At 41.4% G+C, this 55,198-nt stretch carries 29 protein-coding genes; 7 read left to right on the top strand and 22 right to left on the bottom strand.

The window, feature by feature from the left end:
• Positions 1-456: 456 nt before the first annotated feature.
• From ACT3TH_RS08255 to ACT3TH_RS08190, 14 genes are all read right to left on the bottom strand, one after another.
• Positions 457-2,304: a phospholipase D-like domain-containing protein gene (locus ACT3TH_RS08255; RefSeq protein WP_102077217.1), complete on the bottom strand. Its 1,848-nt coding sequence runs from the start codon at positions 2,302-2,304 to the stop codon at positions 457-459.
• A complete protein-coding gene (locus ACT3TH_RS08250) occupies positions 2,304-5,924 on the bottom strand; it encodes a DEAD/DEAH box helicase (protein ID WP_102077216.1) in 3,621 nt (1,206 codons plus the stop codon). The genes ACT3TH_RS08255 and ACT3TH_RS08250 overlap by 1 nt, the downstream gene beginning before the upstream one ends.
• Before the next feature lie 29 nt (positions 5,925-5,953).
• Positions 5,954-8,932: a type I restriction endonuclease subunit R gene (locus ACT3TH_RS08245; RefSeq protein WP_444755360.1), complete on the bottom strand. Its 2,979-nt coding sequence runs from the start codon at positions 8,930-8,932 to the stop codon at positions 5,954-5,956.
• A 1-nt stretch (position 8,933) separates the two neighbouring features.
• Entirely contained in the window at positions 8,934-10,121 is a 1,188-nt protein-coding gene (locus tag ACT3TH_RS08240; protein WP_444755359.1) for a restriction endonuclease subunit S, read from the bottom strand.
• Between the two features lie 2 nt (positions 10,122-10,123).
• Positions 10,124-11,599 carry a type I restriction-modification system subunit M gene (locus ACT3TH_RS08235; protein WP_444755358.1) on the bottom strand — a complete coding sequence of 492 codons (1,476 nt, stop codon included), beginning with the start codon at positions 11,597-11,599 and terminating at the stop codon, positions 10,124-10,126.
• The gene (locus ACT3TH_RS08230; protein ID WP_102077213.1) at positions 11,599-13,359 is read right to left on the bottom strand and encodes a DUF262 domain-containing protein; all 1,761 of its coding nucleotides are present in this window, start codon (positions 13,357-13,359) and stop codon (positions 11,599-11,601) included. Before ACT3TH_RS08230 ends, ACT3TH_RS08235 begins: the two co-directional genes overlap by 1 nt.
• Positions 13,359-14,837 carry an N-6 DNA methylase gene (locus ACT3TH_RS08225; RefSeq protein ID WP_444755357.1) on the bottom strand — a complete coding sequence of 493 codons (1,479 nt, stop codon included), beginning with the start codon at positions 14,835-14,837 and terminating at the stop codon, positions 13,359-13,361. Before ACT3TH_RS08225 ends, ACT3TH_RS08230 begins: the two co-directional genes overlap by 1 nt.
• Before the next feature lie 241 nt (positions 14,838-15,078).
• A complete protein-coding gene (locus tag ACT3TH_RS08220; RefSeq protein WP_444755356.1) occupies positions 15,079-15,831 on the bottom strand; it encodes an IS5 family transposase in 753 nt (250 codons plus the stop codon).
• Between the two features lie 80 nt (positions 15,832-15,911).
• Complete coding sequence (locus ACT3TH_RS08215; RefSeq protein WP_102076417.1) at positions 15,912-16,358, bottom strand: hypothetical protein; 447 nt, start codon at positions 16,356-16,358, stop codon at positions 15,912-15,914.
• Positions 16,352-18,697 carry a hypothetical protein gene (locus ACT3TH_RS08210; RefSeq protein WP_444755355.1) on the bottom strand — a complete coding sequence of 782 codons (2,346 nt, stop codon included), beginning with the start codon at positions 18,695-18,697 and terminating at the stop codon, positions 16,352-16,354. Before ACT3TH_RS08210 ends, ACT3TH_RS08215 begins: the two co-directional genes overlap by 7 nt.
• Positions 18,684-20,270 (bottom strand): site-specific integrase, encoded by a 1,587-nt coding sequence (locus ACT3TH_RS08205; protein WP_444755354.1) that lies wholly within the window; start codon positions 20,268-20,270, stop codon positions 18,684-18,686. The genes ACT3TH_RS08210 and ACT3TH_RS08205 overlap by 14 nt, the downstream gene beginning before the upstream one ends.
• A complete protein-coding gene (locus tag ACT3TH_RS08200) occupies positions 20,260-21,543 on the bottom strand; it encodes a site-specific integrase (RefSeq protein WP_201605697.1) in 1,284 nt (427 codons plus the stop codon). Before ACT3TH_RS08200 ends, ACT3TH_RS08205 begins: the two co-directional genes overlap by 11 nt.
• 120 nt (positions 21,544-21,663) lie before the next feature.
• The gene (locus ACT3TH_RS08195) at positions 21,664-22,932 is read right to left on the bottom strand and encodes a tyrosine-type recombinase/integrase (RefSeq protein ID WP_045455641.1); all 1,269 of its coding nucleotides are present in this window, start codon (positions 22,930-22,932) and stop codon (positions 21,664-21,666) included.
• 1,289 nt (positions 22,933-24,221) lie between these two features.
• On the bottom strand, positions 24,222-24,710 hold the full coding sequence (locus tag ACT3TH_RS08190) for a hypothetical protein (RefSeq protein ID WP_444755353.1): 489 nt from the start codon (positions 24,708-24,710) through the stop codon (positions 24,222-24,224).
• A 207-nt stretch (positions 24,711-24,917) separates the two neighbouring features.
• Between ACT3TH_RS08190 and ACT3TH_RS08185 the strand changes: the two genes are divergently transcribed.
• Positions 24,918-25,583, top strand: a complete 666-nt coding sequence (locus ACT3TH_RS08185) for a hypothetical protein (RefSeq protein WP_444755352.1) — start codon at positions 24,918-24,920, stop codon at positions 25,581-25,583.
• 129 nt (positions 25,584-25,712) lie between these two features.
• Here ACT3TH_RS08185 and ACT3TH_RS08180 read toward each other — a convergent pair whose 3' ends face one another.
• The 3 genes from ACT3TH_RS08180 to rhuM form a co-directional block, all read right to left on the bottom strand.
• Positions 25,713-26,468: a zinc-dependent peptidase gene (locus ACT3TH_RS08180; protein ID WP_444755351.1), complete on the bottom strand. Its 756-nt coding sequence runs from the start codon at positions 26,466-26,468 to the stop codon at positions 25,713-25,715.
• 163 nt (positions 26,469-26,631) lie between these two features.
• On the bottom strand, positions 26,632-28,683 hold the full coding sequence (locus ACT3TH_RS08175) for an autotransporter domain-containing protein (protein WP_444755350.1): 2,052 nt from the start codon (positions 28,681-28,683) through the stop codon (positions 26,632-26,634).
• Positions 28,684-28,778: 95 nt separating this feature from the next.
• On the bottom strand, positions 28,779-29,777 hold the full coding sequence (gene rhuM / locus ACT3TH_RS08170) for a RhuM family protein (RefSeq protein WP_444755349.1): 999 nt from the start codon (positions 29,775-29,777) through the stop codon (positions 28,779-28,781).
• 752 nt (positions 29,778-30,529) lie between these two features.
• Here rhuM and ACT3TH_RS08165 point away from each other — a divergent pair.
• The 4 genes from ACT3TH_RS08165 (at position 30,530) to ACT3TH_RS08150 (ending at position 45,489) form a co-directional block, all read left to right on the top strand.
• On the top strand, positions 30,530-34,003 hold the full coding sequence (locus ACT3TH_RS08165) for a BRCT domain-containing protein (RefSeq protein ID WP_444755348.1): 3,474 nt from the start codon (positions 30,530-30,532) through the stop codon (positions 34,001-34,003).
• A 70-nt stretch (positions 34,004-34,073) separates the two neighbouring features.
• Positions 34,074-41,876, top strand: a complete 7,803-nt coding sequence (locus tag ACT3TH_RS08160; RefSeq protein ID WP_444755347.1) for a HEAT repeat domain-containing protein — start codon at positions 34,074-34,076, stop codon at positions 41,874-41,876.
• Positions 41,866-44,052: a hypothetical protein gene (locus ACT3TH_RS08155; RefSeq protein WP_444755346.1), complete on the top strand. Its 2,187-nt coding sequence runs from the start codon at positions 41,866-41,868 to the stop codon at positions 44,050-44,052. The genes ACT3TH_RS08160 and ACT3TH_RS08155 overlap by 11 nt, the downstream gene beginning before the upstream one ends.
• Positions 44,053-44,055: 3 nt before the next feature.
• Positions 44,056-45,489, top strand: coding sequence for a reverse transcriptase family protein (locus ACT3TH_RS08150; protein WP_444755345.1), 1,434 nt, complete (start codon positions 44,056-44,058; stop codon positions 45,487-45,489).
• Between the two features lie 63 nt (positions 45,490-45,552).
• Here the strand turns inward: ACT3TH_RS08150 and ACT3TH_RS08145 are convergent, their stop codons facing one another.
• Positions 45,553-46,191, bottom strand: coding sequence for a GDSL-type esterase/lipase family protein (locus ACT3TH_RS08145; RefSeq protein WP_444755344.1), 639 nt, complete (start codon positions 46,189-46,191; stop codon positions 45,553-45,555).
• Between the two features lie 324 nt (positions 46,192-46,515).
• Between ACT3TH_RS08145 and ACT3TH_RS08140 the strand changes: the two genes are divergently transcribed.
• Positions 46,516-46,893 (top strand): hypothetical protein, encoded by a 378-nt coding sequence (locus ACT3TH_RS08140; RefSeq protein WP_444755343.1) that lies wholly within the window; start codon positions 46,516-46,518, stop codon positions 46,891-46,893.
• Positions 46,799-48,910: a WG repeat-containing protein gene (locus tag ACT3TH_RS08135; RefSeq protein ID WP_444755342.1), complete on the top strand. Its 2,112-nt coding sequence runs from the start codon at positions 46,799-46,801 to the stop codon at positions 48,908-48,910. Before ACT3TH_RS08140 ends, ACT3TH_RS08135 begins: the two co-directional genes overlap by 95 nt.
• Before the next feature lie 62 nt (positions 48,911-48,972).
• Here the strand turns inward: ACT3TH_RS08135 and ACT3TH_RS08130 are convergent, their stop codons facing one another.
• The 4 genes from ACT3TH_RS08130 to yghU form a co-directional block, all read right to left on the bottom strand.
• The gene (locus ACT3TH_RS08130; RefSeq protein ID WP_444755341.1) at positions 48,973-50,217 is read right to left on the bottom strand and encodes a DUF819 family protein; all 1,245 of its coding nucleotides are present in this window, start codon (positions 50,215-50,217) and stop codon (positions 48,973-48,975) included.
• Positions 50,218-50,404: 187 nt separating this feature from the next.
• A complete protein-coding gene (locus ACT3TH_RS08125) occupies positions 50,405-52,069 on the bottom strand; it encodes a DEAD/DEAH box helicase (protein WP_444755340.1) in 1,665 nt (554 codons plus the stop codon).
• A gap of 574 nt (positions 52,070-52,643) precedes the next feature.
• Entirely contained in the window at positions 52,644-53,726 is a 1,083-nt protein-coding gene (locus ACT3TH_RS08120) for a DUF1176 domain-containing protein (RefSeq protein ID WP_444755339.1), read from the bottom strand.
• Between the two features lie 421 nt (positions 53,727-54,147).
• Positions 54,148-55,020, bottom strand: a complete 873-nt coding sequence (gene yghU, locus ACT3TH_RS08115; RefSeq protein ID WP_444755338.1) for a glutathione-dependent disulfide-bond oxidoreductase — start codon at positions 55,018-55,020, stop codon at positions 54,148-54,150.
• Between the last annotated feature and the right edge of the window lie 178 nt (positions 55,021-55,198).

The following is a 55,198-nucleotide window of genomic DNA, read 5'->3' as shown; positions in this document are numbered from 1 at the left end:
AATTGATCGCCCTGAACCTTCAGCTTCTTGTACTAAAAGTTCTTTAAACTCAGCACTGTAAGTTCTACGTTTGGGTTTGTTAGGTGGTTGTGTTGTCATGTTAGTGTCCACGATTATTAATCGTGGACACTATCTCGCATTTTTTAAGTGAGCAAAAGATGGGATGGTCGGATGCTTACGATGATCCGTCCAATTTTGCCAATAAAGCCGCCGATGAACTCTGTGATGAATACATCGGTTATCTCAGAAATCAGCGCATGGAGGAATAACTATTACACCTGCCAGCATCAAAAAACAGCCGCTATAAGTGGCTGTTTTTCGTTTAGGGCGTTACCTACAACTAAACCGAGCTAATAACGCTCCTAGAGCTGATCAACACGCTTAGCAAATCGTTTAGGCTATCAAGTTGTACTGTCTCAAAATCGTTTTTCGTTAATTCATAGCGTTAATTTGGATTTAAAGACTTCTAAATACTTTAATAAAATCTTTAGCTACATCCCAACCTTGAACATAAACACCTATTTCATGGTAAATCTCTACAAGGTTATTAGGGGCACTTGCAGACAGCCAATTTAAGCTAGTAATCAGCAAGTCATTATTATCCCAAGCTAATACCTTGGCATGACTATTGGAATGATGCGCACCCAATTGAGATAGAGAGTCGGCAGACTTCAGATCATCATGCATCTCAACAATTTCTGAATGATCGATATAACTTGATTTCTTAGAGTAATAATAATATTTTTTAGCTTCCGACTTTTTTAAAGCATCAAATATAGGCCTTATAGGTGAGGTGTTTATAAAGTCACTTATAATATATATCTTGTTTTTTGCTTGAGCGGCTAAGTCAATATAACTATGATGCTGGTGCTTTAGCACTAATCGCAGCTCCAGCTTTTCATTGTTAGGAATATCAACGTCATTTGGCGTATCAGCTATATTGCTTGAAAGCCCCCGAAACTCCTTACGCACTTTGCTGTCAAAAGTGCTTTTTCCACAGCAAATATTAGCAGCGATCTCTAAAAAATATTTAGTAAATTGATCATTGCAAACAACAACTGACGCCTCAAATCTTTCAAATTTTGCATATAAGAAGTTGCATGAACTGACCATAGTACACAACCCCTTGTCTACATGATTGGTTATAACGAACTTTGCATGCGAGTCGGTACGTCTGAAGTCATTATAATTTACAACATTTAGCATGCCTTCCTGGTGGCAGCTTTCATTAAAATCTCTTAATTTTTTTTCAACAGCCTTATCTTCACTATCTGATTTTTCAAAGTTTTCATCTGTTTCTTCTGCATTACTTTTGCCCCATAAAATATAAACTTGAACACCTCGTTTCAAAGCCTCTTTAATTTCTAGAAAAAGATGAGTATAGCCATCATCATTGACAATGCACCATTTACCTATGAAAGTAGAGTGAATGACTAGAAAGTCAGTAGAGGACTGGATTAGCTCAATGAGCTTGGCTTTGGTGTTGTGACCGCCGTAAACAAAATCTACATCGCCTCTCTTGGCAATAACCTTGATTTCATAGTTATTTCCATCTTTGCTCAAAGGTGCTTTAAGCAAAGAATTATCATCCTTGACTATAGCTGGAAGTGTATTTGTGATTTGTCTAATAAGCTTTTCATTCAGCTTCTTTACTTTGTTGTCATCGATTATCCTTCCTTCCTTACGACCTTCTATATACAACATATCTACCAGTAAATATTTCTTAGTAGTTAATGTATATACAGCCTCGTCACGTACGTTGTCTATTTTTTCATGCTCCCTGGCCATAACGCTATACATTTTTGTGTACTTGGGATAAGAATTGCTATCATCTATAGGCAAGGTAACTATATTCTTGTTTTTATTAATCTCACTCATATACCTTGCATGAGTAAGCAAAAGGGAGTCAAAACTATAAACGCTGTAATAGTTATCAAAATAATCTACAAAAACTTCTCTTTTTCTTTGATATTTATCGACCTTACAAATGAGTTCATGTTCTTTAACGCTTAAAGAATAAGCTATCTCACCCATTTCCGTTATTCTAAAAATAAAACTGTCTCTAGAAGTAACAATATCAATCCACCCGACATTGCACATGGGTAGTAAAATCTGAATGACAACTTGAGTTTCTAGATTGGAGAAGTCGCTAAGACTCTTAACAGTCATCTCTCTTTGACTTAACTCTTTTAAGAAAAGGTAATCGATAATTGACCAATTGGTTTTTCTACTAATACTAAATGTATATTCATTAGTAAGGAATGGGATAGCAATCGTATATTTTATAGTGTTTTCTTTATTCATTAGAGGCCCAAAAATGATTTTGATTGAACAAAGTTAATGTTATTAAATACCTTATTTTCAGTATCAATTGAATGATCATTCATTAATTCAAAATCATCAACAAACATTTCAACAAAGAGATTCAAAAAGTCCCTATCCATATCGTCCAAATAACCCCTATTGTTAGCATAAGCTTTATTTTCAAGCAGCTGCCAATATCTGAATAAACCGAAACAGCCAACAATAATCATTTTATGTTTAGCTCTACTCAGCAGTACGTTCATTCTGCGCATATCTGATAAAAAACCCAAAGCAGAAGTAATAGGCTGACAACTATTATGCCTTACTAGGCTAATGATAATAACGTCGGCCTGATCACCCTGATAAGAGTCTACTGTTTTTGCTATGTCTTGATCATTATGTTTGCTCGAAAAACAGCTATTTATCTCACTCTTTTCAACCAGGTTATTGATCATATTCACTTGATTTACATAAGGGCTCAGTATCTTAATTGAATAATTTTCATCACTATTAGTATGTATTTTGGATAATAATTCTTTAATAATACGGATTTCGTGTTTATTGACGTTCTTATTTTCAAGACTACGCATCCTAACATCACTATTTTTATCAGGTAAATCGACCCATATTACTGCATTATCTTTATTCAACCCTTCTAATTTAGAATCCTTAAAGATAAATGGGGATGCGCTATTATAGAAATCTGCGGTTTTAGGATAATCTTTTAATTTACCATCATATACAGCGTTAGAAACAATCCGAGAAATCTGAGGGTGCATTCTATGCTGTGTATCGATCATGCTACCAAAACTTTCTTTTCCTCGACTCCTAATACTTTCTGCACTTTGACACAGACTTTTGAATAAAGAGAAATATTTAGAAAGGTTGCTAAAATGCTCAGCTTTAGAGGTTTTGTTTATGTCAGCATAGTTAAAATCAAGATCAAAAATGACGCCTTTTCTAAACCCTATATTTGACAGCTGCTCTATAACCAAGCCCATATCAAACCTACCAGGGTTTTTAATAATTTTTTGGACATCCTGTTCTGAAAATGCTGGAAGTTGCTTGTAGTCTCCAATAAGAACTCTTTTGCTGGATACTATCATTGGTGACACCAACTCGATACCCGATGTCTTGCCGCACTCTTCCATAACAGACACATCAAAATTGATATTATTCTCTATCAACTCTTCCATTAATTTAGAGTTAGAGGTTGTAAATACTAGATTGGCAGCACGTAAAACTTGATTGAAAAACTTAGCGTCTGATTTACTAATAAATTTATCGAGCTTCTGCTTAATAAGCGGTTCTTTGGAATATTTACTAAACATCTCGCTTTTTTTGAATTTATCAATATAAGGGTTTGTCGCGTTTTGAATAAGGGTTTCTGCATTACTACCATCGTCATTTTTTTCAGCCTTAAAGTTTGGGATGATAATTAGGCTATCAAAAGACTCGTGCTTTTTGAGTTTCTCAGTGATTTCATCATAAAGCATATTGACAGTGGCATGACTCTGAGCAGACAAAAGCACCTTTGAGCTGTTTTCTTCGTGGAAAAGATAATCAACATAGGTGGTTATAAGGTGTGTTTTACCCACACCTGGAGGGCCTTCAATGAAGTAATTTGGTTGGGTTTTCACCAAAGAAGAAAACACTTCTTTTTTGGATTCATCTAATGAAATAAGAGAAGCCTCAAGATCAAATTTGCGAGAGGTAACAAAGAATTTTTTGGACGGGTCTGCGATACTTGATATTAAAGAGCTTTGATTGAGTAAAAAATAAAATATTCTCTCCCGCCTTTCAATTTGAGCGATTGTTCCATCATGGTCCTTAGGGTAAATTCTAACCAATTCTTCTGATAAATTACTTATGCTCCGCTCTAACGGTTGTTTTGTGGAGAATATATAGTCTAGATTGGGTGATTGCCCCACATATTCCGCATCTAACTTGTCTTTTTTGTCTGTGCTTCTACGAGACTTGGTGGTAGTCTCAATAACCCATTTGTCAGTAAGTTTAGATGGATCGCTAAAGTGTTGTTTAAATCTATCAAAAGGCTGTCTTAGGCTTAGTGAGTCTGATAGCTTGTTGTTAATATCATTATTTTCTTTTTTGTACTCTAACGTATAATAAAAGAGCCCATCATCTAGGATTAACCCTTTTCCCTCTTTTAGTTGATCATCTTCAATGCGATCTAGGCTAATTAGGTACTTTTCCGTTTCCGAGCGCGCTACGTCAATCGCAAAAGATAACAACAAACCCTGAAGGCATTGTAGCTCAGAGTCTGTATACTTTTGCTCTTTTTTGAACTGTATTAACTTTAGCTTCCATGAGTTTTCATCCGAAAACTCGTTCTTTTGCATAAGCTTAAATGCATTAGGTATAAAAACCAAACTCCCCTTAATTTCGATGGTTTCTGCATAATTCAGCCAGTCAGGGACACTATCATATATGGCCGTTATGTAAGAAACATACCAATCATCAAAGTTAACGTGCTTGAACTTTTTAAATCTATATAGAAAATTCTTCCCTTTTAAAATAAATCCATTGCGATACCTATCATTAAATATACGAAAGGGGTCTAACGTAATATCTTCTTTGATAATGTCGATGACATCAGAACTTGTTAGGTTCTGAGCATCATAATTTTGAACTGCATTGTCGATTAAGTAATTTTTAATAACGTTTCTAATGTCACCAAATATCTCAGAATCAAAGCCTGCTGTTGTTATATAGAATACCGGCGAGAATGAATTATCAACTTCTGACAAGTCTGTAATGGCTTGTTCTACTAATAACTTTAGCTGAGTCTTATCCACTAATTTAGTATGGCCAGTTGAATGACCCTCTAGTAGAAGTCTTACCGCCAATGCTTCGTTGCGCAGTAGTTTTTCTTGAAAACTGTCGGACTCAATTCCCAATAATTCTAATATTAAAACACCTAAGTCGCTCCAGTCTTGGTGAGTCGTGCAAATAACATCCTTGTGCTCACCCATAAATATAGGTTTATTAATCTTGTTAAAATCTAATGATTTTTCAAAACCACTCAGCACCAATCTTTCAGTGTCGTCAATTTCTTCACTTTCTTTATAAATCACGCTATTAGTATTGATGTTTCTGTGAATGATGTCTTGGCCATGCAATATCTCAATGCCTTCTATCAGCCTTAGTATATTCTTCCATAAAAGCATTCTACTGGTAGTAGACATTATCTTGTCTTTGCTTAACCAATGACTTTTGCTCTTAGAAAACAAACCTATCCTTGCAGGCTTGGCTTCTATTGCTATTAGCTTGGTATCCAGTGTTTTAGACTCTTCATCAGTGGGGTAGATTAGGCAGTAATTACCACTGTTATCGATGAAGCTATCATGGATTACTTCAAGATATTTTTCTGCATTAGTAACAGATTTTAGCTTATTTAATTGCCGAGTTTCGTTTAACCAAATCTCTTTGGCCAACTCTTCATTAAGTGAGTTTTTTGCATGCCAAAATTTCAGCTTAAACACTGTGTCATTATCTAAATACTTCCACACTTCTAGTAAATCAGTCTGTGACTCTTCTTCAATTTTAATCTTGAATTCATCATCTATTGAGTCTATAAATGCCATTGTTGTAATTTCCATATGAATGCTGTAGCTGTATACTTAATAAATTAGTAATACTCTTTAATATAAGCATAAGCCCGATCGAACAGTTCTTGGTCTTTGTGTAGCTTATACTTCAAAAGTGCCTTGCGTAAGGATTTTTGCACTTCACGCTCGCCAGCGCTGGTTGTTTGCCAGCCAGGAAAGCGAACAATTCTCACAATGGCATCGATATCAGTAACAATGCGTTCGACCACTGCTGGTGTTTGATCTGTTTTCAGCTCTAGAAACAACTCAGACAAAGCAGCTGTCGGTGATTTCTCTTGAACATCGATTTCTAGCTCTTTTTCTGCTTGTACCGTTTCTTTAGCAATCTTACAAAGCTCTTTTACAAAATCAATTGAAGCCACTAAACCTTTCTCAGCTTTATCACGTAAAGCTTCAAGTCGTTCACTGAGAGACTTAAAGGTAGGCAGATCTCCGGCTCCTTTGAAACGCTCAATTAATGCCTTCTCTAACTGCTTTACTTTTTTCGGACTAGGATTATTGAAGATTTCCTCGATGATATTTGCATCCATGACAAACTCATCTAATACATGCACGCTACCCACATGCACGTTGTCATGGATTAATTTGGTAGTCTGCGCACCGAGCGTCAACCAAAGCAATTTACCAGTGCTGTCAGAAGCGGGTTTAACCGATTCATAAACCTGAGCCAGCCATTTATAGTCTTGGTTATATTCATCTAATACTGAGTCCGGTGACAACGATTCCCAAAGCTTAAATAAAAACTTAAAGTCCAATGCGAAAGCATCTTTCTTTTCATTATTGGCTATAGCGTTCTGTGCTGCTTCTAGGCCCTCAAAGCCTTCTAATGTTCTATCTACACCTTCAAAGTGGGATAGGGCATTATTAATGGCCCCCGGTAGCTGTTCGCGTAGCTCTGACAGGTCAGTAATGATTTGCTGAGCACCTAGCTCATCAAACTCTAGCGCTTTTGCGGCATCATCAAATACGCCAAAGTAATCAACAATACAGCCAAAGGTCTTGCCAGGATATAGACGGTTGGTTCGGCAAATCGCTTGTAGCAAGGTATGGTCTTTCATGGACTTATCTAAGTACATGGTCTGACAAATAGGCGCATCAAAACCTGTCAAAAGCTTTGCAGTAACGATAATAAACTTCAGCTCTGAGCTTGCATCATTAAACTCATCGACAATTTTTTCTTGTTGGCTCTTGTCTATGCCCCATTTTTTCTTAAACTCATAATCATCATTAGCGGTAGTGGAAATAACCACTTTACTGGCCGCCTCAGGGAAGTGCTCATCAAGGGCTTCTTTATATAAAACACAAGCATGACGATCGGGCGTTACTATCATTGCCTTAAAGCCGTGAGGCTCTACTTTTTCCATAAAGTGGATAGCAATGTCTTCAGCTATTCTAGTAATGCGCTCAGGTGACTTTAGAAAGGCGGCCATCTTGGCTGACTTTTTATTTAAGGCGTCGGCGTCTTCATCACTTAGGGCTTGGCTTTCTTTAAAGTCAGCAAAGGCTTTATCGAGCGACTCTTTATCAATATGCACATCAACTAATCGTGGCTCAAAATGTAAGGGTAGGGTGGCTTCATCACGAATGGAGTCATGAAAGGTATAGCGACTCATATAGCCGCCTTCGTCTTCCTCGGCACCAAATGCCCAGAATGTGTTCTTATCCGCTTTATTAACGGGCGTACCGGTTAAGCCAAAGAGAAATGAGTTAGGTAAGGCCGCACGCATCTGACGTCCTAGATCGCCTTCCTGTGTACGGTGGGCCTCATCTACCAGTACGATAATATTATCTCGGGTATTCATATTTGGCTTGGCGTCACGGAATTTATGAATAGTAGAAACGATTATCTTACGGGTATCACGCTCAAGCATCTGCTGTAATTCTTTGATACTTTCAGTGCTTTCTACGTTAGCGATGTCGGCCGCATTAAAGATGCCGCTTATCTGGGTATCTAAGTCAGTTCTATCTACTAATACAATAACAGTTGGGCTTTTTAATTTGGCTTCACGGCGTAGTTTTTGAGCGGCAAATACCATTAGTAAAGATTTACCTGAGCCCTGAAAATGCCAGATTAGACCCTTCTTGATTTTACCTTCAACCACACGTTCAACGATTTTATTCGCGCCTTCATACTGCTGAAAACGCGGTATTATTTTCATGCGCTGCTTTTTCTTATTACTGCTGAACAGGGAGAAGTTACGCATGATATCGAGCAAGCGTGCAGGGCTCAGCAGGTCCGACAATTCTTTACCAACTCCACCTAAACCAAAGCTTCTAGCGATAGCATCGTCATCATTACTTAGACGCCAAGGTGCCCAAAATTCTAATGGACAGCGTACAGAGCCATAAAAGAACTCTTTGCCCTCGGTAGCAAAGGAGAGGATATTAGGCACAAATAACTGTGGTACCGCATTTTCATAAATATTGTGTATTTCATGCGCGCCGTCTAGCCAGCTAACAGAGGGCCGAATAGGGGTTTTAGCTTCGCCGATGACGACAGGAATACCGTTAATCATCATAACGATGTCGGGGATTTTGGTTTCTCTATAATGAATACGAAACTGGTTAGTAATAACGTACTGGTTATTATCTAAGTTTTCAAAGTCAATTAGGCGAATAGACACATGATGATTATTCTCACCAAAAGGCATGGTCTTTTCGCCCGTTAACCACTGGAAAAATTCTTCGTTAGCTTTGACCAAACCAACTTGGTTCACCGAAATTAGAATAGCACGCAGGGCATGGATGACTTCATCAGCCAATGCAGGGTTAGCTTGAATCTCAGGATTCAAGCGTAACAGAGCCGCTTTTACTTGCGACTCAACCATCACCTCATTCACACTGCGGCCAAGCTGCTCTGCGGATTGAAACTGCCATTGGGCACCATACTGACTGCGAGGCTCATTCACTTGGCTGCTCTCATGAGAAGCGTTTAAGTTAACGCCACTCATTTGATTGATGATGTAATGCTCTACGCTGTTTAATTCGGTGAAGGACATTTTAGAAGACCTGATTAATTAAATTACTTCTCAATACGCTAGAGTTTGAAATCTTTTTTGAAATTTCTCGGTTGATTTTATCGAAATGTAGTAGTTTTGATTCAATTACCTCTAAGTTCATCTTGTCTGGCACAACGACTTTGAAGGAACGCATAGATGATTTTGAAATTTCTAAAAATGTACTACCTCCAGCTAAACGAGTTAACTCAGGAGTGACGTGTTGCAACATAAAGTAAAGGAAATAATTACTGACTTCACCATTGCAGATAAAGTTTGAGAAACCTTGGTTCGTTGCCATTTCAATATCATTAATAACTGCAAAACCAATTGTTGCTCTGGAACAGAATAAAATGGAACCGGGCGGATAGACCCGATTTGAAATGTCTTTAAGCCCTTCTTTAGTTATGTATTCTTTTGTTTTAGATAAATGAATACCTTCATGCTTTGTTACATCTGTAGGAGTTAACCAAGGTATATCACCATCCCAAAAGCTATCATTACTTCTTGAAGGGGTTGATCCGCCACTAATATCAGCTAATTCATCTAAACGCTTAATTTCATATCCTGCTGGTAGGTCAGGCTCTATACCTGACCTATACTTTAATAAAGACGACTTTATGTATGACTCGCGAGTATAGTCCAAAGCTTCTTCAAGTTTTTTTTCAGTATTTATATGGTGATCAATTGACCATAATAATTCGGCAAAATCTTTTTGCTTTTCAATAGGTGGGATTTTAAATTCTTGATGCTTCAATGTCCCCCAATTGATAGTTGGCGATAATGACCCGACGGAAATGTCTACAGCGCGATTCATAAACAAATCTGAGTGTATAAAGAAAGGAAAGAGTGCAGGATCAATGACATCGGGGTTCGCCCTTACAACAAGAGCATGTGCTGAGCAGAACCCATCACAAGTCGCTATACCTGCTTTGCGCTGATAGGCACGGCGACGACCAAAAATGATATCGTCTTTATAGAACTTCAGTTTAATACCATTTACATCATCAGGCGTACCATGGCGCTTAATATGCAGGGATTCTGAGTCAATATGCTCCAGGCCAATATACACTTCTAAATCGGTATTGTTAGGATCGACACGCTCTGAAATGTTTTGTGCAATCTCATCAAAGCGATAGGTTTTCCAGTCTGACTTATCTAAATTGTTTAGGTCAATTTTTTCGGTTGTCATGATTAACCTAGCTCCTTAAATAGTTGTTCCATACTGGCTTTTAACTGCTTGGAGGATTGAGTCCAGTTGGTTAAAGCCTCATCGAGGCTTATTCGTTCTTCACTACTATCAACATTACTAACATATAAAGCCATATTTAGGCTGGCATTATGCTTTAGGACGTCCTCAATGCTAACCACTTTACAGAAGCCTGCTTCATCTTTGTACGTGGTATAAGCGTTATAAATGCGTTCAATATGATTGTCTTCTAAAAAGGCAATATTCTTATCCTGCCGCACTTCTTTGACGGCGTTGATTATAAGTATTTTGCCTTGCTTACTTTTCTCTTTTTTAGTCTTAGTAATCAGCAGGCAAGCTTCCATCGGTGAGTTATAGAACAGGTTAGGCCCTAGACCAATGACACACTCTACCAAGTCTTCTTCAATCATTTTGCGGCGCATCTGCATTTCAGCATCACGAAACAAAATACCGTGCGGCCACAATGAAATAGAACGGCCATTACCTAAATCTAGACTTTTTTGAATGTGCTGTTGGAATGCATAATCGGCACAGCCTTGCGGCGGTGTACCCCATAAATTTCTGCCGTAAGGATCGTTTTCAAAAGCTTTTCTATCCCAAGATTTAATCGAGTAGGGTGGGTTAGCCAGTATCACATTAAACTTTTTCAGTTCACCATTTTCTATTAAGCCTGGATTGGCTAAGGTATCGCCACGCACAATCTCAAACTCTTCAATACCGTGCATAAACATATTCATGCGAGCAATGGCTGAGGTCAGCAGGTTAATCTCTTGACCGTAAAGTTTTAGCGTGCGGTACTCTTTGCCTTCATCTTTTAAATGCAGCGCACAATTCAGCAATAGGCCGCCAGAGCCACAAGTAGGGTCATACACTGATTCACCTGGCTGTGGGTCCATAATCATGGTCATCAGCTTTACTACGGTACGGTTGGTATAGAACTCAGCCGCCGTATGGCCGCTATCATCAGCGAACTCTTTAATCAGGTATTCGTAGGCGTTACCCAGCTTATCATCAGGTACATTGGCTAAATTAAGCGTGTGCTGCGAGTAATGCTCAATAAGGTTCGTGAGCATGGCATCAGATAGGCGCTCTTTATTGGTCCAGCTAGCATCACCGAAAATACCTTGTAAAGTATCAGGATTGGCTTGTTCAATGGCACGCATAGCGCCTTGCAGTGCTTGGCCGATATTAACTGTAACTTCACGAACGTCTTGCCAGCGCGCACCTTCTGGAATCTGGAAATGGTGGTTTTCTGCAAAGGCTGCGTACTCCATATCGCCGTCTGATTCAGCCAATGCTTTCTCGAACTCTTCATCGTACACATCAGAGATACGCTTAAAGAATAGTAAAGGAAAAATATACTGCTTGTAGTCGCCAGCATCAATGGTGCCACGTAACGTAGTGGCTGCACCCCAGAGGTATTTTTCTAAGGACTTTTGGTCAAGTTCTTGGTTGGCCACTATACTGCCTCCTCAATTGACTCTTCAATATAAGTAACATCAAATAACTCATACAGTTTTTTTCTTAAAAGTTGTTTTCGATTTGAAAAGAATTCTTCGAAATCTGCTAGCTCTAATGACTGCTCATCTAAGATGTAATTTCGCTTTCGGTAATAAGTTGCATCATCAGTTTTATCGTTAACCCATTTAGAGAGATCAGTAGCCTGTTTGACAGTATTTTCCCGGCCTTCGAGTAACTGCAAGTTAGGCACTTGGTCTCTCATATCTTGCCATTGTTTGATAGTTTCACCGTCTATTCCAACTGCTTTCAATAGTGAGGGCTTAAATTTGCTGTGAGGATGCATGTGATCCTGGTGAAATGATATTTGATCTAACCTTAAGTCTGGATAAAGCGTCGAGAGTAATAAGAATGAAAACGCACCCTTTTTGTACTCTAAGAAGTTTTCGATGTCCGTGGTATCAATTGTTAGCTTTTTGCCACCTGACATTTTCGTATGTTTATATACAGAAAAATCAAACTTAGCGTCTTTAAGTATGAATGTATCACCATTGTCGGCCTTTATTCTTAAGCCATCACGTAAACCGCTTAGTGCGGTATCTGCCTGACCACTATAAACCTGCTTCAAGAGACTATGTACAATCAATTTTCTTAGTTCTTGTTTAGCTGTAGGATCTACCTTTCCACCTTTGTATAAGTAATAGGCCAATGGAGTTGCAGCATAGTTGGAGGATAATCGCTTCTTATTAAAGCCAAACTCTCTTAGCATTGCTGCTGCATCTATTAGGGCCTTGCGAATATAGTCCCAATTATCTTTTATCTTATTGATGTTCGTAGAGTTAAAGGTCTGCACCTTAAAGTTCATTGGGGCATCTACAAGAAATAAGCATGTCCGCATCAAAAAATCTGTATTGAAATTGAACAGACCGTCTTCGCCATTCATATCAGATATAAGTTTCTCAATTTGGTCACGACCATCTTCCCAGTGTGCCACTAAGGTAGAGAATAGAAGATCAGATTTTGATAGTATCGTCCCGCCGCTATTAACGCGTACAAAAATATCTAAGATATCATCTAGGTCTTTATTAATGATCTTGAAGTAACTCACTAACTGATCATCATTAAACTTATTGAGTAACCGATTAATTATCTTTTTTGCTTGTCTTCTATTTTCGATTAACAGATCTGATCTACTAGGATCAATCTCTATTAGCTCATCAACAATATTGTCAGAGTCAGCATCCGAATCTTCGAGCTCACTTAAAATATTTCTAACAAGATAAAAGTAACCGCTTTTACTATTTTGAGCATCTTTGTCGGTTAAGAATTTAAACTCATAATCATCATTCAATAAGTTTATATACATTTTACGTTCGGGGTATGCGCTATTGTTCGTGCTCTTTGCATATTTCCTCTTAGTGCAATACACACCTTGAAGAGCAATATACATTGAACTAATACGCTGCTGTCCATCCAATACGCCACGAATTTCAAAAGGAAAGTCGTAGTTAACTAGTTGATTTTTAGAGTCACGCTCATGATAATTCTTAAGAAATTCATAAAACGTATATTCATTGGCTTTCTGAGCTGTTAATTCCCAAAATAAGAAAGTTCCAATCGGGTAGTCCTGCATAATAGAATTAAACAATCTGCATATTTTTTCTTCGCCCCAAACAAACTTTCTTTGTATGGCAGGCAAGTAGTATTTGTTAGAGTTAATATCTTTAATCAGCTGCCTGATAGATAGGCTTGAATATGCCATTATAAGAATCCTTTTAGTATAGTTTTAAACTTATCTTCTGCTTCTAGGCTGGCTTGCCAAGCTTCTTTTAGGTCAGTCATAGCTTCTTCCACACTAGGCAAGTTGTCTTCAATGATTTTTTCTACGTAGAGTGGAATATTGAGATTAAAATCGTTTTCCTTTAAGTCTGCAAAACTGGCGACCTTAGCGTAGTTCTCAACATCTTGGAAATCGCTATACCATTGGTATATTTGCTGAACATGCTCTGGCTCTAGGTGATTTTGAGCGCGTCCCACACGTATTTGTTCAGAAGCGTCGATAAAGAGCACCTTGCCTTTTTTATCGGCATCTTTGTTTTGTTTGAAGACCATGACACAAGCGGCTAACTGGGTTCCATAGAATACATTAGGACCTAAGCCGATGACGGCTTCTAAAATATCTTGATCTAATAGTGCTTTACGGATTTTACCTTCAGCACCTTTACGAAATAGGGCACCATGAGGCAATACCACGGTCATACGGCCTGTACTATTCATGGATTTAACCATGTGTTGTACCCAAGCCATGTCGCCATTACCTTTAGGTGGCACGCCAGCAATATTGCGCCCATAGGGATCATCAGCCCAATTATCCGCGCCCCAATCTTTTAAGGAGAATGGCGGGTTGGCTATGACACAATCAAAGGTTTTTAAACCATCGGCCTGAAAAAAGGCGGGCTCGCGTAAGGTGTCACCACGTAGAATTTCAAAATCTTCTATACCGTGTAAAAACATATTCATACGTGCAATAGCACTGGATGTCAGATTTCTTTCTTGGCCATAGAGTTTAAGCGTACGAAAGTCTTCGCCGTTATGTTTCAGGTTATCGACACACTCTAATAGCATACCTCCGGTCCCACAGGCAGGATCATAGACAGATTCACCTTCGTGCGGATCAAGAATAAGTCCTAGCAAATGCACTACTGATCGCGGCGTGTAAAACTCACCTGCTTTTTTATTGGTTAGGTCAGCAAAGTGCTTGATTAGATATTCATAGGCATTACCTAGCATATCTGGATTGGCATTTTCATGACCTAAACGATACTGTGAAAAATGCTCAATTAGATCAATCAGTAGCTTATCTGGCAGCTTATTTTTATTACTCCACTGAGCATCACCAAAGATACCGTACAAAAAGTCTTGGTTGGCTTGCTCAATACCGCGCAGCGCCTGTTCGATGGCTTGACCTACATTAGTAGTGGTTTCGCGTACATCGTTCCAGTGGCAGCCTTCTGGGATTTCAAATCGGTGCATTTCTGGCATTGATGCATATTCAATATCACCGTCAGACTCTGCTAAAGCCTGTTGGTATTCTTCGTCATAAACGTCAGAGATACGTTTGAAAAATAGAAGGGGGAAGAGATACACCTTGAAATCTGAGGCATCGACGGGACCTTTTAAGATCCAAGCAGCTTTTGACAGGTATTGCTCTAATTGGGACAGTGATAAAACGTCACTCATTAATAGATTCTCTAAATAAAACAAGTATGAATAAAATATAGCAGGATAAAAAATGGCAGACTAAAATCAAATTTTTACTGTAAAACACTAAACTATTCTTATAAGGGGTTACTCTACAACTATTAGCCTTAAATATCTGTATCTAGCGATGTTGCTTACCTCTAAATGATGTCCTTGAGTGTAAACTCTATTGTAACTTGAACAGGTCAAGGAGCAAAACAGACTAGGGCGTGTTGAACATTCATAATTTGAGCCAGATATAAGCGCAAGCGAGAGCGACTGTATTTTCATAACTCTGCTTGAGCTTATCAAATCTGGTGGCAACCGCCCTATACTGTTTTAGTTTGGCGAAAGCATTTTCTACTAGATGCCTCGCTTTATATAAGTCCCAGTCCATATGGTCGTTAGAAGACTGAGTATTTCGTTTTCGAGGGATGTTATCATGCGTCCCGGCTTGTTCAATATGCGCTCGTAGTGCATCAGAATCATAGCCTTTATCCGCACATAAAACCTCTGTATTGCTCAAATTAACTTTGTCTATTAAATCAGGTGCGACTTTAGCATCATGGGTCGTACCATCTGACAAGATAAAGGTGATAGGATTGCCATGAGCATCTACTGCCAAGTGAATCTTGGTCGCGCGTCCTGCCACACTTTTACTAATGGATTGTAGGTTCTCATTGCCACCACTGCTGTGCTGATGCGCCTTGATATGAGTACCATCAATGAAGACCCACTCAAGATCTGCGTCTTTGATTAATAAAGCAAACAGCGTAATCAGCTTATTACTACGAAACCAGCGCTGGTAAGCTTTATAGATGGTATTAGGCTTGCCAAAACACTCGGGTAAGTCGCACCAAGGACAGCCAACACGCATGCGATAAAGTACGCCTTCAACCGTTTGTCTAAGATTTTCTTTGTCATAGATATTAAGTTCTAGTAATATAGGTTTCAGTCTTGTCCAGTGTTCATCTTTGAGCATAGTGCGAGGCATAGCGAACGATATCTTTTTTGTGTGAGAACTTAAAGATTAACCGTTCGCTATTTTTTTTGCCAGAAATTTATATCCAATGTTCAACACGCCCTAGACTGACTTTTGAGTTCAGATATTAAGTAGGGTGAAAGTAAGTCATCTAGCTCAAGATTAGTTTTCAACTTTACTTGATTAATAATTTCTACGAGGGTAACAGTATTTTGATTCAGCTCATCTTCAAGTTCAGCTATCCTCTCTTTTAATCCTTTATTGGTGTCAAGAAGAGCTTGACGTGTCTTTTTATTGACGTATAGCTGCTCTTCTTTTTCATTCAAGTTCAATGGTAAGAGCTGCTCCATGGTGTATTTTTGAATTAATGCTTTACGTTCTTTAGTGCTAAGCGTACTCAGACCCCCTTTAATATGCCCTTTGGCAATTAGTCTCTTATGTAGAGCAGTATTTGAAATAGGGGCCTTTTTAATGCCTTCTTGTACCATTTCTTTAAGCTCGTTCTCGATAGCTTCATTAAGCTCACTACCTCTTAACATTTGCTTTCTTCCTCATCATTAGCTTTTATCTTTTCGTATTCTAGTGAAAATAGTTCAGCAAGTGTCTTTGGCTGGGAATGCTCAGTATCTATTGCACTATATATATTTACAGGAGTTTTATTACTGTAGCCGACCATAATTTTTTGTTCGAAACCCTCAAGGTTCTGAATTTGCTTTTTTATCCTTAGTGTAAATTCAGAATTATCAGCTAAGCTTTTAGCTTGATCAGTCAGTCTATCTTTAGTAAGTCTTAAATTTTCAAGTTCGCCCAAACGGCCTGTCACCGTAAAATTGACACAGGACGCACCTGACTGGCACGCTAGTCGCTTGGGACAACCGTGAGCCGCCATATTACGCATACACGAGCCAAAGGGTAGGGGATGTAAGTAGGCATGGGTATCTATGAGTTCTTTCGCTTTGTCTGGCTCTGTAGGAGCTATTTCATTAAAAGCTTTAGCAATATCTTCGAAGTAACCATCACCCATAGATTGCTCAATAAAATTCGATATTTCAATAGTACTATCAAACGTATGTAGATTATTTTTCAAGTTGTTTTCTAGGTCTTTATCGTTGCTAAAGAGCATCAAACCATATTCTAAGATGTCATCAATTGGGCTTTTTGCATTATTCTCTGCAGGTTGCACAGGTTCTGAAACTGCCATTAACTCCTTAGATGTTTGAAATTGACTATTGCTACTAGCTAAACTGGCATTTTGGCTGATTTGCTTAATACTCAAGTGTTGGTAGTGTTTGTTTTGCTCAACATCAACCCGACCCATTAACATTGCTTGCAAGTGGTCTGAGATCTCAGCAATAGCTAAAAAGGTGTTAATATTATGGCGTGGAATATGGCTCGATATTTTAGAGGCTTGATTATCGCTATCTTTAAGGCCGTACTTTTCAAATACTGATTTATTTTTACCTGTACCTAAAAAATTATTTATAACACGGTTCTCTAGTATCGTAATATTTGCTTTATTGATTACACCCCGAGATAAGGTAGTGCTACCATATTGAACTATAAATAACAGATCCTCATAGGGAATATTGACTATACGACCCTCAAACTCAAATTTTTTGTTTATAGGTTCTTCGGTAGCATAATTTTCTGTTGATTTAATGAATTTACTTAAAGTTTTTTTACTATAAAACTTTAGCTCACCTGTTCCAGTATTAATTGTCTTATTAGGTTTTACTTGAGCATGTCTGAACACACTTAATATTGCATCTCTTCGACCAGCACGACCTCTTTTTCTTTTTCTTGAGATAAATAAATGATCGATTAAGTCATCTAGCTCGATTAAATCATCAGGAATTTCATCAATACTCTTAGGAAGAAAGTCTTTTAAATCTTTCTGCCTCAAATAAATTAGGTGCTCTCGATATTTTTCGGTAATTTTTAACGTATCTTGTATAATGCTTTTAACCAGCGTAGTAGTAGAAGGCTCAACCCAGTGAATTCTCTCTCCAGCTCCTTTTGCACCATAATATTGTATCCCAAGCATATATTGCGCTTTATCATTAACACTTATAGGCTTATTGGTTTGCAGGTCTAATATAGGCTTTTCAATTAAACAGTCTTTCTTCAGCATTATTATTTCAGTCGAACGGAATCCTGTCACGATAGATAAAAATAGTGAGTTTAGAAGTATTCTTTCACCTTCACTCTGACAAAAATTTTTGAGCGAAGCAATGTTTATAAATGTCTGAATCGAGATTAATTTTTCTGTGTTTATTTCATTTTCATCAATATTTTTATATTTAAGAAGCTCTTTAGTTATTTTTGCTTTTGGTGTTCTGTTATGTTTACCAAAACACTTTAAATCAACTTCGAACTCTAGCTTCTTAGAAGTGAATCCATATTTATTCACTATGTGTTGTAGTCTTCTGAATATTCCAGCATGATTTGGAAGGTTAGCAGCATTACTATTATTCTTTAATAAAAGGTAGGCGTGGTTAAGAATTTCTGTCGATATTTTTTTGGGGTGAGTGTCAGAGGTAAGCTCTTGTAGGGAATAAAACCAACGCTTTAACACTAAAAGTTCAGCAACAAGCTTTTGTGGTGAAACGTTACCATTAGCTTGGCGATAACTGTACACTAGCATGGCTTTACAAAATTCTTGATACTCTTCAGATATATTTATATTTAATAGCCCTCTTACTTTGCTTGTAGAAACAAAGCTGAGGCTTAGCTTGTTCCTTGATAGTAGCCAGCTTGAACCCACACCAGTCTTTAACCAAAAACTATCTTCCCACAAGGCATCATTTGGTTTGTATAAGTTTTTTTTAAAAAACACTTTTTGCTCATCAATGAATTTACTGTAATTAGTCATCTGCATTTTTCAACTCACTATTTAACTTACAGCGCTTAATGACTGACTGTATTTCAAATTTAGTAGCTTCATGAATAGAAATAATTGGATTTGATGAGTTATAAACAGCATCAGAGATATGTATGATCGATTCTAGTTCATCTTGAACACATTCTAAAACCTCTTCATGATGACCATGTTCATAAGGGTGAAAATAGACACATCCATAGCAACTACGCACAGGTTCAAGGAAACAGTTGGCTTTATAGTTACATTTACCTATATTGATGTGAATCTTATTATTAATAAATCCTATTATATTCTTTCCATGATCTTGCTCATGAGTAATAATATCACCAGTCATTAGCATGGCTATTATTTGTTGGTAAACAGGATTTCTACCGAGTGCGATGGCTCGAGTTTGAGCGAGATTGGGCGACGAAAAAATATAATACCTAGCTGTGACTAATGATGAATGACCTAAGACATAGGCAATTTCTTCAGCACTTGACCCTGATAGTGCCATTGAATGAGCTACGTGATGACGGAATTGAGAGCTTGTATATTTAATTTGGATTAATTCACTACTTAAAACTCGTTTCTGATATTCCTGCGGTGAGAATCTAAAGATTTGTTCATTGATGGCAGTAGTACAGTAAGTCACTGCAGAATTACCTAAATTAAAAAGCTGATGTTTCATAGGTAGTTTGAACTGTTTGATATATTGCAAAATAACTGTAGCAATTTCTTCAGGTAGTTTTATAGAAATTTTAGCATGATTGAATCGTCCTTGTTTTGCATAAGGCACAAGTATGCTGTAACGCATATGTTCGCCTTCTTCCGTATAAGTGTCTATCTTTATATCTTCAACAGAAAGTTTTGATAATTGAACGGGTCTCATACCAGTTACATAGATAAGACCAAGGATAGAGGCATTTTTAATGACATTGTCTGCTATTGATTGTCTCTTAGTAATCTCTGAATTCAGTTTCGCAAAACCGTTTTGTATCATTGTAACCGTAGGCCTACTAATAGGATCTTCAATTTCTTGATAGTATAATTTTGAGTTGAAAGTTTTTGGTCTTTCTAATATTTCAAGATCAAGCTCATCTTCTTCACTAAATCCTTCAAAACCTTCAGCTATCAAAAATCTGACAAAGTTCTTTAGTGTATAGTATTCTCTACTTTTAGATTCATCTACAGCTAAATCTAGAAGAATTTCTCTGAAATTCACATAACTAAAAGAGCTGCCGCTTTTTATCAAATTCTGAAAGTTAGACCTGACTTGTTTAAAGTGTTTTGATAAATAGGCAGGGCTATTGAGCTGGGAGTAGTAAGCCAAAAAAAACTTTAATAACTTAACCTCATACTTATCTAAGTATTTTTCTTCAGTAAAGTCTATGTACTCTTTTCTACCGGAGTAGAAAAACTCCCAAGTACTTGAGGTAGAATTGATAAATTTCGTTTCATATCTATCAGCAAGCATAAATCGTATTACATTAGGAATAAGTAAACTCTCAATTTTATTTATCTGGGCTTCAGAAAATAATCGATGACCTGAATAATCAGGAGACTCTAGTGCTAAATTATTAGTGGTCATAGTGTGCACCCACTTTTGTAATTCTTTGAATATTAGCTAAATTGGCATTTTCCGAGATAAATCGGCTAGCATATAAGTATGGCATAGTACTGTTGAGTGACCACCCTGCCATCTTTCTTAAACTTTCAATAGCATTCTCCATTGCCTGCGCCTTGTTGTAACTGTCCAAATATGATTGATAACTATGTTTAAGCATCATATACGCCCATGTATGACGAAGAATATGAGCTGAAATTTTATCAATTGAATCTACATAATTTTTGTCAAAAAATTGAGGATGCTTGCTTTTTATCTTCTCATTTATCGTAGCTATGAGCTTTTTAAGACCTGATTTACTAAGAGGTGCGTAGGGTGCTTGTAACGATAGAAATAGCATGTGACTTTTAGAATCTCGAGATCTGATATTGTTGATATACATGTGAATAAATTGAGCATCACGTTTTTCTAATAATATGGTTCGAACGGATTGAACGTTTTTCATCTGCGGCTTCGATATACGGTTATCTGTTCTATCTTGTGTATCAGTTATAACGAGATAAGTATTACATGTTTTTAAATCAGTCTTAATTGAGTTAAGAGTTAAAAGTAACAGCTCGCCAGTCCTCAAACCGTAGTTTAAGAGCAGATGTACAATGAGAAAGTTTCTTAACTGCGCTTCCTTACTCTTAAATAAAGGTTCTAGTGCTTTTGGCGAAATAATAGAATATAGAGCTTCTTTTATTTCCTCTGTAAGGCTTTTAAAGTTTGTCCCATTTTTATGGGCTTTATGGTGATTAGAGGACAAGTTTTTGACAAGATCAGACTTTTGGGAAAGTGTAGATTTATATCTAACTATTTGAGGGCTTATAGATTTACCGTGTACTTGACTAAAGGTATCTAATAAATAGTTTAAATAGCTGAGGATAGCCCGCAAACGATGTGCAAGCGTATTGTAATTAATTGAAGGATTGCTCCCTAATCTAATTAGCTTTTGGTCAACTACCCGCATATTTTCCAAATATAATATAAAGCTGTCTATTTCTTTAATCATCAAATTAGGGTTAGATTTATGTTCACGGAAATACTTGCAGAATGACTGATTATGTTTTTCTTCCCAGAACTCGTACCACTGCTTAATGCCCTGCAAGTAAGCTCGTTGTGTTGATTCACTTTTAAACTTCAATGAGCTATTAATATAAAGCATAGGATATAAGCAGGGAAGTGTAGTAGTGCTATCAAACAATAGACTAAGCTGAGCTGAGTTGTTTAGAGTAATAGATTTTATTTTCAGCATTTGAATCAAATCCTACGAATATATGAACTTTTATATAGGTGTCTCTTATGATTTAATACTATATTAATACTCTCTACAAAGCAATGAAAATTGAATGATATAATCAGCTTAAAGTAGTTTTCATACAGAGTCTCGCAGCTTATCTATATAGTCAGCCCAATCTTGCATCATGAGTATTCGAGTATCGATTTCATCCAATCGGTTATAAGCGCCACCATGCGTATCCTTTATTCGATGTCCTAATTGCAGCTCAGTCACAATATCTGAGTAACGTAGTTCAGATTGTTCCATAAGCAATGTTTTGGCCGATGCTCGAAATCCATGAGCACACTGAACATCTTTGTATCCAAGCCTATGGAATATCTGTACTAGAGTCGCTTTACTAATATAGCTATTGCTTGAGGCACGCATCGATGCAAACACATATTCTTTATGACCTGTAATTGCTTTTATTCTTCGTAAGCGTTCAATAACCTGAGTGGCTAGAGGTACAACTAAGTGCGATACCATATCCTCACGACCTTCGCCTTTAGTAGGAGAAAACTCCCATAGCTTGTTATCCCAATCTATATCTTGCCATCGCATAGACCGCAAATCGATACTACGCACAAAAACATATGGTAATAAGTTCATTGCTTCCAATGTAATCTTACTTGCACCTTCAAAATTAGACATATCGTTTAGGAGAGTGGCAAACTGATCAGGCTTAGTGATGGCTGGTAAATGGTTGCCTGAGCTGGCAGGTGCGAGCTCGCCACGCGTATCAATAGCTATGTTTCTATCGCATAATCCTCTTGCAACAGCGAATGAGAAGACTTTTTCAGTATAAAGCCGAGTGCTTGCACCAACGAAGGTTGCTTGATTTTCATTATTCTGAATCGCCTCACACACACTTAATATCATCTCGCTCGTGATATCGTTCATTCTTAAGTCGCCAATCTCGCGACACATATATCCTAGACATAAATCCCAAAATTTAAGGGTAGATTCACTAAACGCACGCTTTCTAGAATTGCTACGATTACGACTTGATGTTTTGTGGTCTCGCCACGCTTGTGTAATTTCAGAAAATGTGGCGTTCTTTAGATGAGCATACTTATTGACTTGTTCTTTTTTATGGATAGCTTTAGGGTCAGAGCCTTGTGCGACCATCTTAAGTATACTTTCTGCTTTATGCTTAGCTTCATATAGACTGATTTCTTCGACCTTACCTAGCATCATTCTAGGACGCTTACCATCGATATGCGGATGAGCGTACCTCAAGTAATATTCTTTTTTACCATTTGGATAAATACGAATACTTAGGCCCGCAATACCTGAGACACTAACCGAGTAATCTTTATCTCGGCATTCAAGTATATTAATATCATTTAAATTGTCGACAGCCATAATGCACATCCGTAAGTTTTATAAGCAAGGTAAATTGTGAATGTTAATCTATTAACTCTATACTGAGATTTAGAATAATCTTTGCACATACTTTATAAATTCTGAAAAAGTATCTTTTGGAAAATATAGATAGTTATTGGACACTGAAATGGACACGGTTATTAATCTATTAAGACATAAAACCCTTTAAAATTAAGTATTTTAGGTACAATTATCCCCAAGTGAAGGTTGGGGATAATTATAGTATAGTGGAGAAAGAGGGAGTAAGCTATTTTTTTGTTGATATATATGGCGTTTGAAGGAATAAACTTCATATAGATTAAAAGTAAGAGTGCTGTTTGCTATTGGCAATAGAGTCCTTCGACATATTTGCACGAAAAACCGTGCTCCTGTACTCGCACAGAATACCTTAATCAGGGTGATAGTACTGTTCTGTGCAAATTTGGAAGGTATCAACTCAATGCTTTAGATTAAGATATCTCAGTAAGAACGAGAGATGTTAGAAAAGACCAATGAATGTTTCACTAATCAGGAAGGCTGTTTTGGTGACTCTAAATGGAAACGTAGTTAGCTATGATAATAGCAGCTATAAGGTGTATATAGACTTGGACTTACTGAGATGCCAAGTAGGAGCATTGTCAGAGCTTGTATACGTTCTTATCAAGAATATAGAGTAATAGGTATCCAGAAGGATTATTGCTTTTACTTTGAGCTGATTGTCACTTGGTGGCGAATACTTCTGTACCTAATGTAGTTCAAGCACATTCGCATTAATGAGGAAGTCGGCTAAGCTACCAACAATCGATTGATGAGTGATTTGGTTATTGGGTGATGATTAGGAATGACAGATGATTCAGAGGGCTTATTATGCAGTATGAAGGTAGTAAACTTAGCAATGATGAGTAGAACAAGTTTATCAAACAGGTTAACTAGCGACATGGTTTAATACGTTAAACTCGATTACAAATACAATAGGATCAGTGATAGCTCTGTACATTGACTTCTTAAGACAGCTTAGCTAGTAACTGTATTAGTGTTGATGAAGATGACTTTATGAATAGTTAGTAGGTATGAGAATTAATCAATCATCAACCAATCTTTATAGGGATTTATCATATAATTATAATCCCATGAACTTATTGTATGGTACCCTTAGTTTAACATAATATACATTATGCGAAAACAAACCAACAGGTTTAGCGATTAGGCTAACAACAATTTATACCGCGTTACTTATCAGCATTTTTATTTGCTTCTATAGCAACTCTCTTAAATTAATTAACATTTTACTAACGACAAGTTTTTAGCAAATGCTTTCGTAAAGACGTGCCATTCTCATCTAATATCACATCTGCTACTCGGCAATCAGTATCGCCATCAGAACTTTCACAAGACAACTCATAATAAACATTGCTGCCTTGCGCCAAGCTTACCTGAACCAATCCTTGCTCAGTCACTGAAAACTGTTTGTCCTGTTCATAATCAGGATCCTGAGAATCCCACAACACGTCATAGCCAACATGACAGGACATTTGCTCTTTATCAAAGTAATCGCGCTCAGCTTGTATGGCTGCTTTTAGATCTCGATTGGCATACTGCTGCAACACTACTGGATTGCTCATACCTTGATTACTCACGTCTTGCTGGTACATTTTAGCAATCGCTGCAACTTTCATCGCATCAAGGGTCTGAGATGGTTTTGGCATCTCTGCTGTAACCGGACTGGTGACAACCAATCCCATTATTAGCAGCAGTGGCAATGAAAGATATGTTGGCATGCCGTTCTCTACAAGATGTCATTATTTAGGAAGTGTTACTGCCTATTACATCACGCCAATATTGTGACTGTGCGGTATTATCGTATTATTCAGGTTTACATACTAAAACAACCATTTATATAGCACTGCTTATCTAGCATTTTGATGAGATTTTCTCATTTATAGTAATAATATTTGTTTTGTTAAAAACCACATTGAGGATACTTTATGACCACGCTATCTACTCTTAAAGCCCATTCTTCTAAACTGGCTACTGGTGGCTTTTTAGCTTCCGTATTGGCGGTAATGGGTTGTCAGTCTTCTGCTGAGCCTAACGGGACTATTTCCAATCCAGCAAAGGCAAATTCATCAACAGCCGTTGTCTCTGATATGAGCCAACAAACCCTTAGACAACAAGCGTTACGTATCCAGCGTGCGCTCGCTAATAAAGACTTTGCTAGGATCGTCGATGATATTCATCCGACACGCGGCGTTCGCTTCTCAATGTATGCTTACATACGTCCCGAAACGGACAAAGTTTTTAGTCGTGAACAGTATGCACAATATTTGCAGCAGTCAAAAACCCGCTTTACTTGGGGTGAAAAAGATGGCACTGGCGATCCTTTAGTCGAAACATTACCAACTTACTTAGACACTTGGGTAAATGGCGCAATTTTCAATAATGCCAGCATAAGTCTTAATGACTTCAAAAATAATGGCAACTCTATCAACAATTTAAAGACAATATACCCAAATTTAGATGTGGTTGAGTTTTATTATAAAGGTAGTGATGAATATTCTGGTATGGACTGGCGTGTGCTACGTCTCGTGTTTGATGACTATCAAGGTAAGCGCTATCTGGTGGCCATCATTAATGATCAGTGGACAGTCTAATAAAAATTATAAGGTATTGATTTTTAATTAGTATTTATAATAAAAGAGCAGTATATCGTATGTGAGGCACTTCCCTTTTTTTATTGTCGGTTACTACTATATATTCAATAAATGATATATTAGTAATAGCTAAGACGCTTGCTCAAGTGGCGTCTGTCGAAAAAACTTAACCATAATATCGTAAATATCAGGATAAGCGTCTATCAGCTTTTGTGGTGTCTCAAAAAATACTTCGCTTAACACCGCAAAAAACTCCGCTGGATTGGTCGCGCCATAGCGATCGAGTCCTGATTTGCGGTGGGTTTGAAAATCTTCAAAATCGCGGCTCATTATCTCCGTCCACCGAGTAGGATTCATATCTGGTTGCAATGGCGGAAAACCATTGGCACGGCCGTTTAGCATATCAAGCTTATGAACAAACTCATGAATAACCACATTGTGTCCGTCGCGTTCACCTGAATGCTTAGCATCCTTCCATGACAGAATGACAGGTCCACGCAGCCATGCTTCCCCGCTACGGTGCTGACTGCCCTCGTGGACAATACCGAACTCGTCTACAGTTGTGCTAGCGCTCTTGTAAGAACCATGATAAATAATGATTGACGACCAGCCAGCATACCATTCCAGACTTAGGTTTAGGATCGGTAGGCACGCCTGCAAAGCAATGGACTGTCTGACCACATCCGTGACTTCAAAACCTTGCGCACCCGTGATTGATTTGTCATCCAAAAACAAGGTCGCTAAATCAAACAAGCGGTTTAGCTCGTCTTTATTTAACCTCTCAAGTATCACGATACGCTCAGCAGCTCGCTTCCAGTCCGCAGTGGTAAATGGGCTGTTGTCCAATATGCGCTGCTCACGCCAATCTTTTATGATGCCAAACATATACGTTATCCTTGCTATTCTTAGTATTAGGCTGTTTGTTCTATACATAGTATAGCGACAACCGGTTGTACGCCATGATAATTAATATATTGAAATGTATAAGTAAAAACGCCGCTCATAACGAATCATTGAGCGGCGCATACTTGCATTCATACTTTACATTTTAAAATTGATACTGCAATCCTATCTGTACTGAGCTATCTTTATCATCGCGTGCAAAGGTGGTATCACCATTCAGATAAGCATAAACGTTTTTATGAACCTTGTTGCTAACACTCAGCTCAAAACGTCCATAGTCGTCATCTTTGCTTGCTTGGGTGATACTCACATCTCTTTTTTGTCCGTCAGCTAAAGACGTGGTCGATAAACGGTCTACTAAACCGTCTTTAATAACATGCACGTAAGCGAGCTTGCTTTGAAGCTTGGCAGGCGTGCCCATCAAGTCAAAACCGTATTGCAATTGGTAACCAAGCTCTGAATCCAATGCCTCGCTGGAGGTGCTGTCAATATTGAGTGCCGTGCGAGAATTGACATTGCCACTCGTATAGCTGTCTATGTCCGTATCGCTGTAATTTAAACCTAAAAATGCGCCATGCGCGATGTTTTTGTTAATAAGGAAATTGTAGCCAAGCTCATTATAGGCACTAAACACGTCGGCATAAGCATTACCGCGTTCGCTATTATCAATAATATTGATGCCATTATTACCATCTAGTCTGACGGTTCTATTCACATCTAAATCATGTTTAGATAAGCTGACAGAAGTCGTATTCCACCAAGCGGTGTCTTTGCCGCCTAATAACGAGTAAGCTTGAATACCATAGCTCGTATCTTTTTTAATGCCATTTTCTACAGTTTTATTGTTTTGATTGGCGGCCTGCAAACCTGCACCAACACGCCAGCTCGGCTGCACCATATATTCGCCATATACACCAACATTAGCGCGAGTACCTTCTTGTAAATTATCAGTATTCAAATAGCTTTGAGAGCCGTCCACCCAAACCTGCGTACGCGAAGTATCAAAAGTAGCATTGTCATCAATAGCATTTAAGGCCAAAGCATTGGCACGCTCAAGAATCGCTGAGTGTGAGTCGGTAGCACTGTCCTTTAAAGATGCGCCCATCGTATTTTGAAGATTTAGCGCGCTTTTATTTGCGGCAATGATATCAGCGTTGGTTTGCTCAACAATCAATCTGCTAATGATACGCGAATAGTCACGCATTCTTTGTGCGATGCGGTCTGCGCCAAACACATCGGTAAGCACTTCTTCATTGTCTAATTCAGGGTTATGCCAGGTATAGCCGCCTGGAATATTTGGATTTTCTGTTTGCGTGTAGCCGTCGTAGTCAGGCCCAAGGCTCCAGTTGGTTGCCTCAAATCCGACCACAGGCATAATATTGTCAAAAGACTCCTGATCGCTACAACAACCAACACCATAAGGCTCGTAAGGTTCTGTCGCACCCGGTGCGATAATGGCTGGATTGACGTCGAGTGTAATACCAAGCTCTTTTGCAATACGAAGTGCGTTTTCACGCAACCCTACATTGGCAGCCACTTCGTTACCATTATTATCGTAAGCATTGCGACCTGCATTGGCATACATCTTATCGCCTGTAATCAAGCTGTCTAAGTTAACCATACCCAGCGCCGTCGCTTTTTCTGTATCAGTGAGCCTATCCACAAACGCCTTTGAGCCTTTAAGACCGCCCTCTTCTGCCCCAAATGCCACAAACTGAATGTTATGCTCGGTATCGATACCAGTTAAGTTGTTGGTCAACTCAGTTAAGACACCAGCCCCAGAGGCATTATCATCCAGCGCTTCTAGGTTTTCGTAATTTGGATAGGCTATTGCAGAGTCATAATGAGCGCCAACAAATAGCGTTTTTCCAGTATCGGCAACACCTTTTTGGGTCACGACAATATTGTTACTCGTTAAGGTTTGACCGCTAAATGGATTGCGAGACGCGACAAAATCAAATGTCTGACGATTGACTTGATTGTTACTACCATCGATGGTCATACGTGCCTGCATATAATCAGCGGCTTTGATTTCTTTATCAGATCCTGTATAGCGACCAGCATAGTCGCGAGCGAGCGTTAACGCGGTCTCCGTACCATAATCACCGTATTTGGCTTCTGCAAATGCTTGTGAGCCTGTAAGTAGTGTCAGCGCAGCAACAACTGAAATCGTGAGCGGTGATAATCTATTATGCAAACTGTTTCTCCTTGGTTAAAGAAATGTAATCGACACTAAAAAATAACTTAATTAAATGTGGTTTACAAGAAAAAGAAACACCGCAGTTTTTAACATCAAATCTCCAGCGACAACATATTCATAATCAACTTAATCAACGTCTCTTTTTGGTTGGGATCGGACTCAGCGACTAGCAAGGTTAAGGCAGCAAGACCTGTGTTATTAATCACCATCTCGCCTTGCTCATTGAATAGTCGATTGTTACGATGTAAAAAATCTACAAACAAAAAAGCCCCACTGCGTTTATTGCCATCAGTGAAAGGATGGTTTTTTACCATAAAGTACAGTAAGTGGGCCGCTTTACTCTCGATTGTTGGATACGCAGGCTCGCCAAATACCGTTTGTTCTAAATTACCAAGCACACTGTCCAAGCCATCGCCGCGAGGCTTAGCAAATAGCTCTGTCGCCTCGCCTCTGTCTATTAGCCGGGATTTTAAATCATTAAGTGCTGCCATCGCCTCACGCGGACTGGGTAATATACCGCCTTCCTGTCCTGCTGGATCATCTAACAGACCTTCATCATAACGCTGTAACCATAAGAAAGTTTGTGTATAGCGACTGATTATTTCAATTAAACCACGTCCTTCATCCGTGTTTAGCTCAGGACTTTGAGCAGTTTTTTTGATTAAGTTTAACGCTTGCTGTAATTCGGCAGAGTTTTTATCGAAACGCTGTTGGTTAAGCGTATATCCTTGCACCAAGTATTCACGTAGACGTTGGGTTGCCCAAATACGGAACTGAGTGCCTTTTTTGGAATTCACACGGTAACCCACAGAGATAATGGCATCTAGATTATAGAATCGAATATTACGACGGACTTGTCGCTTACCTTCCTGACGAACTACCGAGGATTGCTCGGTAGTTGCTTCTGAGTCTAATTCACCTTCTTTATAGATGTTCTTTAAGTGCAAGCCAATCGTATCAGAGTCTTTTTCAAACAGCGTGGCCAATTGTGCTTGCGAGAGCCACAAAGTATCATGCTCTAAGCGAATCTCAATCTGTGTCTGCCCATCATCACTTTCGTATATCTCGACTTTTACTGCATCATCATTCATAAAACATCTTCCTTCGTAATATCACGCTATAATTTATAGACTATTGTTTTCTGTGAATTCCATATTACGGATGCTTGGCTGTTATCACAAGATGTCTTTGTCAATGAGTCAATAAATCAATAAAAGTAACGATCTCTTAAGCTATCTAACTTTTAAGTACATCGATGATAATTAAGACAACAAAAAACCCAAGTCAGCATATACTGACTTGGGTTTGGTTTAACGTCTTTGAATGCCATTATTACAATGTCTCATTCAATGTTGTGTAATCTACCTCATAACCCTCATAACCTGGTACATGGAAGACTCACTGGACTGCACCTAGATAGTGCCCCTAGTGCATTAGCTCAACCACGATTGCGTGGTTGCGCCAGCGAGCTAATGACACTAGGGGCACTATCTAGGTATTAGCAGGACTGAAACAGTCTTCCTTGGGTAAAATGTAATGGCTTAACTCGTGGACGACGCAGCATCGTCCTTCACCGAAAACGGTGAAACGCTAAATCTCACAACGTCCCTATTTTGCCTGAGTCTTAATTAGGCTGTCAATAAATCTTTGTCCATACGCTACCAATTTTAATACCTACACGTCAATTGGTGTCGCAAGACAACCTATAGTTATTAGTGCGTCATCTATTGACGCATGGTGATTATTTGATTAACAAAAGTTCTTGATATTTATTCTCGAATACGCTTTTATATGTCTACAGAAACAGCATACGCTGACACCATTATTATTAAGGCAAACCCCTATGAGTCTGTCGTTCGAACAAATTCAGCATGCTTGGCAGGTGCAAGACCCAAGCTTGGTCGAAAAGCTTTGTTTATTAACTCAGCAACCTGATCCGTTACCTGAGTCGCCGATACCAGATGACGAGCTAACATTTGAGCGATTTTTAAACAAGATACTGAGTTATCCATTCCGCGAGCAACACACTGAGATACAGTTCGCAGAACGTGTGGCGATGATTGCAGTCTTAGAGGCAGATGAAGGCACATACTCCCTTCCTGATCGCTATAAAATCTACTTGATTTTAATAGCGCTTTGGGAAGACAAAAATACCTATTCAAGAGCTATTTTAAAGCAAGCCATTAACGAGCTGCCCTTAAGCTATGGTGTTTGGAAAGGACTAAAGTATATTTATAAAGCGGCAGAATATGAGCAAGATTATGAGATCTTTGCGCCTATCATTGCCAAAATTGATTTGCATCGTTTTGATAAAAGCGTACGAGACTCTGTCAGTCTTGCCACCAAAACCTATATGAGCCTCAGGGCATGGCGCTATCTGCGTAAACTTGGTCAGCAGATGCCTGTTGGCTATATCGATGCAGCCGTCTCTGTACTTGCCAGCTATGATGAAGCCATGACAGTCGGCCAGCCGCCGCAGCTAAACAGCTGGGTGCTTAATCACATTTGTTTTCACAATTCAATTGATTACGGTGTCAATCGCTTTCATAGCCACACACCGCGCAAATTATTTGATAGCAAAGGTCGAGCTTTTAAAGAAGCGTGGCAACGTGATGCTGAACCACTCATCAGGCTACTGGCAACGGCTAAAAATGAAGCCATACGGCAGTTTGCGACGGACAGCTTAAAACATGATTTTAAGATTCAGTTGCGCGACGTCAGCAGCAAAACCATTCAGTACCTGTCCGTAGGCTATGCACACAGTCAGGCGCGCGATGAGATGATCTTATGGCTGATTGAGCACTCACCCCACTTTGAGAAATCTAGATTTACGGCACTGGGGTTACATGAAGTAGTGCTCAAGTTATTACATTCAACGTATCCTGCCGCTTACCAGTATGCGATTGGCTATGCTAAGAGTTATGCCCAAGCACTGCCGTTACCAGAGTTAATGCTACTGGCAGTATCAGAGCACGAGCCTGTTCGTCAATTTGCAATCGGTGTTATTTTAAGTCGCAATCCCGTCGCTGATATCGGGGTGTCAGGCTGGGGACAGCTATTAGACACACCTTACCATCATAGTATTGCTGCTGAGCAACTCAGTAAGCATTTTACGCGCCGTGATCTGACTGCTGACTGGTTTTTTGAGCGACTGACTAGCAATCAGCGCTACAGCACTCGCTTTGCAATACGCCGACTGCCTGAACTGTATAGCGCGCATGAGCTTGGCAGTGACTATTTTATTCGTTTAGCTATACAACTGGATACTTCTGACAATAGTGACTGTGCTTTGCTGTGTATGGAGTTTTTGCTACAAGAACTCAAACGCCTTGATCTAAGCCAAATTGATAGCAAAGTTTGGCAATATCTACTGCTACATCCACTGGCACAAGAGACGATTATTGACTGGATTGATGAAGATATTTTGTCAGCAACTAAGATGGACATGAGTTATTGGCATGCGGTCGCCTATGAGCCTGATTGGCATAGCAGTAGTGAGATTGTGCAGCTAAAAACCTCTCCTTATCTCACCAATTATAGTCACGATCATGATGGCATAAATCATCACTTGAACACAGATATGGTCAAACAGTGGCAAAAAAACTTAGAATTTGACGACTATTTGGCAGATACTGTACGTGGCTGGCTTGCTGATGTGCGTAGGTTTGCCCCAACTCAGTTGGAGTTTGACTGGCTAATGACACTTGCGTGTAGCGAGCAGACAGCCTACCGCGAATTCGCAATTAAGCGTATCAACAAAGGCTTTTTGCCTGCTGATTTTGCTACCAATCAAAGCGCACCATTAGAAGAAAGCCCGCTTGAAGATATAAGTGCCACTCACACTACTGATATTACTGTCGATTTGGCTGGTCAGCGCTATTTGTTCACGGGCAAAATGCAAAGCATGAGCCGAGGCGACGCTGAAAAGCTGGTCAAAGCCGCAAACGGCGCGATTAGTAGTGCCGTTAATAACAAATTGGACTATTTAGTGATTGGTGATGACGGCTCGCCTCTTTATGGCGCAGGTCGCAAAGGCAGTAAACAACTCAAGGCAGAAGGGTTAATTGCCGCAGGTGCATCCCTCAAAATCATCTCCGAAACCGCATTTTTGCAGATGTTGACAGGACAATCGCGCGCAGCATCCGAAGACGACACCATAGCAGGTGCTGAAGCATTGTGGGCAATGGCAGTTGATGATCCCGCGGCCCCTATCAGTGAACTTGCCATCAGTTATTTGAGTCATCATCACGAGCAGATTTGCATGGCATTGACGGACAGACCTGTCGATCCGGATGCCATCATTCCTTCCTCTTTTTTTAGTGCCGAGCGCGTCATTCCTTTATTGCAAAGTAGTCAACACACGCTACGTGACTTTGGAATTTTATTGACAAAGTATGAGTTGGCAGGATGGTCACCAACTCCTGTGCTATGGCTGATCATGGCAGAATCGCCTTATACAGAAGTCACACAATTACTACAGCGGGCGTTATTGGCCGAGGCGTCTGTCAGCAACCGCGCTTACCATGTGTCTGCAGAAAAATTAAACGAGACCATGCTTAATGCGTTAATTGGCAGCAAAAAGCGACTGGCAAGACAACTGGGCATGACTTTATTGCAACGCCACTGTCAGTTTCAAGACCCGCAGTCGCTTTATATACTAAGCCAAAGCGCTGACCGTGAAGTACGCTATGCAGCTGTGACCATGCTTTGGCAACATTACAAGACGCGCCATGTATCGCCACATTGGCAAACTGCAGACCACTATCATAAAGCTGACAGTGCATCGGAGAAGACGCCAAACAACAGCAGCTCAGCAAAAAGTAAAACAGCAACATCTGACAACGCGGGCGGACAAACTACAAAGCGCACCCAAGCAAGCGACTGGACAGTTAATCCACCAGCTGACTTAAACCAGCTGTTAATGCTACTACGGCGCGGACTGTTTGAATTGCCCCCAGGACGACTGGGCAGCTCGCAAGGCGGTGAACGCACTAGCCAGCAGAAAAGCGAACAAAACCACCGTTCAAAGTACGCACAGCGCACTGACAAAACACATACGGCGGCAGACCAACATCAAATTATTTCGCACAAACCCATACCGGCCAGCCAAGCAAAACTGGCCTTGATTGAGACTTTTCGTGATGTGGGCTTGGCAGATGAGCACTTTGCCATGCTGATCATGCCTTTTTTATACACCTTTACCCATTCAGCCGGCAAGATGGAACGTCATGCGTGTTTGGTCGCGGTCACGCGCTTATTACATCGCTACCCTAAATTGTCCATGCATTTACAGTATATAGCTGTCAGTACAAGTTGACGAATAAGTCGCATTGATGAGTAGAAAGATGACCACACCCATACGACGCCATTTCAACTGAGATTAGATCATGAAAACAACCACACTGCCCTATTGGGGCCAAATTATAGGCTTGGTCAGCAGACAGCCTGCTATTGAGCAAACGCTACAAAAAACCGCAAAATCAGCAGTACTACCAGTATCTCAAGGTCGCAGTTTGTTTATCACTCGCCAGCCATTGGACACTGACGATAATAATATCGCTACTAATAACGCAACCTTGTATCGACTCGATAATGTTGGTGAGCAAGTAAGTTTATCCACTACTGCCTTACCCTGTGCAATGGATGCAATCATTAAGACAGCCGATGACGCCATCATACTGCTTGGCTGTGACGGTCATTTATATCAGACCGACTGGCAAGGAGAGACCATCAACAAGATCAGTACGGAGTCGCTATTAACAAGTATTACTAATACTGTGAGTAGTACCGCAAGCGCAGATATTGAGTCTTTGCCTTCGGATCATCGTACCTTGCAAGCGGTTGCTATGAGCACGTTGCAGCAGGCGATTGTCGTGCTATATCCTAATCACATTGTCATCTGTCCGATTTTTGGTCACACCGCGACAGAGCCGTCGACGCAAGCGGTAGGAACAAGGGTTATTGTGCAACCCTATCCTGACGATCAGCCTCGACGCGCCACCGCCCTTGGTACGTCGAGTGATGGTAAGTGGTTGGTGGTTGGGGATGATCTGGGTAACGTCAGCAGTTATCAGTGGATAAGTGGTAATGACAATTCTAATGATGCCCGTGGTCAGCTGATACAAAGTAGCAGTAAGCCGCTACACCAAGGCCGCGTCAATGCTTTATGCTTTGAGCCCGTCGGTCATTATTTCTTTTCAGCAGGCGCAGACAAGCATCTTTATCGCACCCATGTACAAGGGGAACTACAGGCGATCGATAGAGCCAAGTCTAGCCAGCACGGTCAAATGATCACCGCGCTTTGCGTATCGGATACACGCTTATTTAGCAGTGCAGACGATGGCAGTATTAAATCATGGGCGTTCGATAAGGGCCAGCCAAATACCTGTAAGGAAGACCTCAGTAAAACGCAGCGACTGGTATATACAAGCTATGCAGAAAAACCTGCGTTACTGGCAGTTGGTACAGACCAAAGTTTGCGTTTTCTGCCCATTGATGACGCGCAAAACGGTAAGCTGCTGACGGTCGCTAATATCATCAACGACGGCTACCACAGAGTTCAGCAACTATTAACAGACAGCAGCAATAACAGCGAAGCGGCATTTTTAGACGGTATCGCACTGCTTAAATCACAAGTGGATAACCAGACGGTAAAGCTAGTTGGGCGCATATTGGCAGATCGCAGCAATGGCTTGAGCGCCAGTCGTGCTTTACAGCTGGTACAGTGGCTGGCGGGCATATCGCTTAAGGCACGCGTGCCGATACTTGAAGAACAGCTCAGCTCACCGCGCAGCAGCAGTGTCCGTCTTGCCGCATTCGATGGGTTGGCTTCCGCTACAACAGATACGAGCAGCGCAGCTTTGCCAGCCTATTTAGAGTATGCCCTTGGTCGCTCTACTGAAGATGTCATTAGTGCGGCGCTACAAAGCTATCTAAAAATTGCCATTCGTGACACGGATAGACAGCGCCGTGTTTTACCGATTTTGCAGGATGCTTTGTCACACGCTATGTTGCCCGTTCGTCGGCAAGCCTTGGCATCGCTCGAACATTTACTGCCGGATTCTAGCCCAAAAGCGGATTTTATGGCTTTGGAAAGCCGCTATCCTGATACCATTCAGGCAGGGCTGATTCGACTCTACCAGCGCGGCTTATTGGATCATCCAGAAGTGTCTCGTCAGTTGATGTTGCTACAAGGCCATCACCAAGCTGAAGTCAGACAAACAGCCTTCTATACAGCTTTATTGGCACAGCCTGCACTCATTACCGCTTTAAAGCAGCAAGCCCTTGTCCAAAATGATGCGCAGCTGCTGCGCACACTAACCGACTTTGATGATTTTCGCTTACTGCGCGGTACGGTCTTTGATAATTTAGAAATTGATAAACGTACGACAGATTATGATGGTCTATTAGATATCAAGATAGGGGCACGTTTTGAACATCAAAACAAAACCAAAAATGTCCCTCAAAGTACAACTCAAAGTGAGACGGATGATAGCCAAGCTGTAAGCCTTGCCTTAAGTGCACAGGATTTTGCCATACAGACAGAGCAAACGCCTGCGAAAAAAGGAAAAGAGGCATCAAAAAATACACCTAACGCGGCCGTATTGACACGTCCCATACTCAGCAACTCCTGCCTTGAGCCGCTATTACAGAATTTGAGTAACCGCTACGAAGATATCAGCTTCCGCGCTGCCTACGCACTCGCCTGCTTACAGGACAATCGCGCATTTGGCACCTTAATACGTTTTATACATCATAATAATGATGTAATCATTCGTGCAGGGGTCGCGGCCGCGCTAGGACATCTACAGTTAGCCGATGGTAAGGCCATTTTACCTACCTTGCTTGATGATACCGATGCTGGCGTGCGCCAAGTGGCCATGAATGCTTTAGGCAAACTGGCAAATGATGACTTAGCTTGGGTAGCGTTTGGTTTTGCCTCCACACATCAAGACATTCATGAACGCGCGCTTGCGATATTGCTGACGCAAGTACTAAATAACAAAAAAGCACCCTATGACGCATCGAGCATGAGCGCCATATTACAACAAGCACTTAACAATCCCTTTACCAGCATTCGCCTTGAAGTGGTTAAAGTATTACTCAATCGAGAGCTTGAGCGTGCCAGCAAAACTGCCATCATCAGTATGATTGAACAGCTACAGCACAGTCTGTTTGAAGATGTGCATCAAGTGGCATTAGAGGAATGGCAGCGCCTACTGCTACAAAATACATCGAAAACTGGTGAGCCGCAGGACGGGGCAGACACTTATCAATCCGTACTGACCCTACTGCTTGCAGATGACTTTGCCAGTATTCGTAAGCAAGCCTTTGATACTGCGCTTAAAAACAGTAAGCGATTGGGATTCACCGATCTGCTGCTAACCGCGCTTGCCAGTCCCTATCTTGATATCAAACGTTTAGCACTTAGTCATTTGCAAGCCAAAGCCAATAATCAACAGCTGCGCACATTGATGCCTGCCTTAGTGGGATTGCTGGCAGACGACAGCATGGATTTGCGCCAGCAGGCATTAGAGGTCGCCTTAACCCTTACTGATATGGGTATGTCGTTCAATCACCGTACCGATGATTCTACAAATGATGACAACACCAGTCTGGCAAATTGTGAGGATTTATTTAACGCAGGGTTAAATAGCCCCCACCCTGATATCCAGTTGACCGTTGCCAAAATGGTGGCAAGTCAAGCTAGTGGCTACCCTGAGCCATTAAAAACACAATGTGAAGCAAAAGTTTATGCGGTGTTTACACAGTATCTGAACGAAGATATGCCCGTATCCGCGGGCAACACTAAAAACAACGAAGATTATAAGCAGTGGCATCACCATATTACCGAAGCACTGACTGGCTTGGCAGTGTTCTCTGATCCAAAAAAGTATCACGCTTTAGAGTGGTATGCGCGCTATCTACACCATCCTGATGCCGATTTTAAAGCGCTTGCACCCAAGCTCATGTACATTACAACGGCACAAGACGCCGAAGTACTGGCCACATGGCAAAAAGATGAGCGCCCCCTTGTCCGTCAATCCGCCAGTTTGGCTTTGGCAGTTTGGGGCGATAGTCGCGGGCAGCACTTTTTTAGCAATACGGCGAGCAATGGTGCGCGTACCAGTGCCACTCATCATGATAGCCTGAGTCATCTTATCGAGCCAATGGGTCCTATTCAGTGGCTGCAAGCACGTTCGGGTTTGGGCATTACCCAATCTCAACAACTGCGCGCGTTATTTGACACTCAATCTTATACGCCAGCCGTCAGATTACTATTGATATTTAATGCCCTAGCAGCGCCGCTTATTCGACCTGAGCGTTTAATTGAAGCGCTTAGCTTTGCAGACAATGACACCACGGTTGTATATGCGCACATATTGGCACGCTTTGGTCTACCTTTGATATCCAATTGGCAGTATCTCAGTGAGCACCTCTCTCTGAAGATTGGCAATATTTTGTCTGCGCACCCAGCGGTGCTGACGATGCTATCAGAGACGAGCGGCACAAAAGCACGCAGCACAACTGACACGCGCGCCAGCATACTCAGCACCGTAGATGTCAATCGCTTGCAGCAGTTTGCGTATTTGACTCAGCATGAGCAACCCTTGATACGTGCAGAAGCGGTGCAGGTATTAGGCAACTTATCGCATCTACTGACTCAGCAAGCTTACGCTCCTGAGGCGCAGGTATTTACTGCCTTACAAGAGTGGCAGCGCAGCATCGACACCTTACTTAAGCGTCATCACTGCCCAAATCATACTGATGATTTTCAACAGACAAGGGCGAACAGCACTGATACTGACCATACTTATCAGACACTGGCTTTTGGCGCGTGGCTTGGCGTTATTCGTGAAAGTAAGGACAATCACAGCAATACAGAGCAAGCCATTCGCGGGGTCATGTGGCTTGCTACGCAGCCGACCGTATCAAACACAATATCAGCCAGTGACCATCCGTCAACTGCAACGGACTGGTCAGACAGTGTGAGCCGTGTGCTGTTGCCACTACTGCACCACAATCATATAGAGACGCGCGAGCTGGTGTGGGACTGCTTGTCTAAGCTGCCCATACCTGCGTCAAGACTGGCAGAACATGCAATGAGCACGCCTTATCGCGATATGGTCAAGCGCGGTTTGCAGTGCCTGATTGGTAGCCTTGAGACTGAGTCCGCATCGACGGACAGCAAAGACGACGTAGATGCCGCTAATAATCAAAAATTAAAAAACTTGCTGACCACCAATAATCAACTACTGGCAGAAGAAACCTATCAGCTATTAAAGGAGCGCATAGGCCACCTGCCAGCCAGCCTAATGGCACTGCATACCGAAAGCCTACCACTCTTGCGGCAACTGGTGAGCGAATGGCGTCAAATTACAGTACACCCCATTAACGTCGCCATAACAACGGATTCCTCTGAGCAAAGGTTATCAGAGCAAGCACTACGCCAAGACAAGCTGACTTTTCTATTACAGGCGCGTCATTGTCAAGACTGGCAGGCACGCTATCAAACCTTTATACAGCTCATCGATTTTGATGAGGTTCTGTTTACCAATACATGGTTTATCGATACTTTGCTGATTGACGATTTGTTTGTCTTTTTAATGGAAAGTACGAGCAAATATGAGCAGAGCCAAGCTTTGGCTCTCATCACTCAGGTATTGCAATCTTGTCAGCGTATTCAAGCAGCTCATACCAGTGAGATCGACAAAGGCGCTATTGAACAAGTGGCTCAGACGGCTTATAGACAGCTGCTTGCGTTATTGGACAATTCATCGCTCAGGCTGTCAAACGCTGATTTATATCAGAATATTGCCACGCTTCGCGATACGCATATGGCCGCGCCACTACGCCACCGCTTGCAAAAAATGTTTGAGCATCCAGAGCGTTACTCACATCAAGAGCGCCAGCAACTGTTTGATACGCTGGTGACGGTGAGCGGCTATGATCAACCCATTAACGATTATCTAGGTGAGCATAAAGATATGCGCTGGCTTCAACGTCAGCATCTAAGAGATCTTGAGGCGCTACTGTCCCTATTTACTCTATTACTTCGCTATGCAGACTATGCGCATGCTGCCCAGCTGTTAAAATCACTGGCTTGGATACCTACAGTGTGCACGCAAGACGATGAGCATCGCCTTGGTAAGAACCGTCAAGACAGGGCAGTTAATAAAAATAAAGACAATGCCGCTGATAGGAATGATATCGCGATACGTATTGATAATTCCTTAGCCCTATCCTATGAGCAGCTACCCGCCAAACATATTCAAAACCTGATTGAAGCTGTCGCTTACCGTGCTAAAAAACGTAAAAACGACGCGGGCACACTGAAAAACATACTCAAAAAAGCACTGTCACATAAAGAAGCACAAGTACCGTTTTTGGCAGCAGAGGGCTTAGCACTTTGTGGCAATAGCGAGGGTTTGAGCACCTTAATGGCAAGTATTGACTACCATACCGATGGTGACATTCGCCGTCGTAGCGTGCTTGCTATCGGTGAGATGATGCGTGTTAAACCTACAGACATGTCTACGCAGCCACCTTTCACCCAAACGACTGAGATGACCACTGCACTATATAAGGCTTATGACAAGCTAATCAAACTGGCAGAAGATGATGAACACTACTTGCAAGATGTCGCTTGTGAAGCCTTGGGACATATCGCTCATGGTGGTCACTTTGAGTACAGTACGCAGATTTTTGCATTATTAAAAGCGCAGTTATCAGATTCTGAGTTGCAGCCTTACAACCCTGCTATCACTCATTGGTTAAATGGACTACGCTGGCTGGACACAGCTGCCGCTTGGGCAGAGATTCGTAGCCACATACAGCGCCAGTTGCATCATCAGCAGTTGCTGTTTGCACCGCAGCAACACGCTATCTCTTTACTGGCTTATCATGACAGTGCTGAGAACAAAGCACTGCTATTAGACATTCTCAGACAACATACCGATCAAGAAGCTATATTAACAACGGCTTATGCTGCCGCCCAAAACCTATGGGGCAACCGTACCGATCACATTTATCCATACGATTGGGTAGCGATACAAAACACGAATGAAGCGTTTACTGCTACCCTAGCAACGCTTAGCCTAAAACGTATTGTAACGCACAGTAGTATTGATACACTTGCGCCATTTATTACTCAATACAACCATCAGCTGCCCGCGCAGACGTTTACCATACTAAAAAATGCCCTGCTGGCAAAATCTGACATAAGTCAGTCACAGCTGCGCGGCTTGATTGACAGCTCTGATGCGCAGATACAGCACATAGGACTGAGCTATTTAACGCAGTACCCTAGCCAGTATCTCGATGCGCAAATGCAATCAGACTGCAAACAATACCTGATGACTGCACAGCACAAATGGCAAGCTCTACTCGATATAGTCTCCACACAATCAGCGCTGATAAATCAAGATGCATGGCTGACTAATGTGCAGCATGTGGTGACCACCATAACTAAGCTTTTATGGCTCACTTGCCGCTATACCGCACCTGATGGCTCAGTATTTGAGTGGTTAGCAGTGCAGCTAACATCGCCCGTTATCAGTAGCGTGACTGTGCTTGCTACTGCGGTTAGCCAGTACTGGCAGCAAGCGCTGTTAGGGCTACTAGCACGGCAAGAGAAAGATGATCATCTGCTTGCTAACCTGATACCAGTCCTTACCACTATAGACAATACCGAGATAATGCAGCTAGCGGTAGAAAACAAAGCTTTACTATCTAACTTGCTTGAGCGCCTTAGTGTGCAAGGGGATCAATCGGCTAAAGCAACTGAAGCGAAACCCATACCTACCGACACACTTCAAACAGACCTAAGCCTCCAATTACTCGTATGGATAAAAGCTAAAGACGCTGCTGCGCTATATCGCTGTGCGCAGGATAGCCATGCTGAGACTTCTATACGAGTGCGCGCCATTGAAGCGCTTGGACAGTTGCACGATCCCAATATTGGCACGTGGCTTGAGTCTTTAATGAATGGTTCTGCTAGTGCAGACCACCATACTGACAGTGACATTCAAAAATTGGCTTACAAAGTTTTGCGCCGCTGGCAACGAGGGATGACACGCGCGCAACAAAAACGCCCGCAAGCGCCCAATAGAGAAGTGCTAAAGGCAGCTCATAAAAAGCCGACAACCAAGCAACAGAATCAGGTCGAAGGACATCATTATGACCAATAATCAAGTAGATAACTCAATTGAGAAAAACGCAGATAGCACGCCAGCAGATAATGATAACGGCGTATTGATGCAGATGCAGTATGTCGCGCCCAGCCATGTGAGCTTATCTGAGCATAACCAATCTGTCCATACTCAACATGTGGCGCTGTTTACCCAGATAGGTCGCGATGCGGTCCGCTTTCACGGCAAAGTCAAGGATCCACTTGTTTTTCGGGACAGCTTACTTGCCCTGTTTGATGTGGTCAGTAGCGACTATCGCTATGTACCCAAAGATCGCGCCGCCTATACGGTTTTTATGCAAATGCGCCGTGCCAGTCGTCATAAAAACTTGTTTTCAGCCCAGCGTGATTACTTCAAATGGCTGTTTGACAACGACCCTCTGGCTTTTTGTCTCCTCGATCCCATCATCCAAGTGAACCAAGATGGCGTCAGCTTTGAGGTATTCAGTCGTGATGAAGGTTGCTATGCGCAGTTGACCTTGCAAAATGATTTGTTTGAAACGACTCCTGACACAGTGCTGGGCACCACCAGTATCGACTACAGTAGTGCCTTGTTTGATGGTATTGAGCAAATCCGCGACCATCAGCAAACCACGCTAGATATTGGTCAAGAGGCTGTGCGCTTACAACAATCAGAACGAACAAAGACAAAAAACAGAGCTGAATCAGTATCTGATATCACTGTTAAGGATGACATCGAAAATATAAGCAAAAATGAAGTCATCGAAAAACGCATCAATGTGCCCAAAAGCTGGATACGGGCATTATTACAAGTACAATCGGCAGGTCAACTGGCACACGAACGTATTGATCTCGATCCTATTGCCTTATACAACGTTTTGTTTGAACTGCGTATGCATGCCGATATCAAGGGTAAGCGCCGTGGCTTATTAATCGAGCTGATACCGCAGCAGCTGCCTGTGATTATTTTAGAGCCATTTGACATCGCCGTCACCAGCCAAGTGAGTCGCCAGCAAACCCCGTATCAAGGACAAAAGGCCAAACTCATTCGCTTGTGGGGTCGCCGTCGTTTGAGTTTGTTAAAGCGTTTATTACCGCACACTGATACGGTCAGTGTGTCATTGCTTGGACAAGGCATGCCAAGCTATTGGACGCTCACGGGCAAAGGGTTTCATTTTACCTTTGCCATGACAGGCTTTAGTCAAGCCAACTGGTCGCAGTCACTCAATTTTGATTTGCTATTGCCCAAGCGCCCGCAGCAGAACGTCCTTAATGTTAAAGAAAGCGATCACTTATTACCGTTGATGCAAGCACTGACTGAACAACCAAGCGGTATTGATACCTTGAGCAAGCGTTTAAGTACACAAGACAACCCTATTACTGCCAGTCACGTGCGCCAACAGCTATTGTCAGGCGCGCAGCAAGGGTTGATTCGCTATGATATTGCCAACCAGTCTTATTATTATCGTCCATTGACGCAAACCCCGCTAGACATGGCGCAGTTTTCGCATCATAACGAGGCAGAAAAACAGGCCTTTGACTTAGTGAGTCGCGAAGGTAGCATACAAAACCTAAACGTTCAGACAGTGGTGACGCAGGGTGTGTCTATCAGCGCGGATATTCATGTTAAAGAAGATCGCCGCACGTATCAAAGCCAGCTACAACTGGGCGAAGACGGCTTAGTTAGCCGTGCTGCATGCAGCTGTCCACAGTACTTACAGCATCGCCTCAGCCAAGGCGTATGCGCGCATCTGATCGCCTTACGCCTAAGTTATCATCAGTACGACCATACGCAGACAAATAGCTGGCATGACACGCGCACACTCAGCAAACGCGTGCCCAAGCATCATCAAAAATCACATAAAGCAGCACCATACCCAGCGCAAAATGCATTTAAGACGAAACAGCAACCTGCTAAAAACACTGCTCAATCAGCGCCGCCTACCAGTCATGTAATGGATTTATCGGCTCTCGCGCAAGGCTTATCGTCAAATGACACTCACGCAAAACAAACGACGCACAACAATACCGTGACCACGATCAGCTATGTGCATCTGACTTGCACTCACAAAAAAGTATTGATTGAACAAATCATTGATGAGGACAGCACGCGCCAGCAGTTCGTGTTTAACCAACCTGCCCAAGCTCATGCCGCGTTTTTACAGCACATTGCCAGATTTGAAGCCCAAGGCTTTATCGAAAATAAAGGGGTATGATTTATGACCACACCAAGCAACCAGCAGACCGACTATATCAGCCCCGCTCCCACTATAACGCCCATCGAGCGCCAATGGCAAAAGTTGTGGAAAGATATTGAAGAGGCTGGCGGACGTTATCAATATATTCAGCAGCAAATGCTGCAACACGGGTTTATGGTTGAGCGTAAGCCCGTTGATAATATGACGCCAAAAGAGCGCGAACGCTACAAAAAAGCCCTCAAAAAAGAAGCCGCTGAAGAAAAAAACCTCAAAAAACTGGCATGGCAAGCCTACAAAGCGCAGCACATCGTCTATCTGGGTCGCCATATCTATTGGTCAGATGATACCAGCGTGGACAAATGGGACATCAAAGCCGCCAGCAATCGACTCATTGAAAACAAACTACCACTCATAAGCAAACATACTCAATTGGCAGAAGCGGTCAACCTGAGTGTGCCGCAGCTAAAAGGGCTTTGCTATCAAAGAGACGTGGCCACCAATATCCCCTACACCCATTTTACGATTAACAAACGTAATGGCACGGCTCGGCATATATGGTCACCTATTCCTCGCCTAAAATTTGTTCAGCGCTGGATTTTGGAGAACATTTTAAATAATTTAACGACGCACGGCGCAGCTCATGGTTTTGTATGTAGTAAATCCATTGTTACCAATGCAGCCGTGCACAGCAATAGCGCCCTATTGGTTAAACTTGACGTAAAAGATTTCTTCCCTAGTGTGCACTGGCGACGCGTAAAAGGGGTGTTTCGTCATGCAGGCTACCCTGAGCAAATAGCTACTTTGCTGGCTTTATTATGTACGGAATCGCCAAGGCAAGTGGTGCAAAAAAATGGCAAAACTTATTACGTCGCCCTTAGTGACAGAGCGTTACCGCAAGGCGCTCCTACCAGTCCAGCACTGACGAATATTGTGTGTTTGAACCTTGATCGACGCTTAACAGGACTGGCGGATAAAGTCGGTCTGCGCTACAGCCGCTATGCCGACGATTTAACGTTTAGCTTACCTGCCAGCGCTACTAGCATTGAAAACACCGTGCCATCTTCTGAGCAAAACCGCTTGATTGGGCAGCTATTGGGTTCCGTACAGAAGATTTTGCGTGAAGAAGGATTTACTTTAAATAATGATAAGACGCGTGTCATTCGTACTGGCAATCAGCACAATGTCACGGGCATGGTGGTCAATGGCGAAGGCGTACCAAGAGTACCGCGTCACATAAAGCGGATGCTACGTGCAGCGCTTCATAATCTAGCCTCTGGACAGCCTTTACGTAATGGCGAAACCTTAGAAACTTTATCGGGATATGCCGCTTGGATTGCCTCAGCAGAGCAGAAATTGGGTCAAAACTACTTAGCAAAAATTGACACGCTGCGCGAGCAAGCTAAGGTAGTAGAGACTCAGAGCAGCGCTGAAATATCATCTTTGCTGAATGAATAATTTTATGGGCAGGTAATATCGCGCAGATCAGCTGTTGCGCCTGCCCATATCTTTATTAAAACCTTATTGTGCCACGCCTTTATCTTGTAAATACTCATACAGGCCTTCAGCAAACTGTCGATATCCTGCGGCATTGGCATGAATTCGATCGGATTTTAGCGTGTCATCTGATAATACCGCTGACCAACCGCCAGAGTATAAAGGCACATCCTGAGCACTAGCAATATCTTCGTACAATGGATTGTCACTCGCTTTGCCGAACAAGGCACTGGTACTAAAGTATGGCTCTGCAATGAGGACAACGTCAATATTCGCAGACTTTAAAGTATCAATAGTGGCATTAATATTAGCGCGCGTCGTATCAGGTGGAATACGCTGCAACACATCATTACCGCCAACGCCAAGCAACACCAAATCAGGCGCTTGCTTTACAATATCCTCTACTCGAGCCAGTACATCTGCGGACGTATCCCCATTGACACCTGCATTGATGACGTTCCATTTCGTCAGCTGTGCAAGTACGGTAGGATAAGCGGTCTCTGAGTTTGCGCCGTAGCCATAAGTCAGAGAGTCTCCGAGCGCAACGACCGTACTACCCGATGGCAGATCCGCTTGTTGTGGCTCGCTGCTACAGCCAGTCATGCCGATAGTGGCGGCAACTCCTATACTGGCCAGCGCTAAAAATCGTCCACCAAATTGCATGTCTATTCCTCTTAAATTGCTTTTATCTACGGCTACACATATTTTACGAACAGGTAACGGTCAAATGGATTGTCATAATCAAATGCTGATTTGAAATAATCATAAAGTATTTATAAATGTGTATGTATATTTTTATTGGAATACTCAAGAAAAGTGGTCAGTGCATATTTATTAAATACTAGTGCTAGATAGGCTAACGTATTAGTAGTAGAGGAATAAAAAAGAGCATTTCGTTAAATTCTGCATAAATGAATTATAGCGCTTGCCAAGCTGGCTATTTATAAGGTAAATTCCAACTCTTAAAGTCAACTAAATTTGGTTAATATGTTAATCATCCCTGTTAGAGCAAACAAAGTAAAATTACTCGCGCTTAAAGTATGCAAACTAAGTTTATCTGTATCCATAGCATTAACTGCCCTCTCCGCCGTCTCTATCACAACGATACAAAGCGCCCATGCGAGCACATGCAGCTGCGATCAAGGCAAGCTTTATACTATCGACATCGAGGAGCTAAACGGCATTCATCCGCATCAGCTAACGCTCAAAGCCAATAACGCGTACTATCAGCTGGTGGATGACAAAGGATCTGTCATTCAAGACAAACTCTATGACATCAATGCTTACGAAGATGGTCGTATTGTCGCCAAACGCAATGGTCTTTTTGGCGCGCTTGATGCCACTGAACGTCACTTTAGATTTTAAATATGATAAAATTGAAGCGTTGGGTAATGGTTTCTATCATTTAACCCAGTATTTTGGTAGCAAAGCCGCCACAGCTATTGCCACGGCTTCTGGCAAGTGGCTGTATCCTGCCAGCGGAACATTTGATAAAAATACTCAAGTAGATTATCTGTATGCTGATAAAGTTAATAACATTAACTACTTCACCATTTCAAAGAATGGTAAGCACGGCCTTATTAATGATAAAAACCAAACTTTGATTGCGCCTATCTATGATGAGCTAGCATTACTAGATACCTGCCCAAATGAGCGCTTGTTTATGAAAGCGGTGATGGGTGGCAAAGCGGGTTTGATTGATCAACACCAAAAGATCGTTGTGCCTTTTGCCAAAAATATAGATATCGAAAGTTTTAATGAAGACAAGCAGATATTCAGGGTTAAATCTTACAAAACCAAACCTGATGATTATGTTGATAACGATACTGTCGTGTCTGAAAAGCTAATCAATGGTAAAGGGCTACTTTTTATACATTCTGATAGTGGTATCAAGCATTTAAACGACAATCTGTATGAATACGAGAAATCAGGCGAATACGGCATTGTAGATAACAACGGGGCCATCGTATTACCTGCGAATTCTGACGGCAGAATCACGCACTTGAAAGATAATTTATATATTCATAAAAAATTAGGCAAATACGGCGTCATAAATGACAATGGAGCTATCATATTGCCAGCGAGTTTTGATGATATAAGCGGTAGCTATGGCGCGACTATTTTCATGATAGAAAATCAAAAAATAGGGATTCTTAGCGAGGATGACGACAATAATCTTAAGATTGGTACATTTTACGATGACCTTGAACCCTATTACGGCATCACTTACACGTTAAGTGAAATAGAAAACCAAGCGTTGAAAACGGATGAGTATAATAATGAAGAGAATGAAGGTCGTACCGGCTACTACATTGCTGAGCTAAATGATAAGTTTGGATTAGTCGATAGCAACAACAAAGTGTTAATACCGATCATTTATGATGAACTGAGTGCTTTTGAGCGTTTTATAAAAGTGAAAAAAGACAATAAATATGGCTTAATCACCGAAAACAATGACATCATAAAACCGCCGATATATGACGATATCACGCCGCTTAACGATTCACATGGTGACAGTATCGGTATGGTTTTTACCAAAGATCGTCAGCAACAACTGACCAATAAGTTTGGTCATATCATTACAGAGTTCTCTGACTATCGATTTGTGAGTGATAAACTCTACGAATTAGACAATATGAGCGTCATTGAAAAAAACGGCAAATATGGACTGTTTAGTGTCAAAGATAAAAAAGTCATCACTCCACCCATATATGAGGATATGTTTGATAGGATTTACAACAACAGTATAATGGCGCAGTTGGATGGCAAAAAAGTATTGATAGATACATCAGGTAAGATGCTGATTGAAGATTTGTCTCAATATACCGAGATTGTTCGCTTAAATGACAGTGACAAAATAGAGGTCAAAATAAAAGACGATAAGTATGGTCTGATTGATTACGCAGGCAAGACGATCATTGCACCAATTTATGATTCTATTGAAACCTCAAAATTATCGAATGATTATGTTGACGTGTGGGATGAAAATAAAAGTAAAGACGCGATAACGCGCTACGTGGTAGAAAAAAACGGTAAGTATGGTGTTTTTGACCCTAATGGAAAGCTCATTGCACCTATAGAATATACTCATATACAGTCTATCGTTTATCCAGCCTACTTTCTCGTGACAAAAAATGAAATCAATGATGAAAATATAGACAGTGATGAAACAATCAATTTTGGCTTAATGAACCCAGCAGGAAAGCTGGTGCTTGAAATGAAATATGATGCGATAGTATCTAATTATTATAGTCCTGATGGTAAAATATATGCCATCGATACTCATAAGAATACCGTTGATATTTATGACAAGAATTTAAAATTTTTAGAAACCCAGAACCTAACAACGTTTGAAGCCAATAACGAGTGGTATAAACAATAATAAGCCAGATGGTCAATATAAACTATCATTGACCGCCTTAACTACCCATTTTAAGACAGCATTTAACCCACTACCAATCGCATCATCTGTGTACTAATATAACCGCCAAATGTACCCACCGCATAGCCTAAAATCCCCAAAAACACGCCAACAGGTGCTAATGATGGATGGAATGCCGTTGCCACAATCGGTGCCGATGAAGCGCCGCCAGTATTGGCATTAGAGCCAACCGCTAAAAAGAAAAACGGCGCGCGTATCATCCTAGCCACTGCAAAGATAATAACGACATGAATACTCATCCATAACAAACCGATTAACAACAACCGCCACTGCGAAACAATACCAGCAAGATTGATTTGCATACCGATTGCAGCGATTAATACAAAGATAAATACCGTACCGATTTTAGAAGAGCCAACATGGTCAAGCCTACGGACTTTGGTAAACGAGAATCCGACACCGATTAAGGTAATAATCACCACCATCCAAAAGAAGGAGCTGGCAAAACTGTATTGTACCGCCCAGCTATAAGGCGCAAAGAACCCTGCAATTTGATCGCCCATAAAGTGCGCGACCCCGACCATGGCAAAGCAAAGCCCAAACATTACCATCAAATCATTTAAAGTAGCAGGACGAGCATGATCACGCTCATAACTCTCAACTGCCTTAATAACTTTATCAATACTACTGGTATCTGCCTTCAAAAAACGGTCGATTTTTTCTCTATGCTTTGCCAGTACCAAAATAACCAGTAACCAAAGTGAAGCATTGGTGGTATCAACCAAAATCATCATGCCAAATAAATCATCACTGACCCCAAACAACTCTTTCATCGCTGCTTGGTTGGCCGCGCCACCAATCCAGCTACCAGCCACTGCTGAAAACCCGCGCCACAGGGTGTCATCGGTAAACATCTCAGGTGAGATCCATTTTGCCACTCCCAAGCTGATAGGGCCACTAATGATAATGGCCATACTCGCCGCGAAGAACATGGCAATGGCTTTCCAGCCCAAGCCCAATATCTTAGGAACGTCCATCGATAACGTCATCAATAACAAACTTGCTGGCAATAAATAGGTGGCCGTAAAGCTGTAAATTTGAGAGCCAACACCATCTGCAAAAACGCCAAGACTATTGAGCGTCGCCGGTATGAAACAGCAAAGAACAATACCCGGTAATACCGCATAAAATCGTCGCCAGAACTTGCCCGGCAACCCTTGGGTATAAAACACCAAGCCGATTATGGCCATAATGATGCCAAACGCTAACGGTAAACTGTCAATGGTTAAACTTGAGATGGCGGGCATCAAATGGCTCCGGAGCATATGATAAAAGTTTGTCAGTATAGAGAAGGCGAAAAAAACGCGCAAGCCACTACCTTGTACTCGCCGCTCAAGACAGTTGTTAATATAAAGCAATCAGGCACAAAAAAGCCAGATAACAAGTATCTGGCTTTTTGATGTGCTATTTATATAGCAATGTAATTATGAATAATTACGAGTTTTTACCACGGTTGCCGCCAGTTGGACGACCTTGACCACGGCTGTCAGAACGACTTGCTGGACGACCTTGGCTGCCACTTGGACGACCACGACCAGTTGCTGCACGCTCACCGCGTGGAACGCCAGTGCTATCGCCACGGCTTGGGCCGCCAGTACGCTTGCCTTGATACGGCTTGCCACCTGAACGCTCATTTGGCTTACCAGATGAGTCACGTGGCTTACCTTGATAACCGCTGTCATTGCTAGCGCGTTGACCAGTTGGTGCGCTGTCGCTTGAACGACCACGAGCATTAGCAGGATTACCTTGATAGCCACCGCTTGAACGACCACGGCCTTGACCGTTACCGCCGCCGTTAGAACGACCGCGACCACGGCCACGACCATTGCCTTTGTTTTCGCTAGGAACATAAGTCTTCTTAGGCTCCATGCCTTCGATGACACAGACTTCCATTTTGCGATCTAAATAACGATTGATGGCGTTTAGCTGTGGACGATCATCCATGCTACATAAGCTGATCGCAATACCAGTACGACCAGCACGACCACAACGACCGATACGATGGACATAATCTTCCGTTTGACGCGGTAAGTCATAGTTAATGACGTGCGAGATGGCTGGTATGTCTAAACCACGAGCGGCAACATCTGTTGCTACTAGGATTTTAACTTTACCATTACGCAAGTCTTGAACGATGCGGTTACGTTTGCTTTGTGGCAAATCGCCATGTAAGAAGCTGGCTTTATGACCCGCTTCTTGTAGCTGCTTGGCTAGTTTTTCAGTGCTACGTTTGGTAGCAGCAAAGATAATGATCTGTTCCATATCTTGCTGACAAACGATTTTGTCAAGCAAACGGTTTTTGTGATCAAAGTCATCACAGTAGTACACTTTTTCTTCGATGTGTGCAGATTCTACTTTGATTGATACACGCTCAGGGTTCTTAGTGAAGCTGGCAGCGATTTTACCTACTGGGCCATCCCAAGTCGCTGAACACATGATCGTCTGACGATCAACAGGTGCTGCACGTAGGATGTCACTGATATCATCAGCAAAACCCATGTCTAGCATACGGTCAGCTTCATCAAGCACTAAGATTTCTAGGCTTGATAAGTCAACACGACCTGCATTGATATGGTCAAGTAAACGACCAGGGGTCGCAACGATAACTTGTACGCCTTTTTTCAGAGCAGTAATCTGACCATTGTAAGGTGCGCCGCCCACTAATGGTACGCAGAACAGACCGCGCATGTCTTTAGAATAAGTACGCACACTGTCATGTACTTGCTGAGCAAGTTCGCGTGTTGGCGTCAAGATAAGGGCTTTAGTCAACTTATCAAAGCTGGTTGCACGGCTCAGACGATCAAGTACTGGGATCACGAATGCTGCTGTTTTACCACTACCAGTTTGTGCTGACAATAGTAAGTCACGACCCGCTAGAGCAAAAGGAATGGCTTGTGCTTGGATAGGTGTTGGATTGGTATAGCCACTACGATCAAGCGCAGTAAGAATTGGCTTAGCAATATCAAGCTCAGCAAAAGTAATTTGATTTTCTTCAGCAGCGTCAGTAGTAGCCGTTTGATTATTAGTATCAGTATTTGGAGTGTTAGTGCTTTCGATGATGCCGTTTTCAGCGGCGATTGTAGATAAGATATCAGTCATAGTAATCCTTGGTAAGTATAAGCTGCTGTAAATTCAGCAAACTTGATGCATACCACTGATAACCGTTCACCACGCTGCCTTTATTAAGGTATTACCAGACCACATAGAAGTGTCGATAATCAGAAACCCAGCCAATAAAGCTTAAAGTTTCTACAATAAATGCGTTTGTGCTGTCTGACGTATTTTGGTGGTAGTGCCGAGTGTCTCATCCTTGCTTGATATAAGCGCGTTATTGATGCTTTGTCCAAAGCAGATAACCGCAAACAACAACCAATCTAGTTCATATCTGTGAACCAGTAGATAAGATATGAGTCAAAAATAACTGATATTTCTATAATAGTGTTATTTAAGTACACAAAATCATCGGCAACAATTACTTATGGTCATCCTAGACCCAAAATCGCAGGCGATGTTATCAATCTCATAATTCACGAAAGCCTAAGCTAACGTGGCGACGCAGTATAACACATTAAAAAATTATTTGTACCTGTTTTTTTAAGTGCTATAAAAATGGGCTGGATATCCTGAATAACCTGCTTATTAAATCACTTCTTTAATAAGCAGGTTTGAGGTGTTATTGCGCTACTTTAACGTCAGTAACATAAGTCGGCAGTGACCATGCGCCCCCTGCTTCGATTAAGCGGCATAGTCCGGTGGTGCTTTCATGACTCTTTTGAAATGCCTTACCTGTCCATATCCACTCTTTTTTAGCCAAACAGTCACCAATACCTCGACCTTTTTGTACCGAGGTTATCTTACCCTTATCGTAATCAGTAGCACCAGTAGTGACCAATGTTGGTTTATAAGGTTTACTGTCATTAATGACCCATGCACCCATACCCATATTATAGGCGCCTGTCCAACATTCATGCTGCACTAGTAGCTGTGTGCTATTTAGACGGTTGATGCGCCAAGGCGAATTGTCAGGTAGATTTGGGCAGTCGCTATCCACATCTTTCATGGTGCTTCTCATCATTGTCGCCAGCTGAGAAGACCGCATTGCAAATTTTTTCTTATTAGCAGGTACAGCTTTTGGCGTGGGTGCGACAAAACGCAATTTTGGCGTAGCTTTAGGTGCCAATACACTGCTATTGGGTTTTGTCACGCCATTGCGAGCAATAAATGCGCTTGACGTCCCTACTCGACCTTGAACTTCATCTGCTTTTAACATGACTGCACTAGCGCCTTTATCAGATAGCTGCCAGCGAGAGTTACGTAGTACCAGCTCAATCTTGCTAGATCTAGTCAAAGCGTCTAATAGTGCAGTTGTTTGCGTCGGTGTCAGCTCAGCATTGCCTGCTGCGGCTGAAAAGGGTTTGGTCTCGCCATAACTCTTGTCGTTAATAAACACTGATATGCGATGGCGATCGCCCAGTTTCATCAGCGCCTTAGAGGAGCTTTCTTTAGCACCGCCAAGCTTCACTCTGCCATCTACACCTGCGCTCGCGCCTGCCTTTCGTACCAGCAATACTGACACAGGAAGCCCGCTGTCGTTTTCTGCCTGATAACCTGCCAATCGACAAGTAAGGGTATTATCACAGGCAACCTGCCAGTCTTGACTGACAAATTCAACGCCTGTATCTGCCATACTTGCAGCGCTAAACAAAGCTGTGCTAAGAGCAACAACAGTAGGAAATAGCATAGTATTTTTTATCATTGATAAAGGCGTCTTTTTTATTATTGTAGAATGGGATTTTGAGTGAGTCATATAGTACGACCTTAAACGCTTATGGATATCCATAAATTGATGGTTCTGGGCGATCACGGCAATATTTTTAATAACATTCGCAGCCTCTGACGCTCGCTCACAATAGTAAATCAATGTACTTACGGTTATTACTTCTTCACAATGGCTACTCACCATTAGAAAAATCATAAACACTTATCTATCAAGATGGCGCACGCTTATACTAACTTATTAATGTTGCTATCTGTTGTACTAATGTACTATTTTGTAAATTTACAAAAATATCCTTATCCTAATATAATTATATATGAATATATACAACAAAAACAAGACTGATAAGAGGTCTTCTTATCAGTCTTGTTTTCAATATAAGCGCGTATTATCAATCGCATTAGCCAATCGGCTTTAATGGCAGATCCACTGCACGTTTGACGGCAGGACGTTCAGCAATTTTCTGCGCCCAACGCTTCACATGCACATAGTCATCTACTTGCAAGAACTCTGCTGCGTCATAAAGCTTACCAAGTACCAATTGACCATACCACGCCCAAATAATCATATCAGCAATATTATAGTCGGCTTCATCGTTACCGCACATGTACGCATTTTCTTTCAAATGAATATTGAGTACATCAAGCTGGCGCTTAGCCTCCATCGTATAGCGATTGATTGGATACTCTAGCGGCTCGGGAGCATAAGCATAAAAATGCCCAAAACCACCCCCTAAAAAAGGCGCACTGCCCATCTGCCACATGACCCAAGACAGACATTCTGCCCGCTTTTTGCCTGCTGATAAAGGAATAAACTTGCCAAACTTTTCTGCCAAATACATTAATATCGCGCCTGATTCAAAGATCGCAATAGGCTCGCCAGCGTCATCATTAGCATTCGCGGTGCTACTAGAATGATCTACCAACGCTGGGATTTTTGAGTTTGGATTGATAGCGACAAACCCCGAACCGAATTGATCACCCTCAGAGATATCGATTTTGTAGGCGTCGTATTCAGCACCTTTAACACTAAGTTCTGCCAGCTCTTCTAATAGTATGTTTGCTTTAACACCATTTGGTGTATTTAACGAATACAGTTGTAATGGCGCCTCGCCTACTGGTAATACCTGCTCATGACGAGCGCCTGCAGTTGGACTATTGATGCTTGAGAATTTACCACCGTTATCCTTGTCTTGTACCCAAATCTTGGGTGGCACGTAAGTATCGTTCTGCCCATTGGCTTGATTGCTCGATGCATTATTATCCTGACTCATAACATATCCTCAATTTCTTTTTTTGGGTTCATATTTATAATGAAGGGTTACTATAACGATAACCCACACCTACATTAAAGCCCTCTCTTGTAATCAATGTGATTATATATTGTCTCAATGTTCAATAATAATGTTCAATAATGTCGCCTGTCGACGGTTACCTTGAGTCACTTTCATT

This window comes from Psychrobacter sp. AOP22-C1-C5, from assembly GCF_052378885.1.
Taxonomy (GTDB): Bacteria; Pseudomonadota; Gammaproteobacteria; order Pseudomonadales; family Moraxellaceae; genus Psychrobacter.
This window is presented reverse-complemented; position numbering and strand designations above follow the sequence as displayed.

Excerpts from the sequence above, each read along its gene's own strand:
- ACT3TH_RS08255 (WP_102077217.1), bottom strand. The coding sequence starts at position 2,304 with ATGAATAAAGAAAACACTATAAAATATACGATTGCTATCCCATTCCTT.
- ACT3TH_RS08250 (WP_102077216.1), bottom strand. The coding sequence starts at position 5,924 with ATGGAAATTACAACAATGGCATTTATAGACTCAATAGATGATGAATTC.
- ACT3TH_RS08245 (WP_444755360.1), bottom strand. The coding sequence starts at position 8,932 with ATGTCCTTCACCGAATTAAACAGCGTAGAGCATTACATCATCAATCAA.
- ACT3TH_RS08240 (WP_444755359.1), bottom strand. The coding sequence starts at position 10,121 with ATGACAACCGAAAAAATTGACCTAAACAATTTAGATAAGTCAGACTGG.
- ACT3TH_RS08230 (WP_102077213.1), bottom strand. The coding sequence starts at position 13,359 with ATGGCATATTCAAGCCTATCTATCAGGCAGCTGATTAAAGATATTAAC.
- ACT3TH_RS08225 (WP_444755357.1), bottom strand. The coding sequence starts at position 14,837 with ATGAGTGACGTTTTATCACTGTCCCAATTAGAGCAATACCTGTCAAAA.
- ACT3TH_RS08220 (WP_444755356.1), bottom strand. The coding sequence starts at position 15,831 with ATGCCTCGCACTATGCTCAAAGATGAACACTGGACAAGACTGAAACCT.
- ACT3TH_RS08215 (WP_102076417.1), bottom strand. The coding sequence starts at position 16,358 with ATGTTAAGAGGTAGTGAGCTTAATGAAGCTATCGAGAACGAGCTTAAA.
- ACT3TH_RS08210 (WP_444755355.1), bottom strand. The coding sequence starts at position 18,697 with ATGCAGATGACTAATTACAGTAAATTCATTGATGAGCAAAAAGTGTTT.
- ACT3TH_RS08205 (WP_444755354.1), bottom strand. The coding sequence starts at position 20,270 with ATGACCACTAATAATTTAGCACTAGAGTCTCCTGATTATTCAGGTCAT.
- ACT3TH_RS08200 (WP_201605697.1), bottom strand. The coding sequence starts at position 21,543 with ATGCTGAAAATAAAATCTATTACTCTAAACAACTCAGCTCAGCTTAGT.
- ACT3TH_RS08195 (WP_045455641.1), bottom strand. The coding sequence starts at position 22,932 with ATGGCTGTCGACAATTTAAATGATATTAATATACTTGAATGCCGAGAT.
- ACT3TH_RS08190 (WP_444755353.1), bottom strand. The coding sequence starts at position 24,710 with ATGCCAACATATCTTTCATTGCCACTGCTGCTAATAATGGGATTGGTT.
- ACT3TH_RS08185 (WP_444755352.1), top strand. The coding sequence starts at position 24,918 with ATGACCACGCTATCTACTCTTAAAGCCCATTCTTCTAAACTGGCTACT.
- ACT3TH_RS08180 (WP_444755351.1), bottom strand. The coding sequence starts at position 26,468 with ATGTTTGGCATCATAAAAGATTGGCGTGAGCAGCGCATATTGGACAAC.
- rhuM (WP_444755349.1), bottom strand. The coding sequence starts at position 29,777 with ATGAATGATGATGCAGTAAAAGTCGAGATATACGAAAGTGATGATGGG.
- ACT3TH_RS08165 (WP_444755348.1), top strand. The coding sequence starts at position 30,530 with ATGAGTCTGTCGTTCGAACAAATTCAGCATGCTTGGCAGGTGCAAGAC.
- ACT3TH_RS08160 (WP_444755347.1), top strand. The coding sequence starts at position 34,074 with ATGAAAACAACCACACTGCCCTATTGGGGCCAAATTATAGGCTTGGTC.
- ACT3TH_RS08155 (WP_444755346.1), top strand. The coding sequence starts at position 41,866 with ATGACCAATAATCAAGTAGATAACTCAATTGAGAAAAACGCAGATAGC.
- ACT3TH_RS08150 (WP_444755345.1), top strand. The coding sequence starts at position 44,056 with ATGACCACACCAAGCAACCAGCAGACCGACTATATCAGCCCCGCTCCC.
- ACT3TH_RS08145 (WP_444755344.1), bottom strand. The coding sequence starts at position 46,191 with ATGCAATTTGGTGGACGATTTTTAGCGCTGGCCAGTATAGGAGTTGCC.
- ACT3TH_RS08140 (WP_444755343.1), top strand. The coding sequence starts at position 46,516 with ATGTTAATCATCCCTGTTAGAGCAAACAAAGTAAAATTACTCGCGCTT.
- ACT3TH_RS08135 (WP_444755342.1), top strand. The coding sequence starts at position 46,799 with ATGACATCAATGCTTACGAAGATGGTCGTATTGTCGCCAAACGCAATG.
- ACT3TH_RS08130 (WP_444755341.1), bottom strand. The coding sequence starts at position 50,217 with ATGCCCGCCATCTCAAGTTTAACCATTGACAGTTTACCGTTAGCGTTT.
- ACT3TH_RS08125 (WP_444755340.1), bottom strand. The coding sequence starts at position 52,069 with ATGACTGATATCTTATCTACAATCGCCGCTGAAAACGGCATCATCGAA.
- ACT3TH_RS08120 (WP_444755339.1), bottom strand. The coding sequence starts at position 53,726 with ATGATAAAAAATACTATGCTATTTCCTACTGTTGTTGCTCTTAGCACA.
- yghU (WP_444755338.1), bottom strand. The coding sequence starts at position 55,020 with ATGAGTCAGGATAATAATGCATCGAGCAATCAAGCCAATGGGCAGAAC.